General features: G+C 58.9%; 57 protein-coding genes and 2 pseudogenes (2 of these 59 only partly in view). 34 read left to right on the forward strand and 25 right to left on the reverse strand.

What is annotated here, in order from left to right:
* From K5E40_RS10860 to K5E40_RS10890, 7 genes are all read left to right on the forward strand, one after another.
* Nucleotides 1–789, forward strand: partial view of an AGE family epimerase/isomerase gene (locus tag K5E40_RS10860; protein WP_221730717.1) — the 3' portion only. Its footprint begins 471 nt before the window's first position; only the last 789 of its 1,260 coding nucleotides appear in the window; its start codon lies off the left edge, out of view; it ends in the stop codon at nucleotides 787–789.
* A gap of 131 nt (nucleotides 790–920) precedes the next feature.
* Complete coding sequence (locus K5E40_RS10865; protein WP_221730718.1) at nucleotides 921–2,222, forward strand: ABC transporter substrate-binding protein; 1,302 nt, start codon at nucleotides 921–923, stop codon at nucleotides 2,220–2,222.
* 156 nt (nucleotides 2,223–2,378) lie between these two features.
* On the forward strand, nucleotides 2,379–3,287 hold the full coding sequence (locus K5E40_RS10870; RefSeq protein WP_221730719.1) for a carbohydrate ABC transporter permease: 909 nt from the start codon (nucleotides 2,379–2,381) through the stop codon (nucleotides 3,285–3,287).
* Nucleotides 3,280–4,125, forward strand: a complete 846-nt coding sequence (locus K5E40_RS10875; protein WP_221730720.1) for a carbohydrate ABC transporter permease — start codon at nucleotides 3,280–3,282, stop codon at nucleotides 4,123–4,125. The genes K5E40_RS10870 and K5E40_RS10875 overlap by 8 nt, the downstream gene beginning before the upstream one ends.
* Before the next feature lie 2 nt (nucleotides 4,126–4,127).
* A complete protein-coding gene (locus K5E40_RS10880) occupies nucleotides 4,128–5,288 on the forward strand; it encodes an ABC transporter ATP-binding protein (protein ID WP_221730721.1) in 1,161 nt (386 codons plus the stop codon).
* 106 nt (nucleotides 5,289–5,394) lie between these two features.
* Complete coding sequence (locus K5E40_RS10885; RefSeq protein ID WP_221730722.1) at nucleotides 5,395–6,744, forward strand: carbohydrate porin; 1,350 nt, start codon at nucleotides 5,395–5,397, stop codon at nucleotides 6,742–6,744.
* Nucleotides 6,745–6,858: 114 nt separating this feature from the next.
* Nucleotides 6,859–7,713 (forward strand): D-hexose-6-phosphate mutarotase, encoded by an 855-nt coding sequence (locus tag K5E40_RS10890; RefSeq protein ID WP_221730723.1) that lies wholly within the window; start codon nucleotides 6,859–6,861, stop codon nucleotides 7,711–7,713.
* A 147-nt stretch (nucleotides 7,714–7,860) separates the two neighbouring features.
* Here K5E40_RS10890 and K5E40_RS10895 read toward each other — a convergent pair whose 3' ends face one another.
* Nucleotides 7,861–8,721: a MurR/RpiR family transcriptional regulator gene (locus K5E40_RS10895; protein WP_171057240.1), complete on the reverse strand. Its 861-nt coding sequence runs from the start codon at nucleotides 8,719–8,721 to the stop codon at nucleotides 7,861–7,863.
* A gap of 226 nt (nucleotides 8,722–8,947) precedes the next feature.
* Here K5E40_RS10895 and zwf point away from each other — a divergent pair, with 226 nt between their 5' ends.
* The 4 genes from zwf (at nucleotide 8,948) to K5E40_RS10915 (ending at nucleotide 12,711) form a co-directional block, all read left to right on the forward strand.
* Nucleotides 8,948–10,414, forward strand: coding sequence for a glucose-6-phosphate dehydrogenase (zwf, locus tag K5E40_RS10900; RefSeq protein ID WP_221730724.1), 1,467 nt, complete (start codon nucleotides 8,948–8,950; stop codon nucleotides 10,412–10,414).
* Entirely contained in the window at nucleotides 10,401–11,114 is a 714-nt protein-coding gene (gene pgl / locus K5E40_RS10905) for a 6-phosphogluconolactonase (RefSeq protein ID WP_221730725.1), read from the forward strand. Before zwf ends, pgl begins: the two co-directional genes overlap by 14 nt.
* 17 nt (nucleotides 11,115–11,131) lie before the next feature.
* Nucleotides 11,132–11,797 (forward strand): bifunctional 4-hydroxy-2-oxoglutarate aldolase/2-dehydro-3-deoxy-phosphogluconate aldolase, encoded by a 666-nt coding sequence (locus tag K5E40_RS10910; RefSeq protein WP_075945403.1) that lies wholly within the window; start codon nucleotides 11,132–11,134, stop codon nucleotides 11,795–11,797.
* Nucleotides 11,798–11,985: 188 nt separating this feature from the next.
* Complete coding sequence (locus K5E40_RS10915) at nucleotides 11,986–12,711, forward strand: intradiol ring-cleavage dioxygenase (protein WP_221730726.1); 726 nt, start codon at nucleotides 11,986–11,988, stop codon at nucleotides 12,709–12,711.
* A 5-nt stretch (nucleotides 12,712–12,716) separates the two neighbouring features.
* On the opposite strand, the gene K5E40_RS10920 is transcribed toward K5E40_RS10915, so the two are convergent.
* Nucleotides 12,717–13,898, reverse strand: a complete 1,182-nt coding sequence (locus K5E40_RS10920; protein WP_221730727.1) for an aminotransferase class V-fold PLP-dependent enzyme — start codon at nucleotides 13,896–13,898, stop codon at nucleotides 12,717–12,719.
* 29 nt (nucleotides 13,899–13,927) lie between these two features.
* Nucleotides 13,928–14,164, reverse strand: a complete 237-nt coding sequence (locus K5E40_RS10925) for a DUF3820 family protein (protein ID WP_003227425.1) — start codon at nucleotides 14,162–14,164, stop codon at nucleotides 13,928–13,930.
* Between the two features lie 206 nt (nucleotides 14,165–14,370).
* On the opposite strand from K5E40_RS10925, the gene K5E40_RS10930 reads away from it, so the two are divergent.
* Entirely contained in the window at nucleotides 14,371–14,838 is a 468-nt protein-coding gene (locus tag K5E40_RS10930) for a PA2169 family four-helix-bundle protein (protein ID WP_221730728.1), read from the forward strand.
* Between the two features lie 121 nt (nucleotides 14,839–14,959).
* On the opposite strand, the gene K5E40_RS10935 is transcribed toward K5E40_RS10930, so the two are convergent.
* Complete coding sequence (locus tag K5E40_RS10935; RefSeq protein ID WP_071553717.1) at nucleotides 14,960–15,430, reverse strand: MaoC family dehydratase; 471 nt, start codon at nucleotides 15,428–15,430, stop codon at nucleotides 14,960–14,962.
* A gap of 42 nt (nucleotides 15,431–15,472) precedes the next feature.
* Entirely contained in the window at nucleotides 15,473–16,417 is a 945-nt protein-coding gene (locus K5E40_RS10940) for an alpha/beta hydrolase (protein ID WP_221730729.1), read from the reverse strand.
* Between the two features lie 239 nt (nucleotides 16,418–16,656).
* On the opposite strand from K5E40_RS10940, the gene fadD2 reads away from it, so the two are divergent.
* Together fadD2 and fadD1 are read left to right on the forward strand one after the other, a co-directional pair.
* Nucleotides 16,657–18,345 (forward strand): long-chain-fatty-acid--CoA ligase FadD2, encoded by a 1,689-nt coding sequence (gene fadD2, locus K5E40_RS10945; protein ID WP_221730730.1) that lies wholly within the window; start codon nucleotides 16,657–16,659, stop codon nucleotides 18,343–18,345.
* 360 nt (nucleotides 18,346–18,705) lie between these two features.
* Nucleotides 18,706–20,403: a long-chain-fatty-acid--CoA ligase FadD1 gene (gene fadD1, locus K5E40_RS10950; protein WP_221730731.1), complete on the forward strand. Its 1,698-nt coding sequence runs from the start codon at nucleotides 18,706–18,708 to the stop codon at nucleotides 20,401–20,403.
* Nucleotides 20,404–20,480: 77 nt separating this feature from the next.
* Here fadD1 and K5E40_RS10955 read toward each other — a convergent pair whose 3' ends face one another.
* On the reverse strand, nucleotides 20,481–20,858 hold the full coding sequence (locus tag K5E40_RS10955) for a hypothetical protein (protein ID WP_115984244.1): 378 nt from the start codon (nucleotides 20,856–20,858) through the stop codon (nucleotides 20,481–20,483).
* A 196-nt stretch (nucleotides 20,859–21,054) separates the two neighbouring features.
* On the opposite strand from K5E40_RS10955, the gene K5E40_RS10960 reads away from it, so the two are divergent.
* From K5E40_RS10960 to def, 3 genes are all read left to right on the forward strand, one after another.
* Nucleotides 21,055–21,246, forward strand: coding sequence for a CsbD family protein (locus K5E40_RS10960; RefSeq protein ID WP_221730732.1), 192 nt, complete (start codon nucleotides 21,055–21,057; stop codon nucleotides 21,244–21,246).
* A gap of 164 nt (nucleotides 21,247–21,410) precedes the next feature.
* On the forward strand, nucleotides 21,411–22,361 hold the full coding sequence (locus K5E40_RS10965; RefSeq protein ID WP_221730733.1) for a YihY/virulence factor BrkB family protein: 951 nt from the start codon (nucleotides 21,411–21,413) through the stop codon (nucleotides 22,359–22,361).
* Nucleotides 22,362–22,363: 2 nt separating this feature from the next.
* A complete protein-coding gene (gene def / locus K5E40_RS10970) occupies nucleotides 22,364–22,903 on the forward strand; it encodes a peptide deformylase (RefSeq protein ID WP_221730734.1) in 540 nt (179 codons plus the stop codon).
* A 33-nt stretch (nucleotides 22,904–22,936) separates the two neighbouring features.
* On the opposite strand, the gene K5E40_RS10975 is transcribed toward def, so the two are convergent.
* Nucleotides 22,937–23,347, reverse strand: a complete 411-nt coding sequence (locus K5E40_RS10975; protein WP_221730735.1) for a GNAT family N-acetyltransferase — start codon at nucleotides 23,345–23,347, stop codon at nucleotides 22,937–22,939.
* Nucleotides 23,348–24,248: 901 nt separating this feature from the next.
* Here K5E40_RS10975 and K5E40_RS35590 point away from each other — a divergent pair.
* Both K5E40_RS35590 and K5E40_RS35595 read left to right on the forward strand, forming a co-directional pair.
* Nucleotides 24,249–24,926: pseudogene (locus K5E40_RS35590) on the forward strand (PAS domain-containing protein); the annotation flags it as partial.
* Nucleotides 24,927–25,040: 114 nt separating this feature from the next.
* Nucleotides 25,041–25,469 (forward strand): annotated as a pseudogene (locus tag K5E40_RS35595) (methyl-accepting chemotaxis protein); the annotation flags it as partial.
* A 63-nt stretch (nucleotides 25,470–25,532) separates the two neighbouring features.
* On the opposite strand, the gene K5E40_RS10985 reads toward K5E40_RS35595, so the two are convergent.
* Together K5E40_RS10985 and K5E40_RS10990 are read right to left on the reverse strand one after the other, a co-directional pair.
* On the reverse strand, nucleotides 25,533–26,090 hold the full coding sequence (locus K5E40_RS10985; RefSeq protein ID WP_221730737.1) for a hypothetical protein: 558 nt from the start codon (nucleotides 26,088–26,090) through the stop codon (nucleotides 25,533–25,535).
* A 113-nt stretch (nucleotides 26,091–26,203) separates the two neighbouring features.
* Nucleotides 26,204–26,698 carry a PACE efflux transporter gene (locus tag K5E40_RS10990; RefSeq protein ID WP_260455643.1) on the reverse strand — a complete coding sequence of 165 codons (495 nt, stop codon included), beginning with the start codon at nucleotides 26,696–26,698 and terminating at the stop codon, nucleotides 26,204–26,206.
* Between the two features lie 121 nt (nucleotides 26,699–26,819).
* Between K5E40_RS10990 and K5E40_RS10995 the strand changes: the two genes are divergently transcribed.
* Nucleotides 26,820–27,692 (forward strand): LysR family transcriptional regulator, encoded by an 873-nt coding sequence (locus tag K5E40_RS10995; RefSeq protein WP_221730738.1) that lies wholly within the window; start codon nucleotides 26,820–26,822, stop codon nucleotides 27,690–27,692.
* A 120-nt stretch (nucleotides 27,693–27,812) separates the two neighbouring features.
* On the opposite strand, the gene K5E40_RS11000 is transcribed toward K5E40_RS10995, so the two are convergent.
* Entirely contained in the window at nucleotides 27,813–28,844 is a 1,032-nt protein-coding gene (locus K5E40_RS11000) for a LacI family DNA-binding transcriptional regulator (RefSeq protein WP_221730739.1), read from the reverse strand.
* Between the two features lie 216 nt (nucleotides 28,845–29,060).
* On the opposite strand from K5E40_RS11000, the gene K5E40_RS11005 reads away from it, so the two are divergent.
* A complete protein-coding gene (locus tag K5E40_RS11005) occupies nucleotides 29,061–29,594 on the forward strand; it encodes a gluconokinase (protein WP_221730740.1) in 534 nt (177 codons plus the stop codon).
* A gap of 81 nt (nucleotides 29,595–29,675) precedes the next feature.
* A complete protein-coding gene (locus K5E40_RS11010; protein WP_221730741.1) occupies nucleotides 29,676–31,028 on the forward strand; it encodes a GntP family permease in 1,353 nt (450 codons plus the stop codon).
* A 182-nt stretch (nucleotides 31,029–31,210) separates the two neighbouring features.
* On the opposite strand, the gene alaC is transcribed toward K5E40_RS11010, so the two are convergent.
* Nucleotides 31,211–32,428 (reverse strand): alanine transaminase, encoded by a 1,218-nt coding sequence (gene alaC / locus K5E40_RS11015; RefSeq protein WP_221730742.1) that lies wholly within the window; start codon nucleotides 32,426–32,428, stop codon nucleotides 31,211–31,213.
* Nucleotides 32,429–32,567: 139 nt separating this feature from the next.
* Here alaC and K5E40_RS11020 point away from each other — a divergent pair, with 139 nt between their 5' ends.
* From K5E40_RS11020 to K5E40_RS11030, 3 genes are all read left to right on the forward strand, one after another.
* Nucleotides 32,568–33,230, forward strand: coding sequence for a LysE family translocator (locus K5E40_RS11020; RefSeq protein ID WP_221730743.1), 663 nt, complete (start codon nucleotides 32,568–32,570; stop codon nucleotides 33,228–33,230).
* A 68-nt stretch (nucleotides 33,231–33,298) separates the two neighbouring features.
* Nucleotides 33,299–33,784 (forward strand): GyrI-like domain-containing protein, encoded by a 486-nt coding sequence (locus K5E40_RS11025; protein ID WP_221730744.1) that lies wholly within the window; start codon nucleotides 33,299–33,301, stop codon nucleotides 33,782–33,784.
* Nucleotides 33,785–33,872: 88 nt separating this feature from the next.
* Nucleotides 33,873–34,361 (forward strand): GNAT family N-acetyltransferase, encoded by a 489-nt coding sequence (locus K5E40_RS11030; RefSeq protein WP_221730745.1) that lies wholly within the window; start codon nucleotides 33,873–33,875, stop codon nucleotides 34,359–34,361.
* 132 nt (nucleotides 34,362–34,493) lie between these two features.
* Here K5E40_RS11030 and K5E40_RS11035 read toward each other — a convergent pair whose 3' ends face one another.
* A complete protein-coding gene (locus K5E40_RS11035) occupies nucleotides 34,494–35,099 on the reverse strand; it encodes a pyridoxamine 5'-phosphate oxidase family protein (protein WP_221730746.1) in 606 nt (201 codons plus the stop codon).
* A 19-nt stretch (nucleotides 35,100–35,118) separates the two neighbouring features.
* Nucleotides 35,119–35,604 carry an N-acetyltransferase gene (locus K5E40_RS11040; RefSeq protein WP_221730747.1) on the reverse strand — a complete coding sequence of 162 codons (486 nt, stop codon included), beginning with the start codon at nucleotides 35,602–35,604 and terminating at the stop codon, nucleotides 35,119–35,121.
* Between the two features lie 237 nt (nucleotides 35,605–35,841).
* On the opposite strand from K5E40_RS11040, the gene K5E40_RS11045 reads away from it, so the two are divergent.
* Together K5E40_RS11045 and K5E40_RS11050 are read left to right on the forward strand one after the other, a co-directional pair.
* Nucleotides 35,842–36,186: a YciI family protein gene (locus K5E40_RS11045; RefSeq protein ID WP_008081988.1), complete on the forward strand. Its 345-nt coding sequence runs from the start codon at nucleotides 35,842–35,844 to the stop codon at nucleotides 36,184–36,186.
* Nucleotides 36,179–37,408, forward strand: a complete 1,230-nt coding sequence (locus K5E40_RS11050; protein WP_221730748.1) for an RNA polymerase sigma factor — start codon at nucleotides 36,179–36,181, stop codon at nucleotides 37,406–37,408. Before K5E40_RS11045 ends, K5E40_RS11050 begins: the two co-directional genes overlap by 8 nt.
* Before the next feature lie 796 nt (nucleotides 37,409–38,204).
* Here the strand turns inward: K5E40_RS11050 and K5E40_RS11055 are convergent.
* A complete protein-coding gene (locus K5E40_RS11055) occupies nucleotides 38,205–39,059 on the reverse strand; it encodes a LysR family transcriptional regulator (protein ID WP_221730749.1) in 855 nt (284 codons plus the stop codon).
* 89 nt (nucleotides 39,060–39,148) lie between these two features.
* On the opposite strand from K5E40_RS11055, the gene K5E40_RS11060 reads away from it, so the two are divergent.
* Nucleotides 39,149–39,586, forward strand: coding sequence for a multidrug/biocide efflux PACE transporter (locus K5E40_RS11060; RefSeq protein WP_221730750.1), 438 nt, complete (start codon nucleotides 39,149–39,151; stop codon nucleotides 39,584–39,586).
* A gap of 48 nt (nucleotides 39,587–39,634) precedes the next feature.
* Here the strand turns inward: K5E40_RS11060 and K5E40_RS11065 are convergent, their stop codons facing one another.
* Nucleotides 39,635–40,390 (reverse strand): SDR family NAD(P)-dependent oxidoreductase, encoded by a 756-nt coding sequence (locus K5E40_RS11065; RefSeq protein WP_221730751.1) that lies wholly within the window; start codon nucleotides 40,388–40,390, stop codon nucleotides 39,635–39,637.
* A gap of 120 nt (nucleotides 40,391–40,510) precedes the next feature.
* On the opposite strand from K5E40_RS11065, the gene K5E40_RS11070 reads away from it, so the two are divergent.
* Nucleotides 40,511–41,407, forward strand: coding sequence for a LysR family transcriptional regulator (locus K5E40_RS11070; RefSeq protein WP_221730752.1), 897 nt, complete (start codon nucleotides 40,511–40,513; stop codon nucleotides 41,405–41,407).
* Nucleotides 41,408–41,444: 37 nt separating this feature from the next.
* Here K5E40_RS11070 and K5E40_RS11075 read toward each other — a convergent pair whose 3' ends face one another.
* Nucleotides 41,445–42,467, reverse strand: coding sequence for a transporter (locus tag K5E40_RS11075; protein ID WP_221730753.1), 1,023 nt, complete (start codon nucleotides 42,465–42,467; stop codon nucleotides 41,445–41,447).
* A 274-nt stretch (nucleotides 42,468–42,741) separates the two neighbouring features.
* On the opposite strand from K5E40_RS11075, the gene K5E40_RS11080 reads away from it, so the two are divergent.
* Nucleotides 42,742–44,364 carry a methyl-accepting chemotaxis protein gene (locus K5E40_RS11080; RefSeq protein ID WP_221730754.1) on the forward strand — a complete coding sequence of 541 codons (1,623 nt, stop codon included), beginning with the start codon at nucleotides 42,742–42,744 and terminating at the stop codon, nucleotides 44,362–44,364.
* A 109-nt stretch (nucleotides 44,365–44,473) separates the two neighbouring features.
* On the forward strand, nucleotides 44,474–44,917 hold the full coding sequence (locus K5E40_RS11085; RefSeq protein ID WP_221730755.1) for a hypothetical protein: 444 nt from the start codon (nucleotides 44,474–44,476) through the stop codon (nucleotides 44,915–44,917).
* A gap of 339 nt (nucleotides 44,918–45,256) precedes the next feature.
* Here K5E40_RS11085 and K5E40_RS11090 read toward each other — a convergent pair whose 3' ends face one another.
* Nucleotides 45,257–45,562 (reverse strand): PepSY domain-containing protein, encoded by a 306-nt coding sequence (locus tag K5E40_RS11090; RefSeq protein ID WP_221730756.1) that lies wholly within the window; start codon nucleotides 45,560–45,562, stop codon nucleotides 45,257–45,259.
* A 139-nt stretch (nucleotides 45,563–45,701) separates the two neighbouring features.
* Complete coding sequence (locus tag K5E40_RS11095) at nucleotides 45,702–46,829, reverse strand: glycerophosphodiester phosphodiesterase (protein WP_221730757.1); 1,128 nt, start codon at nucleotides 46,827–46,829, stop codon at nucleotides 45,702–45,704.
* 221 nt (nucleotides 46,830–47,050) lie between these two features.
* Between K5E40_RS11095 and K5E40_RS11100 the strand changes: the two genes are divergently transcribed.
* The gene (locus K5E40_RS11100) at nucleotides 47,051–47,377 is read left to right on the forward strand and encodes a DUF2025 family protein (protein WP_221730758.1); all 327 of its coding nucleotides are present in this window, start codon (nucleotides 47,051–47,053) and stop codon (nucleotides 47,375–47,377) included.
* Nucleotides 47,378–47,504: 127 nt separating this feature from the next.
* Here the strand turns inward: K5E40_RS11100 and K5E40_RS11105 are convergent, their stop codons facing one another.
* Nucleotides 47,505–47,819 (reverse strand): antibiotic biosynthesis monooxygenase, encoded by a 315-nt coding sequence (locus tag K5E40_RS11105; RefSeq protein ID WP_221730759.1) that lies wholly within the window; start codon nucleotides 47,817–47,819, stop codon nucleotides 47,505–47,507.
* Entirely contained in the window at nucleotides 47,819–48,523 is a 705-nt protein-coding gene (locus K5E40_RS11110) for a CTP synthase (protein WP_221730760.1), read from the reverse strand. The genes K5E40_RS11105 and K5E40_RS11110 overlap by 1 nt, the downstream gene beginning before the upstream one ends.
* A 15-nt stretch (nucleotides 48,524–48,538) precedes the next feature.
* Between K5E40_RS11110 and K5E40_RS11115 the strand changes: the two genes are divergently transcribed.
* Nucleotides 48,539–49,480 (forward strand): LysR family transcriptional regulator, encoded by a 942-nt coding sequence (locus K5E40_RS11115; protein WP_221730761.1) that lies wholly within the window; start codon nucleotides 48,539–48,541, stop codon nucleotides 49,478–49,480.
* Here the strand turns inward: K5E40_RS11115 and K5E40_RS11120 are convergent, their stop codons facing one another.
* From K5E40_RS11120 to K5E40_RS11130, 3 genes are all read right to left on the reverse strand, one after another.
* A complete protein-coding gene (locus K5E40_RS11120) occupies nucleotides 49,481–50,005 on the reverse strand; it encodes a DUF1003 domain-containing protein (protein WP_221730762.1) in 525 nt (174 codons plus the stop codon).
* Between the two features lie 167 nt (nucleotides 50,006–50,172).
* On the reverse strand, nucleotides 50,173–51,492 hold the full coding sequence (locus tag K5E40_RS11125; RefSeq protein ID WP_221730763.1) for a PAS domain-containing methyl-accepting chemotaxis protein: 1,320 nt from the start codon (nucleotides 51,490–51,492) through the stop codon (nucleotides 50,173–50,175).
* 404 nt (nucleotides 51,493–51,896) lie between these two features.
* The gene (locus tag K5E40_RS11130) at nucleotides 51,897–52,505 is read right to left on the reverse strand and encodes a TetR/AcrR family transcriptional regulator (RefSeq protein WP_221730764.1); all 609 of its coding nucleotides are present in this window, start codon (nucleotides 52,503–52,505) and stop codon (nucleotides 51,897–51,899) included.
* A gap of 212 nt (nucleotides 52,506–52,717) precedes the next feature.
* Between K5E40_RS11130 and K5E40_RS11135 the strand changes: the two genes are divergently transcribed.
* Nucleotides 52,718–53,773, forward strand: a complete 1,056-nt coding sequence (locus K5E40_RS11135; RefSeq protein WP_221730765.1) for an MBL fold metallo-hydrolase — start codon at nucleotides 52,718–52,720, stop codon at nucleotides 53,771–53,773.
* 63 nt (nucleotides 53,774–53,836) lie between these two features.
* On the opposite strand, the gene K5E40_RS11140 is transcribed toward K5E40_RS11135, so the two are convergent.
* Nucleotides 53,837–54,154: an XRE family transcriptional regulator gene (locus K5E40_RS11140; protein WP_221730766.1), complete on the reverse strand. Its 318-nt coding sequence runs from the start codon at nucleotides 54,152–54,154 to the stop codon at nucleotides 53,837–53,839.
* A gap of 93 nt (nucleotides 54,155–54,247) precedes the next feature.
* Nucleotides 54,248–54,495 carry the 3' portion of a helix-turn-helix domain-containing protein gene (locus tag K5E40_RS11145; RefSeq protein ID WP_221730767.1) on the reverse strand. The gene runs 520 nt beyond the window's last position, so the window shows 248 of its 768 coding nt (coding positions 521–768); its start codon lies off the right edge, out of view; it ends in the stop codon at nucleotides 54,248–54,250.

Consider the following 54,495-nt stretch of genomic DNA (forward strand, 5'->3'; position numbering starts at 1 on the left):
GAGGGCGCCATGCGCGAATGCTTCAATCGCGACTGGAGCGAAGAAGAAGCCTATCGCGGCGCCAACAGCAACATGCACGCCACCGAAGCTTTCCTCGCGCTGGCCGACGTCACGGAAGATCCGCGCTGGCTGGTGCGCGCCCAGCGCATCGTTGAACGCGTGATCCACGGCCATGCTGGCGCCAATGGCTACATGGTCATCGAGCACTTTGACCGCGACTGGCAACCGCTGCGCGAGTACAACCAAGACAATCGTGCCGACGGTTTTCGCCCTTACGGCACCACTCCAGGCCACGGTTTTGAGTGGGCGCGGCTGCTGCTGCATCTTGAGGCCGCGCGGGTGCAGGCCGGTATGCTCACACCCGGCTGGCTGGCGACCGACGCGCAGAAACTGTTCGAAAACAACTGCCGTCACGGTTGGGATGTCGATGGTGCGCCGGGCATTGTTTACACCCTCGACTGGGACAACAAAGCCGTGGTCCGCCATCGCCTGCACTGGACGCATGCCGAAGCCAGCGCCGCGGCCAGTGCCTTGCTCAAACGCACGGGCGAGGCGCAATACGAAACCTGGTATCGGCTTTTTTGGGATTTTTGTGAAAGCCATTTCATTGACCGCTGCAACGGCAGTTGGCACCACGAACTCGACTCACAGAACCGCCCAAGTGCCGATATCTGGCCGGGCAAACCCGATCTGTATCACGCTTGGCAAGCCGTACTGATCCCTCGTCTACCCTTGTCGCCGAGTATGGCGAGTGCGCTGGCGCAGTTGTCCCAGAGCGCTGCTATGTAATCAGTCATGTAACCATGTCGTGACATTCGCGCGTCCCTTCGTTACCTGCGAAGCGAAACGTCCTGTTTAAACTCCTGTGCAGCGCAAGCACCAGACTTGCAACGCATAACAACAAGAAAGGTACATCTCAGATGAATGCGATTTCTCGCCTCGCTACTGTCATTTCTGTCGCCTCCCTGTTCCCGCTCGCAATTCTGCCCCTCAGTGTGTCCGCTGCCGAATCCAAAGGTTCGGTGGAAGTCGTGCATTGGTGGACGTCCGGTGGTGAAAAAGCCGCTGTTGATGTGCTCAAGGCCCAAGTCGAAAAAGACGGTTTCACCTGGAAAGATGGCGCTGTCGCCGGTGGTGGCGGTGCGACTGCCATGACCGTACTGAAAAGCCGTGCTGTCGCTGGCAACCCTCCAGGCGTTGCCCAGATCAAAGGCCCGGACATCCAGGAATGGGCGTCGACCGGTCTGCTCGACACTGACGTGCTCAAAGACGTCGCCAAAGAAGAGAAGTGGGACAGCCTGCTCGACAAGAAAGTCTCCGATACCGTGAAGTACGACGGTGATTACGTGGCCGTTCCGGTGAACATTCACCGCGTCAACTGGCTGTGGATCAACCCGCAAGTCTTCAAGAAAGCCGGTATCACCAAGAACCCGACCACCCTCGAAGAATTCTACGCTGCCGGTGACAAGCTCAAGGCAGCCGGTTTCATTGCGCTGGCCCACGGCGGTCAGCCTTGGCAGGACAGCACCGTGTTCGAAGCCGTTGTGCTCTCGGTCATGGGTGTTGATGGTTACAAAAAAGCCCTGGTCGATCTGGACAACGCAGCGCTGACCGGCCCGGAAATGGTCAAGGCCCTGACCGAACTGAAGAAAGTCGCGACTTACATGGACGTCGACGGCAAAGGTCAGGACTGGAACCTGGAAGCGGCCAAGGTCATCAACGGCAAGGCCGGCATGCAGATCATGGGTGACTGGGCCAAGTCCGAGTGGACCGCGGCCAAGAAAGTCGCTGGCAAGGATTACGAGTGCGTAGCCTTCCCGGGCACCGACAAAGCGTTCACCTACAACATCGACTCCCTGGCGGTGTTCAAGCAGAAAGACAAAGGCACTGCTGCCGGTCAGCAGGACATCGCCCGAGTCGTGCTGGGTGAAAACTTCCAGAAAGTCTTCAGCATCAACAAAGGCTCGATCCCGGTACGTAACGACATGTTGAACAACATGGAGAAACTCGGTTTCGACTCCTGCGCACAAACTGCAGCGAAGGACTTCCTGGCAGACGCCAAGTCCGGCGGCTTGCAGCCGAGCATGGCGCACAACATGGCGACCACGCTGGCGGTGCAGGGTGCGTTCTTTGATGTCGTGACCAACTTCATCAATGACCCGAAAGCCGATCCAGCCGATACCGCCAAGAAACTCGGCGCAGCGATCAAGTCGGCTAAATAAGCGTCGTTAGCACAGGCCCCTCCTGTGGGAGCGGGCTTGCTTGCGAAGGCGTCGTGTCAGTTGCTCCATCCGTCGACTGACACACCGCCTTCGCGAGCAAGCCCGCTCCCACAAGGGATCTCACTGTAGTTTTTATTCCCTGTACTGGATTTCCCCATGAGTTCTGTTGCTGTGTTCAGCAAAGCCTCGCCGTTCGATGCATTGCAACGCTGGCTACCCAAACTGGTGCTGGCGCCGAGCATGTTCATCGTGCTGGTGGGCTTCTATGGCTACATCCTGTGGACGTTCGTGCTGTCGTTCACTACCTCGACGTTCCTGCCCAACTACAAGTGGGCCGGTCTGGCGCAATACGCGCGGTTGTTCGAGAACGACCGTTGGTGGGTGGCGAGCAAGAACCTCGCGGTGTTCGGTGGCATGTTCATCGGCATCACGCTGGTGATCGGCGTGCTGCTGGCGGTGTTCCTCGACCAGCGTATTCGCCGCGAAGGTTTCATTCGCACCATTTACCTGTACCCGATGGCGCTCTCGATGATCGTCACCGGTACCGCTTGGAAATGGCTGCTCAACCCGGGCATGGGCCTGGACAAATTGTTGCGTGACTGGGGCTGGGAAGGCTTCCGTCTCGACTGGCTGATCGACCCGCATCGCGTGGTGTATTGCCTGGTGATTGCGGCGGTCTGGCAGGCCTCGGGCTTCATCATGGCGATGTTCCTCGCCGGCCTGCGTGGCGTTGATCAATCGATCATTCGTGCTGCACAGATCGACGGCGCGAGCATGCCGACCATCTACTGGAAAGTGGTGCTGCCAAGCCTGCGTCCGGTGTTCTTCAGTGCGGTGATGATTCTGGCGCACATCGCGATCAAGAGCTTCGACCTGGTTGCAGCGATGACGGCCGGTGGCCCGGGTTATTCCTCCGACCTGCCGGCGATGTTCATGTACTCGTTCACTTTCAGTCGCGGCCAGATGGGCATGGGCTCGGCCAGTGCGATTCTGATGCTCGGTGCGATTCTGGCGATCATCGTGCCTTACCTGTACTCCGAGCTGAGGACCAAGCGTAATGACTAGTCTCGCTGCCAAACCTGCGATCAGCCTGAGCCGCATCGCGATCTACGCGGTGCTGATCCTCGCTGTGTTCCTTTACCTGATTCCGCTGGTGGTCATGCTGTTGACCAGCTTCAAGACCCCGGAAGACATCAGCACCGGCAACTTGCTGAGCTGGCCGACCGTGGTCAGCGGTATCGGCTGGGTCAAGGCCTGGGCCACGGTTGATGGTTACTTCTGGAACTCGATCAAGATCACTGTTCCGGCCGTGATCATCTCTACCGCTATCGGTGCGTTGAACGGTTATGTGCTGTCGATGTGGCGCTTTCGCGGTTCGCAGTTGTTTTTCGGTCTGCTGTTGTTCGGCTGCTTCCTGCCGTTCCAGACCGTGCTGCTGCCGGCCTCGTTCACCCTCGGCAAGATGGGCCTGGCGAGCACCACCACCGGGCTGGTGTTCATCCACGTCGTTTACGGGCTGGCGTTCACCACGCTGTTCTTCCGTAACTACTACGTGAGCATTCCCGACGCGCTGGTCAAAGCTGCACGCCTTGATGGCGCAGGCTTCTTCACCATTTTTCGGCGGATCATTCTGCCGATGTCGACGCCGATCATCATGGTTTGCCTGATCTGGCAGTTCACGCAGATCTGGAACGACTTCCTGTTCGGTGTGGTGTTCTCCAGCGGTGATTCGCAACCGATCACGGTGGCGCTCAACAACCTGGTCAACACCAGCACCGGGGCCAAGGAATACAACGTGGACATGGCAGCGGCGATGATCGCCGGCCTGCCGACCCTGCTGGTCTATGTGGTCGCAGGCAAGTATTTCGTGCGCGGGCTGACGGCCGGCGCAGTCAAGGGGTAATCATGGCAACGCTCGAACTTCGCAATGTAAACAAGACCTACGGCGCCGGTTTGCCGGACACCCTGAAGAACATCGAACTGTCGATCAAGGACGGTGAGTTCCTGATCCTGGTCGGCCCGTCGGGCTGCGGCAAGTCGACCCTGATGAACTGCATCGCCGGCCTGGAAACCATCACCGGCGGCGCGATCATGATTGGCGACCAAGACGTCAGCGGCATGAGCCCCAAGGATCGCGACATCGCCATGGTGTTCCAGTCCTACGCGCTGTACCCGACCATGAGCGTGCGCGAGAACATCGAGTTCGGTCTGAAGATCCGCAAGATGGCGCAGTCGGCGATCGATGAAGAAGTCGCTCGCGTGGCCAAGCTGTTGCAGATCGAACACTTGCTCAACCGCAAGCCCGGTCAGCTTTCCGGTGGTCAGCAACAGCGCGTGGCGATGGGCCGTGCCCTGGCGCGGCGGCCGAAGATCTACCTGTTTGACGAACCGCTGTCCAACCTCGACGCCAAGCTGCGCGTCGAGATGCGCACCGAAATGAAACTGATGCACCAGCGCCTGAAAACCACCACGGTCTACGTGACCCATGACCAGATCGAAGCGATGACGCTGGGCGACAAAGTGGCGGTGATGAAGGACGGCATCATCCAGCAGTTCGGTACGCCTAAAGAGATCTACAACGACCCGGCCAACCTGTTCGTGGCGAGCTTCATCGGTTCGCCGCCAATGAACTTCATCCCGCTGCGTCTGCAACGCAAGGACGGTCGTCTGCTGGCACTGCTCGACAGTGGCCAGGCGCGTTGCGAATTGCCGATGGGCATGCAGGACGCCGGTCTTGAAGATCGCGAAGTGATTCTCGGCCTGCGTCCAGAGCAGATTGTTCTGGCGAACGACGAGGGCAATGGCCTGCCGAGCATTCGCGCCGAAGTGCAGGTTACCGAGCCGACCGGTCCGGACACGCTGGTATTCGTCAACCTCAACGACACCAAGGTCTGCTGCCGTCTGGCACCGGACGTGGCGCCGCAGGTGGGCGAGAACCTGACGCTGCAATTCGATCCGTCGAAAGTGCTGCTGTTCGATGCCAAGACTGGCGAGCGGTTGGGTGTTGCCGGTCAGGCGCAGGCCGAAGCGCGGTCTGCCAACGTGGCCCAGTTCAAAGGCCGCTGAAGAGCAAAATGTGGGAGCACGCGGTGGATTGCCTGTAATCCATCGCAAATTATGTAAACCGCGTTAGATAAAAACAGTTAATAACAATAAAGACGAGGATGTAGGGATGAAAAAGAAACACGTCAATGCCCGGTTGATCTGCCAAGTGTCAGCAGCGGCAGCATTGGTGCTGGCCGGTAATGCAATGGCCGCCGATGCGTTCAGCTCCGATTCCAAATGGATGACGGGCGACTGGGGGGGTGAGCGGACCAAGCTGATCGAGCAGGGTATCGACATCAAGGCCGATTATGTTGGGGAAGTCGGTGGCAACCTGCACGGTGGCTACAACGACGACAAGACCGGCCGCTACAGCGACCAGTTCGGTTTGGGCGTGGCACTGGATCTGCAAAAACTGTGGGGCTGGGACAACACTCAGGCCAAGATTCAACTGACCAACCGTAACGGTCAAAATATCTCCAACGACCGCGTGGGCGACCCGCGTGCCGGCACCTTGAGCTCGTCTCAAGAAGTTTACGGCCGTGGCCACATGGTGCGTCTGACCCAGTTGTGGATTCAGCACCAGTTCTTCGACAACAAGCTCGACGTCAAGGCCGGTTACTTCGGTGAAGGCGAAGACTTCAACACCTTCCCGTGCGAGTTCCAGAACCTGGCGTTCTGCGGCTCCCAGGTGGGTAACTGGGCGACCAACATCTGGTACAACTGGCCCGTCAGCCAGGCCGCGATCCGCGTGAAGTACAACATCAACGACGAGCTCTACGCGCAGATCGGTGCGTACAACCAGAACCCGTCGCAACTGGAACACGGCAACGGCTTCAAGCTCAGCGGCAGCGGCACCAAAGGTACTGTTTTGCCGGTCGAACTGGTCTGGTCGCCTAAGGTCAACAGCTTGCCAGGCGAATACCGCGTCGGTTACTACAAGAGCACCGCTGATGCCAGCGATGTCCGTGAAGACATCAACGGCAACGACGCTGCAACCACCGGTAACGCCTACCGCACCCACAGCAGCAAGCACGGCTACTGGTTCGTGGCGCAACAGCAACTCACCAGCCACAACGGTGACGCGACCCGCGGTCTGAACATCGCCGCCAACGCCACGTTCCACGACAAGGACACCAACTTCATCGACAACTATCAGTCGGTGATGTTTGTCTACAAAGGCCCGTTCGACGCGCGTCCAAAAGATGACATCGGTATTGGCGCGGCGCGTATTCACGTCAACGATGACGTGAAGAAAAACGCCGAACTGCTCAATGCATCCAATGGTGTTTCGGACTACGACAACCCGGTGTTCTCGCCGATTCGTGAAACCGAATACAACTACGAGATCAACTACGGCTTCCACGTCACTAACTGGCTGACCGTACGTCCTAACCTGCAATACATCACTCATCCAGGTGGCGTGGACGCAGTGGACAACGCTTTGGTCGCCGGTCTGAAAATTCAGTCGGTGTTCTAACGCGTCTGCGATAAGCTCCTCTCTATGTGCGCATATTTGCGGACAGCCAAGGCTGTCCGCTTTTTTTTGGGGCCAGGCGCCGCCCTGTGAAAGACGAGTTCAGGATCGTGGCCAATGCATGAGCATCCGCTACAACGCTTCTTCAAGTCCCTGCGCGAACAACCGGTGTTTGCCTGGGAGCGCTATCAGATGCGCGACGTATTGGTGATCGATCATCCGCTGTGTCAGGCGGTGTTCAGTCGTCAGGGCGCGCAGTTGCTGCATTTTCAGCCGCGCGGGCAAAAGCCGTGGTTGTGGTGTGCGGCGAAGTGGCCGCATGTCGGTGCCATCCGTGGTGGCGTGCCGGTGTGTTGGCCGTGGTATGGCCGCCACCCGAGCGAAAACGCGTGGCCGTCCCATGGCTGGGCGCGGCTGCTCGACTGGAAATTGCTCGACAGCAGCAGCGCCGAGGATGGCGTGCGCTTGCACTGGCAATTGCAGCTGTGCGATTGGCAGGTCGATCTGCACGCGCACTTGGGCGAACGCATGGAATTGCGTCTGAGCACCGAGCATCAGGACGACATGCCGTGTCAGTTGAGCCAGGCGTTGCACGCTTACTGGCGTATTGGTGATGTCGGTGAGATAGCGCTGTCCGGCCTCGAAGGCGCGCAGGGTTATGACCAGTTGAACCGCCAGGTTTGTCAGCAAGAAGGCGAGTTGCGCGTCGATGGTGGCTGTCAGCGGGTGTTCCAGCACGACGGCGAATTACAGCTCAAGGATCACGCCTGGCAGCGCGAGTTGTGCATTGACACCGGTGACACGGCGGACACGGTGGTCTGGCATCCGGGTTCGCGGCCGCTGTTGGGCGTGAGTTGGGATGAGATCTCGGAGTTTGTTTGTGTTGAAGCGGCGACGGGCGGGACGGACAGCCTGCATCTGGCGCCGGGGGTTAAGGCGCATTTGAGTTTGCAGGCGTGGGCGGCGGCCTAGATTTGTGGTGAGTCGCCTGACGCTTTCGCGAGCAAGCCCGCTCCTACATTGGATCTTCAATGAACACAGGATTTGTGTTCAAAACAGATCCCCTGTGGGAGCGGGCTTGCTCGCGAAGAGGCCGGATCAATCAGCCGAGATTTTGAATCAGTTGAACTCGTCACCCACCGGATACCGGCTCGCATTCAAGCTCTCTTTGATCTTGCGCAGATGCGGCTGGAAATCCACCCCGCGACGCAAGGTCATCCCCGTCGCCAGCACATCCAGCACGGTCAACTGAATGATCCGCGAGGTCATCGGCATATAAATGTCGGTGTCTTCCGGCAGCGGAATGTTCAGGCTCAGCGTACTGGCCTTGGCCAGCGGCGAATTCTCCGCCGTCAGCCCCAGCACCGAAGCACCGTTCTCCCGCGCAATGCGTGCCACTTCCACCAGTTCACGGGTGCGGCCGGTGTAGGAAATGATCACAAACAGCTCGCCTGTGTGCGCCACCGAAGCAATCATCCGCTGCATCAGCACATCGGCATGCGCGGTGACGGCCAGGTTGAAACGGAAGAACTTGTGCTGCGCATCCAGGGCCACTGGCGCAGACGCGCCGAGGCCGAAGAAGTGGATCTGCCGCGCTTGAATCAACAGGTCGACGGCGCGGCTGATCAGGTTCGGGTCCAGTGCCTGGCAAGCGCTGTCCAGTGACGCGATGGCGCTGCCGAAAATCTTCTGCGTATAGGCTTCGGGATTGTCATCGGCTTCCACCGCACGGCTGACATACGCCGCGCCACTGGCCAGGCTCTGGGCCAGTTGCAGCTTCAATTCGGGGTAGCCGCTGACGCCGAACGAACGGCAGAAACGGTTGACCGTCGGTTCGCTCACCGACGCTGCCTGGGCGAGGGCAGCGATGCTGAAGCGGGTGGCCTGCTGCGGGTTGAGCAGGATCACCTCGGCGACTTTGCGTTCGGCCTTGTTCAGGTCTTCAAGGCGACTCTGGATTTGTTCCAGTAAATTTCGCACGCGGTCCATATGGAATTCCTAATTCACCTGCGCAAAGGTGCGCCGGGCTATGCAAATTGGGCCTTTGATATGGCCCGTAACGGTGGCCTATCCTACTGATGGCTCCGACCGACCACCACTCGGAATCTGTATTCTGTGAAAATGTTGTGGTTATTACTACATTTTCCCTTGAGTGATGCCTTGAAAAAAGGTATTTGTAGCTTAACTTGATAAAAGAACAAACATCATGCCTTCGATTACGGTTGAACCGTGCACCTTTGCCTTGTTCGGCGCTCTTGGCGATCTGGCCCTGCGCAAGCTGTTTCCTGCCCTTTATCACCTCGATGGCGCCGACCTGTTGCATGAGGACACGCGCATTATCGCGCTGGCCCGTGAAGCCGGCTCCGAGCAGCAGCACATGGCGTTCATCGCCGATGAACTGCGCCGCTACGTCGGCAAAGAGTTGGACGAAGCCGTCGCCGAGCGCTTTCTGGCGCGCCTGACCTACCTGCACGTCGACTTTCTCAAGGCTGAAGATTATGTAGCGCTGGCCGAACTGGCGGGCAGCACGCAGCGCATGATTGCCTATTTCGCCACGCCGGCGGCGGTGTACGGCGCGATCTGCGAGAACCTGGCGAAAGTCGGTCTGGCGCAAAACACCCGCGTGGTGCTGGAAAAGCCGATTGGCTCCGATCTCGAATCCTCGCGCAAAGTGAACGATGCCGTGGCGCAGTTCTTCCCGGAGAATCGCACCTACCGCATCGACCATTACCTGGGCAAAGAGACCGTTCAAAACCTGATCGCCCTGCGTTTCGCCAACAGCCTGTTCGAAACCCAGTGGAACCAGAACTACATTTCCCATGTGGAAATCACCGTGGCCGAGAAGGTCGGCATCGAAGGCCGTTGGGGTTACTTCGACAAGGCCGGCCAACTGCGCGACATGATCCAGAATCACCTGTTGCAGTTGCTCTGCCTGATCGCCATGGATCCGCCGGCCGACCTGTCCGCCGATAGCATCCGTGACGAAAAAGTAAAAGTGCTCAAGGCGCTCGCGCCGATCAGCCCAGAAGGCCTGACCACTCAAGTGGTACGCGGCCAGTACATCGCCGGTCACAGCGAAGGCAAGTCCGTACCGGGCTACCTCGAAGAACCGAATTCCAACACCCAGAGCGACACCGAAACCTTCGTCGCCCTGCGTGCCGACATCCGCAACTGGCGCTGGGCCGGCGTGCCGTTCTACCTGCGAACCGGCAAGCGCATGCCGCAAAAGCTGTCGCAGATCGTCATCCATTTCAAAGAACCCTCGCACTACATCTTCGCCCCCGAGCAGCGCCTGCAGATCAGCAACAAACTGATCATCCGCCTGCAGCCGGACGAAGGTATTTCCTTGCGCGTGATGACCAAAGAGCAGGGCCTGGACAAAGGCATGCAATTGCGCAGCGGCCCGCTGCAACTGAATTTCTCCGACACCTGGCGTAGCGCGCGGATCCCCGATGCCTACGAGCGGTTGTTGCTGGAAGTGATGAACGGCAATCAGAACCTGTTTGTCCGTAAAGATGAAATCGAAGCCGCGTGGAAGTGGTGTGACCAGTTGATCGCCGGGTGGAAAAAATCTGGTGACGCGCCCAAGCCGTACGCGGCCGGGTCGTGGGGCCCGATGAGCTCCATTGCATTGATCACGCGGGATGGGAGGTCGTGGTATGGCGATATCTGATGTGAAACTGCCCGCGGGCGTGAATGCCCATGAATTCAAGAGTCCGGTGCTGCTGGCCGAAGGCTTGGCGCTGAACGCTGCCAAGCAACTGACCGATGCCATTGCTGCACGCGGCAACGCTGTGCTCGTGGTGTCCGGCGGTCGTAGCCCGGTGGCGTTTTTTCAGCACTTGGCTAAGCAGGAGCTGGACTGGTCGAAGGTCGTCGTGACCCTCGCCGACGAACGCTGGGTGCCAGTCGAACACGCCGACAGCAATGCCGGTCTGCTCAAGCAGTACCTGCTCAAAGGCCCCGCCGCCAAGGCGCAATTTCTGAGCCTTTACAGCGCTGCGGCGAATGTCGAGCAAGCTGCCGAACAGGCTGACCGTTTGCTCGCCGAGTTGCCGCCGATTGACGTGTTGGTGCTGGGCATGGGCGACGATGGTCACACCGCGTCGCTGTTCCCCGATAGCCCGAACCTCACTGAGGCGTTGCAGGTCGATGGCACCCGCCGTTGCTGGCCGATGCTGGCGCCAACCGTGCCGCATCAGCGTCTGAGCATGAGCCGGGCGTTGCTGGCGTCGGCGAAGCACAAGATTCTGTCGATTTCCGGTCAATCGAAACTGACCACCCTGAATGCCGCGCTGGCATCCGACGATGTCGCTGCCATGCCGGTTCGCGCGTTTCTGCAACCCACGTTAGAGATTTACTGGTGCCCATGAGCCAAGGAACAGCCGCTATGAAAAACCCATCCCCGACCGTTTCCATGGCGGACAAAGTTGCCCTGATCGACAGCCTCTGCGCCAAGGCGCGGATCCTGCCGGTGATCACCATCGCTCGTGAACAGGACGTGCTGCCACTGGCCGACGCCCTGGCCGCAGGTGGCCTCACCGCGCTGGAAGTGACCCTGCGTTCGCAGTTCGGTCTCAAGGCCATCCAGATCCTGCGCGAACAGCGCCCGGAACTGATGACCGGTGCAGGCACCGTGCTTGATCGCAACATGCTCGCGGCGGCCGAAGCGGCGGGTTCGCAATTCATCGTCACCCCAGGCATCACCCGCGACTTGCTCGAAGCCAGCGTCGACAGCCCGATTCCGCTGTTACCGGGCATCAGCAACGCCTCCGGCATCATGGAAGGCTATGGTCTGGGCTATCGCCGCTTCAAGCTGTTCCCGGCTGAAGTCAGCGGTGGCGTCGCCGCCATCAAAGCCCTTGGCGGCCCGTTCGGCGAAGTGAAATTCTGCCCGACCGGTGGCGTTGGCCCGGCCAATATCAAGAGCTACATGGCGCTGAAAAACGTCATGTGCGTGGGCGGTAGCTGGATGCTGGATCCCGAGTGGATCAAGAACGGCGACTGGGCCCGCATTCAGGAATGCACCGCCGAGGCATTGGCGCTGCTGGACTGATGCTTGTGGATTGACTGCTTTACCTGACACTTCGTTGTGTGTTCTACGGCTTTACGGTGCGCTTGGTCGGTGCACCGTTTTTTTTTGCCCTGAAAAAGTTGCAGATACATTGCTCGATACATAGTTACCGCACGCTGACTTTTTCCCGACGCTAATCTGCGCTCTTCTTATGGAAGAGAGCACGTGTCATGGATCGAGATCCCGCATCACCATCACCGCAACCTGTGTATCAACTGGCCCCCGAACAAATCGCCGGGCCTTATTTTCGCAATCCCAAACTGTTGCGCCGCAACATCAGCGAAGGCGCTGAAGGCCTGCCGTTGATCCTGCGCCTGACCATTGTCGATGCAATGACCGGTGAGCCGGTCAGTGGCGCCCTCGTGGACATCTGGCATTGCAATGCGCGAGGGGCTTATTCGGGCTGGAGCCGGATCAATCCCGATCTCGAAGTCGAGGTTGAAGATATCGGTTCGATCCCGCGCACCGACGACCACACCTACCTGCGTGGCAGCCAGTTTTGCGATCAAAAGGGCAGGGTGCGTTTCACGACGATCTATCCGGGGTTCTATGCCGGTCGCACGCTGCACATTCATGGCGCGGTGCGTATGGTTGCCGGCAGTGAATACCTTGATGAGCGTTGTGTGGCGTGGGTGGGGCAGTTGTACTTTCCCGAGGTCGTTTCACGCTCGGTGCTCAATGCCAAAGCCTATCGGGGGCGGGCATCGTTACCGCTGGACAACGGCCAGGACAGTATTTACGCCGGTATGGGCGGCGAAGCCTCGACCCTCGCTGTCTGGCCGATCGGTCGCGACTCCCACGAGGACGGTTATTTCGGCCACCTCACCATCGGCATCGACACCTTTGCGGTGTCGACGCAGATCAGGCCCGAGGACTTTGACAAGTACACCGTATAGCCGCGTTAACGCAGCTCGTTGAGCGCACGGGTCAACAACTGCATGTCGGCAGACGTGGTGGTCAGCCCCGGCGTGATGCGAATGCACGGTCCACAGGCTGCGCCAGTACGTACAACGGTGAACAGGTTGTAGTCGTTGAGCAGTCGCTCAGCCATCGCCTGTTGATCGTCGTGGCGAGTGAAACGCATAGAAGTGATCCCGCAAAACAGCCGTGGATCGTCCGGGGTCATGACTTCAATGCCCGGCAAGTGCCGCACCGCGCTGACCCAAAGATTGCGCAGGTAATTGAGGCGTGCACCTTTGGCCGGTGCGCCGCCGAGCGAACGGTGCTCCTCGAATACCAACGGGAGGCTCATCAGCGCTGGAATATTGGGCGTGCTGTAGGAAGTACGGCTGCGGATATCGTTGACCGTATAGTGCATCTCGCCCATGTCCGGATCGATGTCGGCCAGGCGCTGCGGGGCGATATAGAGAAAGCCAAGGGTCAGGGGCGCGCCGATCCATTTGTGCAGGTTGTAGCCGGCGAACGCGATGCCCAATGCTTCCAGATCGAACTCGATCTGGCCCAGGGCATGGGCTCCGTCGAGGATGATGTCGACGCCGTGCTCCTTGGCCAGCGCGGCAATAGCCTGCACCGGCATCACCAGGCCGGTGCGATGGGTGACATGCGTCAGCGCCATCAGCTTGAGTTTCGGGTGGCGGATGAACACCTCACGGTAGGCCTGCAGCAAACTGTCGAAACTCGCCGGGTGCGCGTGGGCAATCTCGATCACCTCTACACCGCGATGCTTTGCCAGCCAACGCATGGCGCCTTTTACCGTGTCGTATTCGAGGTCACAGATCAGCACTTGATCGCCCGGTTGCAGGCGGTTGTAGTTGCGGATCAGCGATTGCAGGCCTTCGGTGGCGTTTCGTGTGAAGGCAACGCTTTGCGCGCGTACGCCCATCAACTCGGCCAGTTGCGCGCGAATGTCGAGGTTGTCGTGCTGTTCGAAGCGTTGGCGCACATACACCGAGTTGCTGTTGTTGATCAGCTCGATGTTGCGCTGGTACTCCTCGATCACCGTGCGCGACATGCGCCCGAAGTAACCGTTCTCCAGGTTTACGGGGCCGGGTTGAGCGTCATAACGATCAGCGAACGTCTGCCAGAAGGCTTCGTCACGGGCGCGGCGGGTGTTGTCGGGCATGGTTGGCAAGCTCTGTAGAGGAGGGCGCGTCAGTGGCGCGGGGCAGGTTTGCCGTGTTTTGCGCGTAGCGGTTCGAGCAAGTCAGAGAGGCCGTTGTGGTCGATTTCCTGCATCAAGGCCAGCAAGCCACCGAGTTCACCGTGCGGGAAGCCTTCGCGGGCGAACCAGTTGAGATAAGGCCCCGGCAGGTCGGCAATGATCCGGCCCTTGTATTTGCCAAAGGGCATTTCGCGGGTGATCAACAGTTCGAGTTTTTCGGGATTCATCAGTGAGATCGTCTGGCTTCAAATCAGAGTGGAAAATACAGGCATTCTGCATGCAGGCCAAATGACAGATCATGCAAATATCCTTGATACAGATAGTTCACTTACATTTAAAGTATTGATATATAACGATTTTTTTATTTATAGAAAACTGGCACGCACACTGCAATATCCCTTGCATCTTCAACCAACCGCAAGGAATTGAAAAAATGACTGACATGAATAAAGAAGCCATCTCTGTACTCAATGACCTGATTGAAACCAGCAAAGACGGTCAGGAAGGGTTCAAGACTTGCGCTGAAGACATCAAGCATCCTGAACTGAAAACGCTGTTCACCACTCGCTCTGCCGATTGCGCTACCGCCGCTGCGGAACTGCAAGCTGAAGTGCGCAAACTGGGCGGTGATCCGGAAACCTCCACCAGCGTCAGCGGTGACCTGCACCGCCGTTGGGTCGACGTCAAAGCCATGTTTACCGGCAAGGACGAAGAAGCAGTGCTAAACGAAGCCGAGCGCGGTGAAGACCACGCGCTGAAGGCTTATCGTGAAGCCATGGAGAAAATCAACAAGCACAATCTGGTCGGTATTCGTGACATGGTTGAACGCCAGTACCATGGCGCGCAACGCAATCACGACCAGGTGAAGGCCCTGCGTAACCAGGCTCGCGCTCGTTCGTAAGCCACGCTGAAAAACGGTGGGAGCGGGCTGGCTCGCGAATGCGGTGTGTCATGCAACGATGATGTTGCTGACACGACCTCTTCGCGAGCCAGCCCGCTCCCTCGTTGTTTTGTGCAGCCAATCAGCCGATGCTGATCGCCGGCAACGTCGGCAGTGTCACAGTCTGCTGTTTGCGCGGCGCCAGAATCTCAGCTTCGCCATCGACGACTAACTCATCACGCTGGTTGAACACGCGAGTGGCGATCCGCACGCGAAACTTGGGCAGCTTCTCAAGGATTTCCAGGCGCACGGTCAGTGTGTCGCCAATCTTTACCGGCTTCTGAAAGCTCATCTGCTGACCGATATAAATAGTCCCCGGCCCAGGCAATTCGCAGGCAACGGCTGCACTGATCAGCGCACCGCTGAACATGCCGTGTGCGATGCGTTCCTTGAACATGCTGGCGGCGGCAAATTCGGCGTCCAGGTGTACCGGGTTGTGGTCGCCGGACATGGCGGCGAACAACTGAATGTCGCGCTCTTCGACAGTCTTGCTGTAGCTGGCGGTCTGGCCGACTTCGAGGGCTTCGTAAGGGGTGTTGGTAACCTGGGTCATCGGTCTTGGTTCCTGTGACGGATTAAATGAATCCACAAAAAATTATTCGCTGCGATGAGGGCGCGGATGGCTCAAGGCCTGATGGATCCAGGTCAGCACATCGGCGATCACTTCGTCGCGATTGGTTTCGTTGAACAATTCGTGCCGCGCCTGCGGATAGATCTTCAGTTGCAGGTTGTGGCTGCCGGCCGTGCGCAAGGCATTGGCCAGATCTGTCAGACGCTTGCCTTCACTCACCGGATCACATTCGCCGCCGATCACCAGCAGCGGCAGGCCCGGGTCGATCTGGGCGAGAGTGGACGCTTTGCTGATTTGCTGCAAGCCGCCGAGCAAGTCGATCCACAGCTGATTGGTGCAGCGAAAGCCGCACAGCGGGTCGGCAGCGTACTTGTCGACTTCGTCGGGATCGCGGCTGAGCCAGTCGAATGACGTGCGCACCGGTTTGAATTTTTTGTTGAACGAGCCGAACGACAACCACTCGATCATTGCGCTGCGACCCTTGCCACCCTGACGCAGTTTTTCCAGGCGGGCGATCTGCCGCGCGGCACCATAAAGCGCCACCGGTTGAAAGTTCGAACCGCTGAGAATCGCCCCGTGCAGGCTGGCGCTGTGGTGCAGCAGGTAACCTTGGGCGAGGTAGCTGCCCATGCTGTGCCCGAGCAGAATGATCGGTACGCCGGGATGTTGCTGGCCGATGTACTGATTGAGGCTGGCCAGATCACCGACGACTTTGCACCAGCCATCGTCGTCGGCGAAATGCCCAAGGGTGCCGGTATCGGCGGTTTTGCCATGTCCGCGCAGGTCCGGGGCGTACACGCCGTAGCCCTGGGCGCAGAACCTTTCAGCCAGTCGTTGGTAACGCCCGCTGTGCTCGGCCATGCCATGGGCCAACAGGATCACCGCTTTCAACGGCGCCGTCGGCAGCCACTGATTGACGAAGAGGCGGCTGCGGTCACTCGCGTCCAGCCATAAAGTGTCGTGGATCATGGCGATTCCTTTGCTCAGAGTCGAAACAGTGTATAGCGCATTCGTTGTTCTTCGTCTGATCAGCCCACACGACGGCAGGAAGATTCATACGATCAATGACGGCTTTACCCGTATTTGCCTGATTGGCCATAACTGCTAGTGTCCGTGAAGCTCCGCTTTTTGCTTTCTGCTTTCAAGGGATGAACGAGAAATGACAGAAACGCGGCCCCGGATCAGCTCAGGTAAAGAGGACAAGAACAATGCAACCTGATTTCTGGAATGACAAACGCCCGGCCGGCGTACCGCTGGACATCGACATGGGTGAATTCAAGTCGGTGATCGAGGTGTTTGAGCGTTCCTGCAAGAAGTTCGCCGATCGCCCGGCCTTCAGCAACATGGGCGTGACCTTGACCTACGCAGAACTTGAGCGCCAAAGCGCTGCCTTCGCAGGCTACCTGCAAGCGCATACCGATCTTGCGCCCGGGGATCGCATCGCGGTGCAGATGCCCAATGTCCTGCATTACCCGATTGCCGTGTTCGGCGCTTTGCGCGCCGGGTTGATCGTGGTCAACACCAACCCGCTGTACACCGCGCGGGAGATGCGGCATCAGTTCAAGGATTCCGGCGCTCGAGCGCTGGTGTACCTGAACATGTTCGGCCAGAAAGTCCAGGAAGTGCTGGCCGATACCGACATTCAATACCTGATCGAAGCGAAGATGGGCGACCTGATGCCCACCGCCAAGGGATGGCTGGTCAACACCGTGGTCAGCAAAGTGAAGAAAATGGTGCCGGCGTATTCGCTGCCCCAGGCGATCTCCTTCAAAAGCGCATTGCGCATGGGGCGTGGGCTGGGCATCAAACCCTTGAAGGCCAGCCTCGACGACATCGCTGTGCTGCAATACACCGGCGGCACCACGGGGCTGGCCAAGGGTGCAATGCTGACCCACGGCAACCTGGTGGCGAACATGCAGCAAGTGCGGGCCTGTCTCGCGCAACTGGGCCCTGACGGGCAGCCACTGCTGCGCGAAGGCCAGGAAGTGATGGTCGCGCCGCTGCCGCTTTATCACATCTATGCTTTCACCGCGAATTGCATGTGCATGATGGTGTCCGGCAATCACAACGTGCTGATCACCAACCCGCGCGACATTGCCGGGTTTATCAAGGAACTGAAGAACTGGCGCTTCTCGGCGCTGCTGGGCTTGAACACATTGTTTGTGGCGCTGATGGAACACCCGGATTTCAAGACGCTGGATTTCTCCAGTCTGAAACTGACCAACTCCGGCGGCACCGCGCTGGTCAAAGCCACGGCCGAACGCTGGGAGCAGCTCACCGGTTGCCGTATCACCGAAGGTTACGGCCTGACCGAAACCTCGCCGGTGGCGTGTACCAACCCCTACGGCGACCAGTCGCGTCTGGGTACGGTTGGCCTGCCGGTACCGGGTACGCTGTTGAAAGTCATCAACGATGACGGCGTCGAACAGCCGATGGGCGAGCGTGGCGAGTTGTGCATCAAAGGCCCGCAAATCATGAAAGGCTACTGGCACAAACCTGAGGCCACCGCTGAAGTGCTGGATGCCGAGGGCTGGTTCAAGTCTGGCGACATCGCGGTGATCGACCCGGACGGCTTTGTGCGCATCGTCGATCGCAAGAAGGACATGATCATCGTCTCTGGTTTCAACGTGTACCCGAACGAGATCGAAGATGTGGTCATGGCCCACCCGAAAGTCGCCAACTGCGCGGTGATCGGTGTGCCGGACGAGCGTTCGGGCGAGGCGGTCAAGCTGTTTGTGGTGGCGCGCGAAAGCGGTGTAAGTCTTGAAGAGCTCAAGGCTTACTGCAAAGAGAATTTCACCGCCTACAAAGTGCCGAAACACATTGTCTTGCGTGAGTCGTTGCCGATGACGCCTGTAGGGAAAATTCTGCGACGTGAGTTGCGCGATATCGCCTGATCGGTCAATGGCCGCGCTTTGCGCGGATCGCGGGCAAGCCATGCTCCCACAGGTATCTATGCAGATCTTGTGGATGCAGGCTTGCCCGCGATGCTTTTGGGAGGAACACCCCCGAATTCCGGGGCTTTCAGGGTGTTATAGGTTTTTTGCTCTAAAATGACCGCTAGCAAGTCTTGAGTCATCAATGTGACTGTAGGGGCCGCTTTTGGCTCTAGTCGACCCTCGGCAAAGCTGCTACTCTCGGCGCGCTTTGTGACTTCTCGGCCTATCCAAAAGCCAGATTCACCAATACAAAACACACACCAATAATAATCGCATCAAATGCGGTGAAGAATTCGCGTTGCTGAGGAGTGGGCTTCCATGATCGAAGACTTTTGGAAGGATAAATACCCGGCTGGAATTGCTGCCGACATCAATCCAGACGAGTATCCGAACATTCAGGCAGTGTTGAAGCAATCCTGCCAACGCTTCGCCAACAAACCGGCTTTCAGCAACCTGGGCAAGACAATCACCTACGGTGAGTTGTACGAATTGTCCGGTGCGTTTGCCGCGTATCTGCAACAGCATACCGATTTGCAGCCCGGTGATCGAATCGCCGTGCAACTGCCCAACGTTCTGCAGTACCCGGTGGCTGTCTTCGGTGCCATCCGCGCCGGGCTGATTGTGGTCAACACCAACCCGCTGTACACCGCGCGGGAAATGGAACACCAGTTCAACGACTCCGGTGCCAAAGCGCTGGTGTGCCTGGCGAACATGGCGCACCTGGCTGAAGCCGTGGTGCCGAAAACCGGCGTCAAACACGTCATCGTCACTGAAGTCGCCGACCTGTTGCCACCGCTCAAGCGCCTGCTGATCAACAGCGTCATCAAGTACGTGAAGAAGATGGTTCCGGCTTATCACCTGCCTAAAGCCGTCAAATTCAACGACGTGCTGAGCAAGGGGCAGGGCCAGCCAGTGGCTGAAGCCAACCCGGACAGCGGTGATGTTGCGGTGCTGCAATACACCGGCGGCACCACCGGCGTTGCCAAAGGCGCGATGCTGACCCACCGCAATCTCGTGGCCAACATGCTGCAATGCAAAGCGCTGATGGGCTCCAACCTTAACGAAGGTTGCGAAATCCTGATCACACCGCTGCCGCTGTACCACATCTACGCGTTCACCTTTCATTGCATGGCGATGATGCTGATCGGCAACCACAACATCCTGATCAGCAACCCGCGTGACCTGCCGGCAATGGTCAAGGAACTGTCGAAGTGGAAGTTCAGTGGTTTCGTTGGCCTTAACACGCTGTTTGTGGCGCTGTGCAACAACGAAGGCTTCCGCAAGCTGGATTTCTCCGCGCTGAAAGTCACCCTGTCCGGCGGCATGGCCCTGCAATTGGCCGCCGCCGAGCGCTGGAAAGCCGTGACCGGTTGCGCCATCTGCGAAGGTTACGGCATGACCGAAACCAGCCCGGTGGCGACGGTCAACCCGATCCAGAACATCCAGGTCGGCACCATCGGTATTCCGGTGCCATCGACGCTGTGCAAAGTCATCGACGATGCCGGGGTCGAGCAGCCGCTGGGTGAAATCGGCGAACTGTGCGTCAAGGGCCCGCAGGTGATGAAAGGCTACTGGCAGCGTCAGGAAGCCACCGATGAAATGCTCGACAGCGACGGCTGGTTGAAGACCGGTGATATCGCGCTGATCCAGCCGGATGGCTACATGCGCATTGTCGATCGCAAGAAAGACATGATTCTGGTCTCCGGTTTCAACGTCTACCCGAACGAGTTGGAAGACGTGCTGGCGACCCTGCCGGGCGTGCTGCAGTGCGCGGCTATCGGCGTGCCGGACGAGAAATCGGGCGAGGCGATCAAGATATTCATCGTTGCCAAGCCAGGCGTAACACTGACCAAAGAGCAGGTAATGGAGCACATGCGCGCCAACGTCACCGGCTACAAGGTGCCGCGTTCAGTGGAGTTCCGCGATACGCTGCCAACCACCAACGTCGGCAAGATCCTGCGCCGCGAGTTGCGTGATGAAGAGCTGAAGAAGATCAAGGCGAAGAACGCCGCGTAAAGCAAAAAGCCCTGCAGATGCAGGGCTTTTTGATTTTGGCCGGGAGAAATTCTGTGCCTGTGAGGCCGTTTTCGCGGTTACTGGCGAAATGGCGCGAAATTCACATTGGTTCCTGTCGGACGCATGTCCTGCAGATACGAATCCTTGTCTGCACTCAATTCCAGGCTCAGCGCCGCTTTGCGTTTGCCCTCGTTGCGAATCACCAGCCCTTCCAGCTTCTCGCGCAGGAACACCGTCGGCACTTTCAGGTGCAGCAGTTCGTCGGTGGCCGGCGTATGCATCAGCAGGTGAATCCACTCGTACTGACCCACGGCCAGACGCGTCACCGGCAGGTCGAACCACCAGATGTTGCGGTTGCGGTTCAGTTCGGCGAAGTGGCAGTTGTTGGTGCCGAGCACAGCGCCGCCCAGTTCCTGGTTTCGACGGGCAATGGCCTGCTTTTTATCGAGTTTCATAACATTCCTGCGGGGTCGGTTCCTGGCGCTTGGCGCCCATATGGAGCGCATTCTCAAGGCAACGCCGGCAAACATAAAGCCCAACCTTCATGCTGCGACGAAATGAACCCTCAAAAAAAATGAAACTTGGCGCAAACAGGGTCGGTCAATCCTTACGTAATGACTTTTCCTCGTTAATGCATCAAGGAGAAACACCATGAGTAGCACAAGCGATAAAGTAAAAGGCATGGCGAATGAAGCGGTCGGCAACGTCAAGCAAGGTGTGGGGAAAGCCACTGACAACACCAAACTGCAAGCCGAAGGCACCCTGCAAGAGAAAAAAGGCGAGGCCCAGCAAGCGGTCGGCAAAGCCAAAGACGCCATCAAGAAAGGCGTCGACAAGGCGTAATGCAGCCTTGAACGAAAGACACGAACGGCCATCCAAGGATGGCCGTTTTTGTATCCTCAACAGGCGCTGACCCGACGAGGCTCGCCAAGTAGGCTAACGTGATGTAAAAAACGGCCCCTGAGTCGCCACGACTTCAACCTGTAATGCGGCGAAAGGAGACGCGAATGATATTTCCGGACATGAAAGGTTTGCCCCTGCACCGGGTGATGGTGCGCACCGTGACTGAATTCATCGACGACGAGATGTCGACGTACGCCTCGGCATTGGCCTACCAGATGCTGTTTTCGCTGTTCCCGTTCATTTTGTTCCTGATTGCGCTGATCGGTTTCCTGCACCTGCCGGACTTCTTTACCTGGCTGCGTCTGCAATCGGAACTGGTGCTGCCACCGCAGGCGCTGGAACAGGTCAACCCGGTGATTGATCAGTTACAGCAGTCCAAGGGGGGGCTGCTTTCGGTCGGTATCGTGATTGCCCTGTACACCGCATCTGCCGGCGTGCGCCTGATGATGAGCGCGATGAATGCCGCCTACGATGTGGTCGAAGGTCGGCCGGTCTGGAAGCGTTTTCCACTGTCGATTTTCTACACCGTTGGCATTGCCGGCATGTTGCTGGCCGCCGCCGCGCTGATGGTGCTCGGCCCGCAAGTGATGGGCTGGATCGCCGCGCGGGTTGGCCTGGAAGAAGTCATCGTCACCGTCTGGACCATCGCGCGATGGCCGGTCATCGTGATTCTGATGATGGTTGCCGTGGCGCTGATCTACTACGTGATGCCGGACGTCAAACAGGAATTCCGCTTCATCACACCGGGTTCGGTATTGGCGGTGGTGGTGTGGATCATCGCCTCACTGGGCTTCGCGTTTTATGTGAAAACCTTCGCCAACTACAACGCAATGTATGGCAGCATCGGGGCGATCATCGTGCTGTTGCTGTACTTCTACATTTCCTCGGCGGTGCTGTTGCTCGGTGCGGAGATGAATGCGGTGATCGAACACATGTCCCACGAGGGCAAGGACTCGGGCGAGAAAGTCCCTGGTGAACTCGACGAACATCCCAAACAACATGTCTCGGGCCTGGGCCGCGATCATTCGCTCAAGCCGGACACTGACGAAGCCTGATCATGATCCGTGAAATCCTCAAAATGGGCGACGAGCGCCTGCTGCGCATCGCCCCGCCGGTACCGGCCGAAATGTTCGACAGCGCCGAGTTGTGGCAACTGATCGACGACATGTTCCAGACCATGGAAAGCGTCGGCGGCGTCGGCCTGGCTGCACCGCAGATCGGTGTCGACCTGCAACTGGTGATCTTCGGTTTCGAGCACAGCGAACGATACCCGGACGCTGAAGCGGTGCCACAGACGATCCTGATCAACCCGCTGATCACACCACTGAGCCCACTCACCGAAGAGGGCTTTGAAGGCTGTCTGTCGGTGCCGGGTTTGCGTGGCGCGGTGGATCGTTATCAGCAGATTCGTTATGAGGGATTTGATCCGAAGGGCGAGCCGATTGTGCGTATCGCTTCAGGTTTCCACGCGCGAGTGGTGCAACACGAGTGCGATCATCTGATCGGTCGGCTGTACCCGTCGCGCATCACCGATTTCAGCAAGTTCGGCTTCACCGAGGTGATGTTCCCGGATCTTGATCCCACCGCAGACGATTGATCCGAGTCCTGCACAATCGCCCCTATTGGATCTCTATTGATTCAGCCCCATCGCAATCATCGGCTTGCTGCGCGCATAGCGGCTTAACCGCTCAGCCATCGCCTGGGGCAGGGGCGGGTCGAAACTGAACCCGCGTCGCTCATAAAAACCACGCAAATTCGGATGGCAGAACAGCCACACGGGCTGTGTCACGTCCTCTAGCGCGGCGTCCATAAGCTTCGCCGCAATCCCTTGCTCACGACATCCGGGATCGACGAACAACCCGGTCAACCATTGGCCGCCCGACACCGGCCGTAAACACAACGCAGCGACAATCTCTCCCCGGCGTGCCACCCACAAATGCGCCTCGCGCACGGCTTTCATCGAGGATTGGTGGCGGCGGTAAAACTTGTTCATCAACGGCCAAAGAGACTCGTCGAGCAGGCTGTATTGGGTGTCAGGCATGGGTTCGGACTGTCGGTGGGCAAAGCGGCGATTATAAAAGAACGTGCGCGGCGGGATAGGTGTATACCTGATCTCACATCCCCTGTGAGTGGAGTACGCATCATGTCCAAAGGTATGGATTCAAAGAAAGCCGCGAAGAAGAAACCGGCCAAGACTGCGATTGAAAAACGCGCCGAGAAAAAAGCCAAGAAAGTCGACATCTTCGGTCATTGATCACGCCTCTCCGGAGCCCGGTTCTCGGGCTCCTGCCTGAACTCGAAAGTGATCTGCAAAATTCATTCACCGCTGCTGCACAGAGGGGAGGATTCCCGTTCCGGGCAACGCCATGCCCCCATCAATTCGACGCCGCCCACCGCTCGTGATGGCCCTCGCCCCGGCAACCTATCCCTTCGCTGAACCGATTCTTGTGCAAAAAGTGCCAGATACTGGCCGACTAGTGGCCTTGCGCAAGGCATTTCGCTGTCTATGCTGACACTTAACTAACCCTGTGGATCGTACAGGTTAGTCCGTGATTTCACGCTGCCAGAGTGCGCATTCCAAGGCACCGACACTGAACCAACAAGGAGCGTCATTTAAATGGAAGTTGTTCAACGCGTTAGGGCTGGCCCGCAGGCGGGCTATCAAGAGAAGGATGTCTTGATTAGAGCGTCGCTGCATGGACACTCCGATTGATCATCATTTATCACCTGACAACTTCCTCCCGTGGAGGAGTGCGTATGCCTGTTCTGTGGAACGTAGTGGTGGATCTTGAAAGACCTGAACTTTCATCAAATCAAAAGTCCGCGCGAAAGGTGATACAAACATGTTCAACCTACATCACAAGGCTGACCTGCAGGAAATCGAACGCTTCAGTTGTGCCCTGACCGAAGCCAGCGCCAAGTTGGACGCGATCAGTCGCTCGATGGCGATGATTGAGTTCAGCCCTGAAGGTATCGTTCTGAATGCCAACGAAAACTTCTGCAAGACCATGGGCTATGGCGCCGAGGAAGTGCGTGGCAAACATCATCGGATCTTTTGTGAAGAAGCGTTTTATCGCAGCGAAGAGTACGCCAGTTTGTGGCGCGACCTGGCCCGTGGTGAGCCGATCAGCGGCACTTTCCAGCGTTTGAACAAGCGCGGCGAGGAAGTCTGGCTCGAAGCCAGTTACATGCCGGTGTATGGCCAGGACAAGCAAGTCAGAAGTGTGATCAAGGTGGCGGCGGACATTACCGCGCGGATCAACAAGGAGCATGAAGAGGAAAGCATGCTGGCGGCGATCGGTCGCTCCATGGCAGTGATCGAGTTCACCCCCGAGGGCAATGTGATTACCGCCAACGAAAATTTTCTCAAGACCATGCAGTATTCGCTCAGCGAAATCGTCGGCCATCACCACAGCCTGTTTTGCCATCGCGCCGAAGCCGAGTCTGCGCAATACAAGGCGTTCTGGGCCTCGCTCAATCGTGGCGAATATCACTCGCACCGTTTCGAGCGCAAGAACAAATCCGGGCAGATGGTGTATCTGGAGGCCTCGTACAACCCGTTGTTCGATGCCAAAGGGCGGCTGTACAAAGTGGTGAAGTTTGCCAGCGACATCACCCACCAGATGACCACCCTGCAGAACGCTGCAGAATCAGCCCACAGCACTTCCGTACAAAACGACGCCTGTGCGCAGAAAGGCTCACAAGTTGTGCAGCAAACGGTGCAGATCATTCAGGACATTTCCCACGACCTCAACGAAGCAGCGGTGAGCATCGATGCGGTGAGCAAACAATCGGACATCATCGGCACCATCGTCCAGACCATTCGCGGCATCGCCGATCAAACCAACCTGCTGGCACTCAACGCCGCCATCGAAGCGGCGCGGGCCGGCGAACATGGACGCGGTTTTGCCGTGGTGGCGGATGAGGTGCGAAGCCTGGCGGCACGCACCAGTCAGGCGACCCTGGAAATTGTCGAGGTGGTGCGCAAAAACCACGACTTGTCGTTGAGCGCGGTGTCGAGCATGCAATCGAGCCTGAACCGAACGGGCCTTGGCGTCGAATTGGCCAATGAGGCGGGGGAGGTGATTCTGGAGATTCAGCAGGGCTCACGGCATGTGGTGGATGCGATCAGCCAGTTCAATGAGACGTTGCAGTTGAACTGACCATACCACCCCTGTGGGAGCGGGCTTGCTCGCTCCCACATCAGGTTTCATGCTGGCTTGAGCTCAGAGCGCAGCCAGAAACGTGTTCGCCATCTTGTCGCTGTCCTTGACGTCGTTGACGTTTTCTTTCTCCGATTGCGCCAGTTGCATCTTGTCCTGCAAACGCTGGGCGATCTCTTTGCCGATGGCCAGTTGTTTCTCCGGCGGCATGTTCTTGATGTCGTCTTCGGTGATGCCCAGATCCTTGAGAATACTGTCGCGCAGACGCTGTTCAGGCGTCTTGCTCATGTAGTCCTTGAACTCGTCGGTGGCGGAACCGGTGGTTTTGGTTGCGTCTGAAGTGTCGGTGGTTTGCAGGCCGACGCGGGTCTTGGCGAAGGCTTCGTCGACGTTATCGCTGATGCGTGCGGCAGCGCTGACTTGCTGAGTGGCAATCTGCGTGGCCGAACCTTGCACCTTGGCGGTGGCTTCGCTGTTTTGCGTCTGCACCTGGTTTTGCAGCGCTTGAAGCATCGCGCCGTGCAGGCCGCCTTGCAGACCGGCGGCCGCCGTGGCGGTTGCGTCTTCTGCCAGCCGCTTGGGCAGCGGCAGAATTTCCATTTGTTTGGCACTGACCAACATGATGAATTGACCTGTAGGTAATGACTGACCGCCATACAGGAGCAATTACCATGCCCGATCAATAAAGCCTTTTACTTCATGGGGTTGTTTGATTCAGTCGATCGAAAAAGCGGTCATCCCTTGCCGGTTGGCGGCAGTGGATGACCGCAATCTGTCAGCGATGGGCAATGTTCTCCAGCGTCAGATTCCGGCAGCGCCGAGGCCGGCAAACCAAACACCCGGTCAAACAACCAGTTGAACGCAAACGTGTAGCACGGGATGAAGATGATCAGCGCCAGATCCAGCACAAACGCCTGCACCAGGCTGATGCTCATCCACCACGCGATCAACGGAATCAGAAACACGATCAACGTCAGTTGAAAACCAACGGCGTGGGCGATGCGTCGCTTGACCGTGCGGGTGCGTGATGGCTGGCGGCTTTCCCAGTGTTCGAACATCGAGGTGTAGATGAAATTCCAGGTCACGGCGATGGTGGTGATGATCACGGCCAGCGGCCCGGTGCTGCCCGGCGAGGTGCCGGACAACAGCGCCAGACCGAGGGCGGAGAAGGTCATGCCGATCACTTCGTAAAGCGACACATAGACCAGTTTGCGTTTGACGCCTTGCATGGAGTTGCCTCTTTCTTGCCACTTGTTGGCCAGCGGGGCTGGCGAAGGCGGCGAAAGATAGCTTCAATAGGGCTGACAGAAAAAGTCAGTAGCTTTCAGTTTTATTGATAGGTGAGCCAAGTTGAATTTCAACAGTGACAGCATCGAACTGTTCCTCGCCGTGATCGAACGCGGCTCGTTTTCCGCCGCCGCTCGGGCGTTAGGCAAAGTCCCGTCGGCGGTGAGCATGAGCATTGGCAACCTTGAGGCCGAACTCGGCTATTCGTTGTTCGACCGCCGTCATCGCGAACCGCAACCGACGGCAATGGCCCTGTCACTGGTGCCCCATGCACGGCTTATTGCCGAACAGCTCAAACAACTGCAAGTGCACGCGGTGGAGTTGTCGTTGGGGCTGGAGAGCAAACTGTCGATCGGCGTGGTGGCGGACATCGATCGTCATCGTTTGCTGGCGGCGATCGGGGTAATTGCCGAGCGTCATCCGCTGCTCGACATCGAAGTGCTGACCGCGCCTCAGGATGACGTGCTGGCGATGCTCCACAGTGGCCGCGTCAATGTGTGTGTAGCGTTCGCCGGGCTGAGTGTGAACGTGCTGGAGCGCTTTCAGTTTGTTGGTAGTGAACGCATGATCGCCACACTGGCGGCGAACAGCCCGTTGTTGCAGGGGCAGGACCTGTTTCTGGAGGATTTGGTGCAGGTGCGACAGATCGTTGTGGCCAGTCGTGACTTGCCGATCAGCGAGACTCGACCGTTGGTGGCGCAATCGTATTGGCGCACCGACAACCTTGAGACGGCAATGGAGATGGTCGAGGCAGGATTGGGCTGGGGCAATTTTCCATTGTCGGTGGTGCAGTCGCGGCTGGCGTCGGGGCGCTTGAAACGGCTGAACTTTCGCAACATCGAAAACGGCCTGGTGCTGCCGGTGCATGCGGTATGGCTCAAGAGCCAACCGCTGCAGAAGGGCGCGTTGGCGCTGGTCGAACGCCTGGGTCACTAGAGTGTTGCGCCAATCCAATGTGGGAGCGGGCTTGCTCGCGAAGGCGATGTGCCAGTGAACGTATTCGCTGAATGACACGACGCGTTCGCGAGCAAGCCCGCGCCCACAGGGTTTTCGGTGTTATGTGCTTTCGCGGATTTTCAGTTCAAAGCCCATGTCCTCGACTGGACGCGCCACGCTGTTACCCGCCATCAACGTCAGCATCTGCTCCGCCGCCCGCCGGCCAATCGCTTCACGCGGGGTATTGATGCTGCTCAGGCGCGGCACCATGTGTTCGGACATCGGCAAGTCGTTGAAGCCCAGAATTGCCACTTGCTCGGGAATCCTGATGCCGTTGCGCAAGGCCTCAAGCAATGCGCCCTGCGCCAGGTCGTCGTTGCCGAAGAAGATCGCATCGACATCCGGGTGCGCCGCCAGCAATTGCAGGAACAGTTCACCGCCTAAGCCAACAGAGGAGGCGCGCGGTGTCAGCACTTCCAGATCCGGGTCATAGCGGCCGGCCCTCTGCAAGGCTTTGCGAAAACCTTCACCGCGCAACAACGTGCGTTGATCAAGTTGCGCGCCGATGTAGGCCAGACGCTTGCGCCCACGAGACAGCAAATGCTCGGCCGCCGTTTCACCGGCACTGAGCTGGGAGAAACCGACGCAATTCACCCCGGCGGCGCTGTCCAGCTCCATCATGTACACGCAGGGAATATTGCTGGCTTCGATCATCCGCCGTGAACTTTCGGTGCGATCAAACCCGGTCAGCAGCAAACCGCGTGGCCGATAAGCCATGTAGTTGCGCAGCAGGTTCTCTTCTTCATCACGGGAATAGTGGAAGTTGCCGATCAGCACTTCGAAGCCCTTGGGCGTTAACACCCGATGAATGGCTTCCAGCGTATCGATGAACAACAGGTTGGACAGCGAAGGCACCAGCACCACCACTGAATGGCTCTGGGCCGAGGCCAGGGCACGGGCGGCGGGGTTGACGACGTAGTTGAGTTCGAGCGCGGCTTTCTGGACTTTTTCGACCAGTTCGGTGGCCACTGTGCTGACCCCACGCAACGCGCGGGAGGCGGTAATCGGGCTCACGCCGGCCAGGCGGGCAACTTCATTGAGGGTGGGACGGCCGGTGGTGCGGGTATTTTTATCGTTTTTAGGGGTGGTCATCGGGCGGCTTGCCAAACAAAAATCAAGGCACTAAGGTAGCGCTGTCCTGATGCAGCTGCAAATGCGTGAGCGAGATCCTGCCTGATCCTCGCTTTTTGGCATCGTGAGCAAACCTGCTGCAACCCAAAAAAACGACAAGAAGGCGTCGGCAACTTCTGCCTGTGCACTAGAGTCATAGCTAGCAAAGGTAGCGCTGTCTGCGCGCTGAGGTGTTATATGAGTCATCCCATCACCGCCCTGGTCATCATGGGCGTTGCCGGTTGCGGCAAGACGTGCGTCAGCGAGGCCCTGTGCCAATTGAGCGGCGCCACTGCCATTGAAGGCGATACTTTTCATCCGGCCGCCAACATCGAAAAGATGAGCGCGGGGATCCCCCTGAACGACGAAGACCGTGCCGGCTGGCTCGACAGCCTGTGCGATGAACTGCGTCGCGTTGATGCCCAAGGCCAGCGCCCGGTGTTGACCTGCTCGGCGCTTAAACACAGTTACCGCGAAGTATTGCGCAGTGCCTTGCCGGGCCTGGGTTTCGTGTTTCTTGAACTGACCCCTGAAGTCGCCGCCGAGCGTGTCTCCCACCGCCCGGGCCACTTCATGCCGGCCACGTTGATCGAAAGCCAGTTCGCCACCCTCCAATCGCCGGTCGGCGAGCCGTTGACCCTGGCGTTGAATGCTTCGATCCACAGCGTTGAAGAACTGGCTGAGCAGGCTCACGTCTGGTGGCAGGCCCACGGTCTGAAACCGGCGGTATGAGTGTGTTCAAGCAGATAGCGCTGTCCTCACGACTTCTGATCAACCCGCTTTAATAACAACAACAACCAGGAGACACCCCTAATGTTTGGCATGTCCCACGACTCGTTCCTGCTGCTCGATGCAGTGGTCACGGTAATCGGCCTGATTATCCTGATCACCAAGTTCAAGATTCACCCGTTCATTTCCCTGACCATCGCGGCTGCGTTCCTTGGCCTGACGTCCGGCATGCCGATCGGCACCATCATCAAGGCGTTCCAGGACGGCTTCGGCGGCGTGCTCGGTTTTGTCGGCATCATCCTCGCGCTGGGCACCATGCTCGGCAAAATGATGGCCGAGTCGGGCGGGGCAGATCAGATCGCCCAGACCCTGATTCGCGCGTTCGGCAAGGACAAGGTCCAATGGGCCATGATGTTTGCCGCGTTCCTGGTGGGCATCCCGCTGTTCTTCGAAATCGGCTTCGTGCTGCTGATTCCGCTGGTGTTCATCGTTGCCCGTCGGACCGGTGTGTCGATCATCAAGATCGGCATCCCGCTGCTCGCCGGCCTTTCTGCCGTGCACGGTCTGGTGCCACCGCACCCTGGCCCGCTGCTGGCCATCGGCGTGTTCGGCGCGGACATCGGCAAGACCATTCTTTACGGTTTGATCGTCGCGCTGCCGACCGCCATCATTGCCGGCCCGATCTTCGGTACGTTCATCGCCAAGCACATTCCGGGTCACCCGAATCAGGAACTGGTCGATCAACTGGCCCGTGAAACCGATTCGGCCAAGCTGCCGAGCTTTAGCATCACCCTGATCACCGTGCTGCTGCCGGTGTTCCTGATGCTGCTGAAAACCTTCGCAGACGTGGCGCTGCCGGACGGCCATTTCTTCCGTACCTGGATGGACATGATCGGTCACCCGATCTCGGCGCTGCTGCTGGCGTTGCTGCTGTCGCTGTACACCTTCGGTCACAAGCAAGGCATCGGCTCCCAGCAGATTCTCAAATGGCTGGATTCGAGCCTGGCGCCAACGGCCGCGATCATCCTGATCATCGGTGCTGGCGGTGGCTTCAAGCAGATGCTGGTCACCAGCGGCGTGGGCGATGTGATTGGCCACATGGCGGTCAGCGCACAGATATCGCCGATCCTGCTGGCGTGGCTGGTGGCGGCGGTGATTCGTGTCGCTACCGGTTCGGCAACCGTGGCGACGATCACCGGCGCAGGCATTGTGGTGCCGGTGGTCGGGATGATCCCTGGCGTTAACCGTGAACTGCTGGTGCTCGCCACCGGTGCCGGTTCGTTGATCCTGTCCCACGTCAATGACGCCGGTTTCTGGCTGGTGAAGCAATACTTCAACATGACCGTGGCCGAGACGTTCAAGACCTGGACGGCGATGGAAACCATCCTCTCCATCGTCGCGTTGGGCTTTATCCTGCTGTTGTCGCTGTTCGTTTAAGCGACATCGTCAGGCACAAAAAAACCGCAGCGATGCGGTTTTTTTGTGGGGTGTGATTTCACGGCTGAACACAAATCCCATGTGGGAGCGGGCTTGCTCGCGAAGGCGTCGTGTCAGCCGATATCAATGCTGACTGACCCACCGCTTTCGCGAGCAAGCCCGCTCCCACAGGGGGATATGCGTTAGGCGGTAGTTTTCGGAGCCAGCCCATCCGCCCGGAACATCCCCCGAATCCCGCGTACAGCCTGACGAATCCGGTCCTGGTTTTCGATCAGCGCAAAGCGCACATGGTCATCGCCATACTCACCAAACCCAACCCCCGGCGAGACACAAACCTTGGCCTCGGCCAGCAGCTTCTTGGCGAATTCCAGTGAACCCAAATGCATATAAGCCTGGGGAATCTTCGCCCAGACATACATTGAGGCTTTGGGGTTTTCGACCATCCAGCCCAGTTCATGCAGGCCCTTGACCAGCACATTACGTCGTTGACGATATTGCTCGGCGATGTCGAGCACGCACTGTTGATCGCCTTCCAGCGCCGCAATCGCTGCCACTTGCAGCGGCGTGAAGGTGCCGTAGTCGTGGTAGCTCTTGATCCGCGCCAAGGCGTTGACCAGTTCCGGGTTACCGACCATGAACCCGATACGCCAACCGGCCATGTTGTAGCTCTTGGACAGGGTGAAAAACTCCACCGCGATGTCCTTGGCGCCCGGCACCTGCATGATCGACGGCGCTTTCCAGCCGTCGTAGACGATGTCGGCGTAAGCCAGATCGTGGATCACCAACACGTCGTACTGCTTGGCGAGGGCGATCACTCGCTCGAAGAAATCCAGCTCCACACATTGCGCGGTCGGGTTGGACGGGAAGCCCAGAATCATCATTTTCGGCTTCGGGATCGATCCGCGAATGGCCCGTTCCAGCTCAGCGAAGAAGTCCACGCCCGGCACCAGCGGCACTGAGCGCACCTGGGCGCCGGCAATCACCGCGCCGTAGATGTGAATCGGGTAGCTCGGGTTCGGCACCAGCACCGTGTCGCCCTGATCCAGTGTGGCCAGCATCAAATGCGCCAGGCCTTCCTTGGAGCCGATGGTGACGATGGCTTCGCTTTCCGGGTCGATATCGACCTCGTAGCGTTGCTTGTACCAGTTGGAAATCGCTCGGCGCAGGCGCGGAATGCCCTTGGACGTGGAGTAACCGTGGGTGTCGTCACGCTGGGCGACTTGCACGAGTTTTTCGACAATGTGCGGCGGCGTGGCGCCGTCGGGGTTGCCCATGCTCAAGTCGATGATGTCTTCACCACGACGCCGCGCGGCCATCTTCAGCTCGGCGGTGATGTTGAAAACGTAAGGGGGGAGTCGATCAATGCGCGCAAAGCGGCGCGGCGAACCTTGTTCAGCCATTGTTGCCTCGGATAACGTAAGCGCCCGGAACCGTCCGAGCGACGCTGGTCACTGCGGTGACCTGTGGCGGAAGATAAGGTCAGTGATGGCATACTGTCCAGCGCGTTTTTTAACAATTTTTGCCCAAGGAAAATGGTTGATGGAATTCACCAGCGGCTTCTTGCTGAGCCTTTCGCTGTGCCTGGACATCGGTGTGGCCAACATCGCCATGATCACCCTGGCGATGCAGCGCGGATACTTTCAGGGCTTCGCATTGGGCCTGGGCACCTGCGTCGGCGACCTGGTTTATGCGGTGCTGGCACTGGCCGGAATGACCGTGCTGCTGCAATACGAAACCGTGCGCTGGGTCCTGTGGGTCGGCGGGTCGGCACTGTTGATCTACTTTGCGGCGAAGATGATTTACTCGGCGATTCACCACCAAGCGCTGCTCGCTGAAACCGCTGACGTGGGACAGAACTCCCATCGCAAGGAGTTCTTCCGTGGGATCTTTCTGGCGATGTCCTCGCCGAGCGCGATTCTCTGGTTCGCGGCGGTGGGGGGCACGCTGATCGCCCGTTCCGGTGGCAATGGCCCGCTCAGTTCGGCGCTGTTCCTCGGCGGGTTCCTCTGCGCCGGGCTGCTGTGGTCGGCCGGTTTGTGCTTCGCTGCAAGCCACGGTGGCAAGCTGCTTGGCGACAAATTGCTGCGTTACTCCTACATGGCATCTGCAGCGATCTTCTGTTATTTCGCGGTGTACGTGATCGTATCGGGCTATAACGAGTTTTTCGGTTCGGGCGCCGTCGAGCAGTTGCACGCGCTGTAACCGTGCGAATCGGTTTGGGCTTTCTATACTCACCAGCCGAACCCCTTTTTTGTTCCAGGAGTCGAATCATGGATGAGCAAACACGCGTCGAAGTGGCGCAACCTCGCTTCGAAAATGGACACTTCCTGCTGATCGCCGGGCTGGGCGGACGGTTTACTCAGGACACCACCGAGGGCATCCCGCAGCTTTGGGAAAAATTCATCCCGCACCTCGGCGAAATTCCGGGCCAGAAAAATGAAGTGACCTACGGCATCTGCTGCAATCCTGATGGCCAGGGTGGTTTTGAGTACATTGCCGGCGTTGAGATCAGCAAGCTTGACGATCTGCCGGAGCAATATCGCTGGGTCGAGGTTCAGCCCCAGCAATATGCCGTGTTCGAGCACAAAGGTTCACTGGATCAGTTGCCCGCGACCTTTCAATACATCTGGAAAACCTGGCTGCCGCAATCCGGGCGCGAAGCCGCCGATGCGCCGGAATTCGAGCGATACAGCGAGGATTTCAACCCCAGGCTCAATGCCGGTACGCTGGAAATCTGGCTGCCACTCAAGCACTGAAATCACTGCGCCGAGGCCGGTCACTGACCGGCCTCGATGTTTGTGCTTTATGCTTGGCAGCCTTGTTTCCACTGATTTTCGAGCTGCCATGAACACCCTCATCCGTAACGTCACTGTCGCCGACCTGGATCGCTGCTACGCCATCGAAACCGTTGCCTACGAAGGCGACGAAGCCGCCACCCGCGAGAAGATCGCCACCCGCATCGCCACCTGGCCGGATGGCTTCATCGTTGCCGAGGTGGACGGGGTCGTCGCAGGCTTCGTCAACTCGGGCGCGGCGTTTGATGTGCAAATGTCGGATGAGGCGTTCAAGGAACTGATCGGCCATGACCCGGCGGGACCGAACGTGGTGATCATGTCGGTGGTGGTGCATCCCGACTATCAGGGCCAGGGCCTGGCCAAGCGCTTGATGGCGGAGTTCATCGAACGTATGCGCGGGATGGACAAGGCGACGATTCACCTGATGTGCAAGGAAAAGCACATCGCGCTTTACGCCGGGTTCGGCTTTGCCTACATCAAACCGTCGGAATCCGACCACGGCGGCATGGCGTGGCACGAGATGATCCTGACCCTCTAAAAAACGCGCACCCCCCCTGTGTACAAGCGGGCTTGCTCGCGAAGGTGCCGTTTCAGTCGATATCTACTTGGCTGACACACCGCATTCGCGAGCAAGCCCGCTCCCACAGGGGCAAGGGGTGGTTTGGAGTGCTTAGTAAAGTGTGTCACGCACTCGCTTCGGTGCTTCGCGGTCGTAGCTGTCCGCGTCGAACTGGCCGTCACTCAGGCGCTTGTGAAAGGCGCCCGCACTCGGCAGGGCAGAGCGCGGTAGATGCGTTTGAGGATTCCACGCGTCCGAACGCACAAGCGCTTTCGAACAGTGGAAGTACGCCGCTTGCACGTTCACCAGCAACACCGTTTTCGCCGGTTTGCCGTTCACTGCAAAACTCTCCAGCAACGCTGGCTCAGCACTGATAGACGCCGTGCCATTGACCCGCAACATCTCGCCAATCCCCGGAATGATGAACAGCAGCGACACTCGTGGATCGTGCAGCACGTTGCGCAGGGTATCGATGCGGTTGTTGCCCGGGCGATCCGGCAGGGCCAGTGTGCGTTCATCAATGATCCGCACAAACCCCGGCGCATCACCGCGCGGTGAATTGTCGAGGCCTTCGGTGCCCACCGAGCTGACGATCACCAGCGGCGAGACCCGCACCATCGCCTGATAGTCTTCGTTGAGAAAAGTGATCTGCTTGCGCACTGAACGCTCGTGAGGCAATCCGTAAATGGCTTCCAGTGCTTCGATTGAATCGATCATCGTGCATCCCCTCGATGATTTAGAAGAACAGCCCCATGCGTCGCTCGTAGCCGATCCGGCCCTTGTACGCTTCGCCGCTGTCGACGAAACCGTGTTTGGCGTACAGCGCGATGGCGGCGTCGTTGTCGGCGTCCACTGACAATTCCAGGCCTTTGATTTCCGGCCACGCCTGGCGCGCGACCTCCGGCAACGCTTGCAGGCATGCCTTGCCGTACCCCTTGCCTTGGGCCCGATGATCGACCTGCAAGGCATGCAACGTGGCGCTGTGTTCATCGGCCCAGGCCGGTAAAACCGGTGGGCGCTTGAGCAACAGGAACGCTACAGGCACTTCGTCCGCCAACAGCGCAAAACCCTTCACGCCGGGCGCCGGTTTCGACAGCAAAGTGTGCAAGGCACCGTGGATATCACCGGAGAATTTGATCTGCTCGGCGCGAATTTCAATGGCCTCGACCTGCTGGCGCTGCAAGGCGTTGAGGCTGTCGTAGGGCACGAGTTTGGCTGACACGGGAATTTCCTTTTTCCTACAAAGATGAGCCCCGGATTCTAGCGACTTTGGCCATCTCGGAAATTTTTTGTTTCGTCTGTCGATCTACCGATTCGCCGAACGACTAAAGGTGTCTTCACAACAAAAGATGGATAGGTGCCCCGGCTCGCCTATCTTCATGTTCGAGGACATCGCCATCGAACCCTCAGAAGCCCTGATCTTCAGCCATAGTTGATCCGTTCGAATCAGGAGAACGCCATGAAATATCTATGCCTGGTTTACAGCGATGAGCGCTTGTTGCACTCGTCGCCAGACAGCCCCGAAGACGCCGAGTGCTGGGCCTACGCTGAGTCGATTCAAGGCAGCGGGCGGATGGTCGCCGCCGAAGCGCTGGAGTCGGTGCAGACCGCCACCACGGTACGCATGCGCAACGGCAAATTGTCGATCACCGACGGCCCGTTCGCCGAAACCAAGGAGCAGTTGGCCGGTTTCTACCTGATCGACGCCAAGGATCTCAACGAAGCGATCCAGGTCGCCGGTAACATTCCGGCGGCGCGGGTCGGCAGCGTTGAAGTACGCCCCGTGCGCCAATTGAATGTCTGAGATCAGGGCGCGGGTTGAACAGGTCTATCGTGAAGACTCGCGGCGGATTCTGGCGACGCTGATTCGTCTGCTCGGCGATTTCGACCTCGCCGAAGAAGCCTTGCACGAGGCGTTCTTTGTCGCGGTCGAGCGCTGGCAGCATGACGGCGTGCCGGACAATCCGCGCACCTGGCTGGTGTCCACCGGGCGCTTCAAGGCGATTGACGTGTTGCGCCGGCGTGCGCGTTTCAAGGCTTCTCAGCCGTTGCTGCTGGCGCAACTCGAAGCGTTGGAGCAGGCCGACTGGAGTGGTGAAGATGTGGAGGACGATCGCTTGCGGCTGATCTTCACCTGCTGTCACCCGGCGCTGGCGGCGGATGCGCAAGTACCGCTGACCCTGCGCGAAGTCTGCGACCTGACCACCGAGGAAATCGCGCGCGCATTCCTGTCGGCGCCGGCAACGATTGCCCAGCGCATCGTCCGCGCCAAAGCGAAGATCCGTGATGCAAAAATCCCTTATCAAGTTCCCAGCCTGAGCGAATTGCCTGAGCGCCTCGACAGCGTGTTGCGGGTGATTTATCTGGTGTTCAACGAAGGTTATTCGGCGTCGATGGGCGCCGAACTGATCCGCGAGGACCTGACCCGTGAGGCCATTCGGCTTGGGCGCTTGTTGATGGAGTTGCTGCCGGAACCCGAGGTCATGGGGCTGCTGGCGCTGATGTTACTGCACGAGTCACGCAGACCGGCGCGCACCTCGCCGAACGGGGAGTTGGTGCTGCTGAGCGATCAGGATCGCTCGCGTTGGGATGCCGGGTTGATTGCCCAAGGCTGTGCGCTGGTGGAGCGTGCGCTGACTACGCGGCGGTTCGGGCCGTATTGTCTGCAAGCAGCAATAGCGGCGGTGCATGCCGAGGCGGGATCGGCAGGGGAGACGGATTGGCAGCAGATCGTCGGGCTGTATGACGTGCTGTTGCGGGTGCTGCCGTCGCCGGTGATCGAGTTGAACCGGGCGGTGGCGGTGGCTCAGCGTGATGGGGCATTGGCTGGGTTGAGCTTGGTCGAGGGGATTCTGGATCGTGGCGAGTTGCAGGACTACCACTTGGCGCATTCGGCGCGGGCGGACTTTTGTCGGCAGTTGGGCAAGGTGGAAGAGGCGCGGGTGGCTTATTCACGGGCGCTGGAATTGACGCGGCAAGCGCCGGAGCAGCGGTTCATTGAAGCGCGGTTGCTAGCGCTGGACTGATCCGAACGGGACGCTGGCCATACCGGCCTCTTCGCGAGCAAGCCCGCTCCCACAGGGGATCGGGGTGGTCATGGAATTTGGGGGTTGCGGTGAAACTGGTGGGAGTGGGCTTGCTCACGAAGGCGGTGTGTCAGGCAGCAGCAACGTTGGCTGATCCTGCGCTTTCGCGAGCAAGCCCGCTCCCACAGTGGATCGGGGTGGTCATGGAGTTTGGGGCTGGCGGTGAAACCGGTGGGAGTGGGCTTGCTCTCGAAGGTGGTGTGTCAGGCGACAGCTACTTTGGCTGATCTTGCGCTTTCGCGAGCAAGCCCGCTCCCACAGTGGATCGGGGTGGTCATGGAATTTGGGGCTGGCGGTGAAACTGGTGGGAGTGGGCTTGCTCACGAAGGTGGTGTGTCAGGCAGCAGCAACGTTGGCTGATCTTGCGCTTTCGCGAGCAAGCCCGCTCCCACAGGGGATCGGGGTGGTCATGGATTTTGGGGCTGGCAGTGAAACTGGTGGGAGTGGGCTTGCTCACGAAGGCGTTGTGTCAGGCGCAGCTACTTTGGCTGATCTTGCGCTTTCGCGAGCAAGCCCGCTCCCACAGTGGATCGGGGTGGTCATGGAGTTTGGGGCTGGCGGTGAAACTGGTGGGAGTGGGCTTGCTCACGAAGGCGGTGTGTCAGGCAGCAGCAACGTTGGCTGATCCTGCGCTTTCGCGAGCAAGCCCGCTCCCACGGTGGATCGGGGTGGTCATGGAGTTTGGAGCTGGCGGTGAAACTGGTGGGAGTGGGCTTGCCCGTGTATGGCCGCCACGCTATTCCAGCATCTTGCTCAATAACCAGCTCCCCGCTGGCCCCGGCGGATGCAGCCGCGACCACAAAGCATCGACAAACACCGGTTTCGGCCAGCCGCGCACGTTCAGTTCCACCAGCGTGCCGTTGCCGAAACGCGCCACCAGCCAGCGCGGCAGCGGTGCCCAGCCGAAGCCCATTTCGGCCATTTCCATCAGCATCAGGTAACTGGGCGCCGACCACACTCGGCCTTTGGCGCGACTGTCGTATGGATTGACGATCGTTGCCAGGCGCAGTTCGCGATGTTGTTCCAGGATCGCTTGATCGATGTGCTTGAGCGTCGTCAGCGCATGCTCACGGCTGACGAACAGGGCGATATCGGTGCGCTCGGCGACGGTGGAAGCCAGCAGGTCCGGCGGGTAACTGTCTTGCATCTCGGCAAAGGCCAAATGTGCCCGACCACGCTGCACCAGTTCGATCAAGTCGTCGCACTCAGCAATCAAACACTCCAGTTCCATATCCGGATAACGCTGCTCGAACCCGATCAACGCCGCTTCAAAACGCGCTGATTGATAGGTGTCGGAAATCGCCACGGTCAGCTTTGGCTCCACGCCTTGGGACAATTGTCGCGCGGTGATTTCCAGGCGGCTGCTGGCCGTGAGAATCGCCTCGGCCCGTTGCAGCATCACATGGCCGGCCGGAGTGAGGGTCGGCTTGCGGCTGCTGCGATCGAATAGCTGCAGATCCAGATCGATCTCAAGGCTGGCCACCGCTGCACTGATGGTCGACTGACTGCGCCCCAGTTTGCGCGCCGCCGCCGAAAACGAGCCTTGGGTCGCCGCTTGAACAAACGCCAACAACACTTCCTGCGAGATCATCAACTATCGCCTTGATCGATGGTTATTGGTTATGAAGTATCGGTTTGGCGTTGGATCATGGCAACCAACTTCACTCAAGGAGTCAGGTCATGACTGCCAACAAATCCATCACTGAACGTATCTTGCAGGCTGTCGGTTTCGAACTGTTGGCCATTGTGATCTGCACACCGTTGCTGGCGTGGATCATGCAAAAACCATTGCTCGACATGGGCGCGGTGACGGTATTGATCGCATTGCTGGCGCTGGGTTGGAACGTGGTGTTCAACCGCTTCTTCGACCGCCTGCTTGAGCGCATGAACATTGCGCGCAACGCTTGGGTGCGAGTGGTGCACGCCTTGTTGTTCGAGGGAGGCTTGATCGTGATGGGTGTGCCACTGATTGCCGGGTGGCTGTCGGTCAGTTTGTGGCAGGCGTTTTTGCTCGACATCGGCGTGTTGCTGTTCTTTCTGCCGTACACCTATGTGTATCACTGGGGTTATGACGTGGTGCGCGAGCGTTTGCTGACGCGCAGCACCTGTGAGGGGTGAAAGCCTGAAGTCGCAGCTCACAAGGCTGCGATTTCAGGACCCCAGGGTTTAGAGAAACATCCCGCCTGAAGCCTCAACCCGCTGGCCATTGATCCACTGCCCACCCGGTGACAACAGCAACGCCAACGCACCGCCAATGTCATCCGGCTGCCCGGCACGGCCCAGCGCGGTATTGCTGGCGACCATGGCGTTCACCGCCGAGTTGTCGCGCACTGCGCCGCCGCCAAAATCGGTTTCGATGGCGCCCGGCGCGAGGATGTTCACGCCGATCTGCCGTGCCCCCAACTCCTTGGCCTGATAGCGGGTCAACACTTCCATCGCACCTTTCATCGCGGCGTAGGCGCCGTAACCCGGCAGGCTGAAGCGGGTCAGGCCGCTGGAGATGTTGATGATGCGCCCGCCATCGTTGATCAGCGGCAGCAATTGCTGGGTCAGGAAGAACGGCCCTTTCAACTGGATATTCATCAACAGGTCGAACTGCTCCGGTGTGGTTTCGGTGAACAGGGCGTGCACGCCGATGCCGGCATTGTTGATCAGGAAATCAAAGCGCTGACGGTCAAAATGTTTGAGCGCTTGCTCGACCTGCGCGGCGAAATCGGCAAAGCCTTCGCTGCGACCCACATCCAGTTGCAGCATCACGGCGTTGGCGCCGAGTTGTTCCAGTTCAGTCACCAGCGCTTGGGCTTCATCGGCGCGGCTGTTGTAAGTGCCGATGATGTCGATGCCCTGCGCGGCGAGGTGCAGGGCGGCGTTTTTGCCCAGGCCACGGCTGGCGCCGGTGATCAATGCGATTTTGCGGTTCATGGGACTTCCTCAATGGCGGTGAGTGGATGGAGCAAAGTTTATTTATCCGCCCTTAGGTGATAAACAGAGCTAAACCGGAATCACTGGTCGAATAAACCGAACAATCAGCGAGTGCCCCCGATGAACAAACTGGAACTGCTGCGCACCTTCGTCCGGGTCAGCGAACTGTCAAGTTTCACCCTCGCCGGGGAGAGCCTCGGCTTGCCGCGTTCTACCGTGTCCGAGCATGTGCAGGCGCTGGAAACGTTGCTTGGCACGCGGCTGCTGCAACGCACCACGCGCAAAGTGCAGGCAACACAGGACGGTTTGGTGTTGTACGAGCGGAGCAAGGATCTGCTCTCGCACATGGACGAGATCGAAGGGCTGTTTCGTCAGGACGAGGCCTCGCTGACGGGGCGGATTCGCGTCGACATGCCGAACATCCTTTCTCGGCGACTGGTCATGCCGTGCCTGCCGTCGTTCATGGCGCGCCATCCCAATCTGGAGCTGGAAATCAGCAGCACCGACCGCCGGGTCGATCTGCTCAGCGAGGGTTTCGACTGTGTGGTGCGGATCGGTGCGCAGCCCGATCAATCCGTGGTGGCCCGGCATCTGGGCGACTTTCCCATGATCAACTGCGCCAGCCCCGCGTATCTGGCGCGCTACGGCGTGCCGCAGACGCTGGAGGATCTGGCGCAGCATCGGCTGGTGCATTACGTCGGCGTTTTGGGGGCGCGTTCGGAGGGTTTTGTCTACGAGGAGGGCGGCCAGGTCCGGCGTTTGCCGATGGCTGGCAGCGTGACGGTCAACAGCACCGATGCTTACGAGTCGGCCTGCCTGGGTGGTTTTGGTCTGGTGCAGGTGCCGCGCACCGGCATGCAGCCGCATCTGGATAACGGCGAACTGGTGACGGTGCTGGCGCAGTACACCGCGCCGGCGATGGCGATTTCGTTGCTGTATGCGCGGCAGCGGCATCTACCGCTGCGCGTGCGGGTGTTCATGGATTGGCTCGGTGAGGTGATCCGTTCCACTCTCTGACCTACATCGCTCTTTGTGATGGGCTGAAAAAAGTGGATCAGTAATCTCCGCGTTTACGAAACGCCCAGCGCCCGGCAATCACGGTAAACGTCGCCACCAGCGCCACCAATATCCAGAACCCTTGCGGGTCTTGCGACAGCGGCACGCCCCCCACATTCATCCCAAAGAACCCGGCAATGATGTTGATCGGCAGTGCCAGCACCGTCACCACGGTCAGGGTGAACAGCGTGCGGTTGCTCTGTTCGTTGAGGTTGGCGGCGATCTCTTCCTGAAGCAACTTGATCCGCTCGCCGAGGGCGGTGAGGTCGTTGATGATCAGCGCAAACTCCTCGGTGGACTTGCGCAACTCCTTCACGTCCTCCTTCTGCAACCACGGCGGCGGACGGTTGAGCAGGCGCAGTAAAGAGCCGGGTTCGAGCGCCAGTAACCGTTGCAAGCGCACCAGTACGCGGCGATTGGCGCCGAGTTCGGCGCGGTTGGTCGACAGTCGCGAGGAGAGCAATTGATCCTCGACCTGATCGACGCTCATGCTGGTCTTGCGCACGATCTGGGTCAGCACTTCGCCCTGGTCGCGCAGCAGGTGTACAAGCAATTCGGAGGGCGAGCGAAAGCGTTCGCCGGCCTTCACCGACGAGCGCAGTTTGTCCACCGAGTGCAGCGGTTGCAGGCGCGCACTGACGATCAGTTTGCTGCGCACGCAGACCCACAGCGTCGACACATCCGACGACACCATGCTGCTGAGGTTGAACACCACGTCGTTGACCACCGCCAACAGCGCCGAGTCGACATGCTCGATGCGCGTCGAACGCGAGCCCTCATGCAACGCTTCAAAAAACTCTTCAGGCAATTGCAGATGGCTTTTCATCCAGCGCTCGCACGCGGCGTGAGCCAGATTGAGGTGCAGCCAGAGGAATTCATCGCTGTCACTGTCACCTTGCAGACAGCGCAATGCAGTGGCCGAATCGATTTCGCGGCCGCGTTCACCGGGCAGAAAACGGAAGCCGTAGAGCAAGCCAAACAAGTCCGGGTCGCGATGACTGATATCGAGGCTGTGGTTCATGGAGGCTCGCTGCGAGGAGGGCGGTTGGCGCAGGGTTTACAGGTTCACCTGAAGGGCATCATCGCAATGTCACATGACGTTTGCGTGACAAAAAAGTGACGTCAAATCAAAGCACTACCGGCGGTCGGGAATATCTCAAGAACTGCTCTGGAGCGCCGATCACAGGTACGTTAGGTTGCGCGCCGTTGGCCAAGCCACGGTTCGCCGACAGGGAAGTCCGGCCACTTTTCACGCCTGAATCGGGCGTGCCTCATCCCTGCCATGAGTACCTGCAATGCTGCAAAAATCCCTGAGAGCGCAAATTCTCGCCCTGCTGAGCGGCAGTCTGCTAGCGATGCTGTTGATCGCGCTGGCCTGCTTTCATTTCCTGTCCAACGGCGTGCAGAGCTACAGCCAACTGATTGCCGGCCCGTTGCACACCTCGCAACTGATCGACGAAGCCAACCTGCAATTCAAAGTGCAGGTGCAGGAATGGAAAAACGTCCTGCTGCGCGGCAAGCAACCGGCGGATCTGAGCAAGTATTGGGGGCAGTTCGAAGATCGTCAGCGCGATGTACAGAACATCCTCGGCGAATTGGCCAGCCAGAAAAGTATTGATCCCGGCTTGAAAACCCGTATCGAACGTCTGCGTGACGAGCATCGCCAACTCGGCGCCGCGTATCAGAAGGGTCGCGATGCCTATGTGGCCGCCGGTGGCGATCCGGTTGCCGGCGACAACGCCGTCAAAGGTGTCGACCGCGCCGCCAGCGATCAGATGAGCGAACTGGTGGCCGAGTTGCGCAAGCAGGGCAGCGAACAGTCGGCATCGATCAGCGCCGAAGCCGATCGCACCGTGTGGCTTGGGCTGTTGGTGATGCTCGCGTCGGGCCTGCTGATCGGTCTGTTGAGCCTGTGGCTGGTCAACCGCAACCTGGTCGAGCCGATCCGCAAATTGATTGATTACGTGACACAGTTGAGTCGCGGCAAACTGGCCGAGCGTGTGGTCAGCGACCGTCAGGACGAGTTGGGCAACCTGGCGGCTGCCGCCAACACCCTGCGTGATTTTCTCGCTGAAACCTTCACTCGCCTGCAACGCAGCGCCAGCGATCTGGACAGCGCCAGCGGCGAGTTGAACGCCATCGCCACCACCATGGCCGGCGGCACCAACGAGCAGTTCAACCGCACCGATCAGGTGGCCACTGCAATGAACGAGATGTCCGCCACCGCCCAGGAAGTAGCGCGCCACGCGGCTGACGCTGCGCGTGCTGCCGACGATGCCGACCAGTCTGCCCAACAGGGTGAGAAGGTTATGCAGAGCACCATCCGCTCCATCACCCAAATGCGCAGCGAAATCACTAACACCGCCACGGTGATCCGTCGTCTCGAAGCCGACAGTGGCCGTATCGGCAAAGTGCTGGAAGTGATTCGCGGCATCGCCGAGCAGACCAACCTGCTGGCGCTGAACGCGGCAATCGAAGCCGCGCGGGCCGGTGAGGCAGGGCGCGGTTTTGCTGTGGTTGCTGACGAAGTGCGCAACCTGGCGCAGCGCACGGCGGAGTCGATCATCGAGATCAATCAGATCATCCAGAACGTGCAGACCGGTGCTGTGGACGCCGCGCAAGCCATTGACAGCGGTCAGGCGCGCAGCGATGAAAGCGTCGAGCAAGTCACTCAGGCAGGCGCGATGCTGGAGCGCATCACCCACGCCGTAGAAGCGATCCGCGACATGAACCGCCAGATCGCCACAGCGGCCGAAGAGCAGACGTCGGTGGCCGAGGACATCTCGCGCAACCTGACCGAGATCACTTCGATTGCGAGCACCAACCTCGACAACGTGCAGCGCACCGAAAGCGCCAGCCAGAACCTGCACGGCCTGTCCGGGCAACTGAACGAAGTCACCGCCCGCCTGAGCGCCTGACTCGTTGACTGTGTACCGGATCGGATACCGAGTCGGTACACAGTCGATCTCAATTTGCGGCGGCCATGGTCGATGACCGGTTATCTATAACCGGCATTGGAGCATTCCCATGGTCAGCATCAGTTCTGTATCGATCAATCAAACCCTCACCACGTCGGCCAGCAAAACGTCGATCAGCGATGTCAGTGAAGACACCTCCACCACGGCGTCGGCCAGCACCGGCACGACCGCTGATACCCGCAAAGTCGCAGCGGGCGGCGCTGCGCAAGCGGGCGACAGCAGTTCCAGCAGCAGCGAAGAATCGGATTCGGTGACAGAACTGCGCAAGCAAATTGCCGAGTTGCAAAAGCAGTTGCAGGAAGAGCAGCAAGCGCTGAAAGCGGCCCAAGCGAAGCAGGACAGTGCTGATGCCAAGGCTGCCGACGTGGCTACCGCACAAGCACAAGTGGCCGCGACTTCAGCTTCACTGCAAACCGCCACGGCGTCGTTGTTGCAGGCGTTGCAGGAATCGGATTCGAGCACATCCGGTTCGCTGGTCAGTACCTCCGCCTAAATGTGGGAGCCTCACCGCCAGCCCCAAACTCCATGACCACCCCGACCCCCTGTGGGAGCGGGCTTGCTCGCGAAAGCGCAGGATCAGCCAAAGTAGCTGCGCCTGACACACCGCCTTCGTGAGCAAGCCCACTCCCACCAGTTTCACCGCCAGCCCCAAACTCCATGACCACCCCGATCCCCTGTGGGAGCGGGCTTGCTCGCGAAAGCGCAAGATCAGCCAAAGTAGCTTTTGCCTGACACACCGCCTTCGTGAGCAAGCCCACTCCCACAGGGTTTGCTGTCAGGCACAAAAAAGCCGCGCGATCCAGTGATCGTGCGGCTTGGTGTGTAAGGTGTATCAGCTATCCAGTTTGTTGCTCAGCACCTTGCCGGTGGTGGCATCAAAGTCCACGTCGTACTCTTTGCCGTCGGCAGTTTTGAGTTCGACTTCGTACTCATAACCGTTGAAGTGGTTATCCAGATCGGTGTCGGTGATGGTCGCACCCGGGTGCAGTTTCAGCGCTTCCTGGTTCATGCTTTCCAGCGATTTGATCTTGCCGGATTTGACCAGTTCGGGGATCTGATCGACACGCACATCAGCCTGGGCCAGGCCTGCGGTCAGGGTCAGAGCGGCGGCGGTAAACAGGGCAGTCAACGTTTTCATCGGGTCATTCCTTGGGTTGTTTGTTGAAGTGGCCTCAGGTTAACCACCGCAACTTAATTCACCCTTAAAACACCGCATCGTCCGCAGAATGCTCTTGTGGGAGCGAACCTGCTCGCGATGCGGACACCCCGGTGACCGATCAGAAACCGTTGTTCTTCAACACCTGATCAACACTGGCCGCTGCCGGGCGTTTATAGAACTTCAACAGTTCGCTGGCGCGGTTGGTGAAGATGCCATCGACGCCTGCGGCCATGACCTTCTCGAAGTCCACCGGCTCATCGGCCGTGTAGACGTGCACCAGCAAGCCTTGATCGTGGGTGTATTGGTTCATCCAAGGCTGCACCAGATCCGAGTAGCTCTGGTCGCCGCCATGGGTCAGCTTCGCCGAAGGGCCGGTACCGATCGCACCATGCGCCTTGGCGAAGTCGACCCACTGCTTGAACTCGGCATCGGACGTCGGTTCCTGTTTACCGTAGAAAGCGTTTTTGTCCTTCTCGCCGGACTCGGCAAAAGTCACCTTGGATTTCGGCTCCATGCCGCCTTCGCCCACCCACAGCAGCAGGATCTTCGGCACTTGCGGCATTTCCTTTTGCAGCAGTTCGAGGCTGTTCTTCTCGAAGGTTTGCAGGATCACCCGGCCTTTGCCCTGACCGACGCTCGTTTCGCTCTTCGCCAGTTTCGAACCGGCCCGGCTCAACCAGCCGCGATCCTGCAGTTTCTCTTTCAGATCGTGTTCGATCCCGGGGAACAGTTGCGGCTCTTTGGTCTCGATATACAGTCCAGGTTTGTGCGCTGGGTTGGCCTGGGCAATGTTGATGATTTCATCGAGGGTCAGAATTTTCAGCCCCGCGTAAGACGGGCGTGCGCGATCCGGATACGCCTTGTTGTACCAGCTACCGGCGTCGAGGGTTTTCAACTCGGCCATGGTGAAGGCATTGGCCGGGCTGTCTTTACGGTCCGGGAATTTGGTCGCGACGTCGGTGGTGCGTTGCAGGGTGTTGTCGTGCAGGGCGAACAGCACGCCGTCCTTGCTGCGCTGCAAATCCATTTCCAGGTAGTCGGCACCCAGATCGCGGGCCAGTTTGTATGAGGCGGCGGTGGATTCCGGGGCATCGAAGGAAGCGCCACGATGGGCGATCACCGCCGGATGCGGAATGCCATGAGCGGCGGCGACTGCATTGGGATCAGTCTGGCTGGCGGCATGCGCCTGACCAAGGCCGAGCAGCAGGCTCAGCATGAGGGCGCTTTTGGTGAACGTGGCGGGCATGTTCGAGTTCCTTTCGCAGGGCAGTTTCAAAGACGTACCTTTTAACAACTGAATCGATTGCCCGCCATCGCCAGACCGACATAAACGTATTAAAAGCCATTTTTCCTGCACTTTTGTGTCGCCGTTTGCAGTACGCTTGCCCTCGGCAGACGCTCCGGCAGAGAGCGCGCCGTCCAATTGCCCTGTGTGTAAACCATCGATCATCTTTCGTGAGGTTTACCATGCACATCACCTCCCAACTCATCTGCCAGGCCGCCGACGACCTCAAAGGCTTTGTGGGCCTCAACCGCAAAACCGGTCAGTACATCGTGCGTTTCAGCGAAGACTCGTTCGGCATGGACGTGGCCGACGACGGCATTATTCCCACCCGTGAATTCGTCTGGGCACCCGCGTCGCCGCAGACCATGACGCTTAAACGCGAGTTGATTCAGTTGTTGCTGAATCAGAATATCGATGACCGCCTCAACATCACCGAACCGTTGCGCGTTTACATGCACAAGCGCGAAGTGCCAGAGATTGTGGCGATGCGCAGTCTGGTGCAGGGCTGAGGGTTTTGTCGTGACGGTGAGTGCCTCTTCGCGAACAAATCCGCTCCCACACTGGCTCTGTGGCGCTCACCAATAACCTGTGGGAGCGGGCTTGCTCGCGAAGGCGCCCTAAAGCACGGCACAGCACCTACTGCCCAAACCGATACTCACGCTCAACCCTGCACACCCGCGTATGGAACGCCGAATACCAGATCGAGCGCCCTCGTTCCTGGATCACCCGATGCTCAGGATTTTGTCGCCACGCTAAAATCGCCGCCTCACTCTCCCAGTACGAAACCGTGATCCCGACACCATCCGCCCCGCGAATCGAATCAATTCCAAGAAACCCCGGCTGTGCGCCCACCAACGCCATCATGCGCTCGGACGCCTCGGCATAACCGTTGTCGCCCTCGGTGCGGGTTGAATTGAAAATCACCGCGAAACAATCTGTAGTCGGCTTCATCAACGTTGCTCCCTGCAAGCCTCGACAAACGCTCGCACCAACGGCGGCATCTGGCCCTTGAGCGCCGCACGTTCCGGTTGAAACAACGTTGCGACAAAAAACCGGTGATCCTTGAGTTCGAATGCCCGCAAATCCCCCGCTGAATCATGCCCCACCGCCTGGAGCTGATGTTTGAGAAGGTCACTCGCGTAGTGTGGATTCACACCGTAGCGGCAGCGATAGCCTTCATGAATCTGCGACGTTTCGTACGCTTGGGCGATCAACGAGCCGGGTAGCAGATGAATGCTGTCCACGGCTTCGATCAGCGAGCAGCTCAGAGGCGTGAGCACGGCTCGCTCTGAATCGGGTGAAGTTTCGCCATGCTCAGCGTCGGCCCAGCCCAGCACATGGCGGGAAAACTCCAGCACGGCATGCTGAAAACCGCCGCAAGTGCCGAGGAAAGGGCGCTGCTGCTCGCGGGCAAAGCGGATCGCCCGCAGTGCGCCAGCTTCACTTTTGTAAGGACTGGCCGGCACGCACCAAAAACCGTCGAAGCCTTCCAGTGGTGTATCGGTGTGGATGTGTTCGGTGGCCAACCAGTCCAATTGCACAGGTTGGCCGAGGTGTTCGGCGACCAGACCGAGTGCCACGGGGATGGCTTGATGGGCGGTGACTAGCGGGTCGTAATCGCCGATCAGGGCGATGCGGATGGCGCGGCTTTCCATGGGGGTTCCCTGCGCTTGTTGATTGATGGCACCCACTATAGATTGGCGTTCACGCACTCAATATTGGCGTTTACCCAAGTGATCAATGCACCGACGCACTATCGGCTCGACTATCCGGATCTGGCCCTGATCCTCGCTTTGGTGCGTGGCGGCTCTCTGGCCCGGGCCTCACAGCTGCTGAAGGTTGACGTGTCAACGGTGTTCCGCGCCGTGCGCCGTCTGGAGGCTGCCCTTGGCCGCGAATTGTTTGAAAAAAGCCGCGCCGGCTATTTACCGACGACGCTTGCACAGACGCTGGCCGAGCAGGCCGAACGTGCCGAGCAAGCACTGGACGCCGCGCGGATCGGCGTGGAGCAGGGTGGCGAAGTGATCAGCGGCACGGTGCGTCTGACGTGCACCGACTCGGTGTTGCAAGGCTTGCTGCTGCCGGCGCTGGCGCAGTTCATGCCCAACTACCCGGCGCTGACCCTCGAATTGAGCACCTCCAACGATTTCGCCAACCTTAGCCGTCGTGACGCCGACATTGCCCTGCGCCTGACGCGCACACCGCCGCAACATCTGGTCGGACGGCAACTGGCGAAGATTTCCTACCGGGTCTGCGCCAGTGTGCGCTACCTGCACAGCGTCGATGCTTCGGATCTGGCAGCGCTGACCTGGATCGCCCCGGATGACTTTCTGCCCGATCATCCGACGGTCGCGTGGCGTCGTCAGCACTTGCCCGGCGTGACCCCGGGCTATCGCTGCAACAGCATGCTTTCCGTCACCGAACTGGTGCGCGCCGGCCTCGGTGTGGCGGCGTTGCCTGATTTCCTGATCAGCGACGGTTTGCAGGCGTTGAGCGAGCCGTTGCAGGGCTACGACACCGCCCTGTGGTTGCTGACCCGCCCGGATTGCCGGGCATTGCGCTCGGTGGTCACGCTGTTCGATGAGCTCGGGCGAGCCCTGCGTCTGCCCTGATCAACGCAGTGGGTTCTGACACACATGCGCGTGTAACTCTTTGGTCAGGCCTTCGATGCGTTCGCTCAGGTCTTTGGTCATTTCAGTGAGGCGGGTGTTCTGTTCCAGCAGTTCAAGCAGTTGCGTGGTGTTCCTCGCGGCTTGGGCCTGGCGCTCGGTGTTGGCTTGCGCCAGTGCTTCACGGTGTTGCGCGTCGGCGTCGGCTTGCGCCTTGTCGCGTGCGGCCTGACGGGTTTGCGCCAGCAGGATCAGCGGCGCGGCATAAGCGGCCTGCAAGCTGAACGCCAGGTTCAGCAGGATGAACGGGTAGACGTCGAATTGCGTCACACCCCACACGTTGAGGCCGACCCACACCGCGACAATCAAGGTCTGCGCGCCAAGGAACAGAGGCGTACCGAAGAACCGCGCAAACGCCTCGGCCCGCAGCGCAAATTTATCGTTGCCAAAGGTTGTGGCGAGGTGGGCGTGGGGGCGGTGGAAGCGCAGGTGGTCGGTGGCAGGTGTTTCAGCTTTTTCAGTGATCATGATGCACTCGGCAGGGCTTGGGACGTGCAGTCACTATAGCGCTGCGTTTTGGCAACCCGCGCGCACAGGTTAAGTCGTCGTACACAAATTGTGTGGTTGACTCAATCTCTGTGGGAGCGGGCATGCCCGCGATGGCCGCGACTCGGTCTACCAGCGATGCACAGATATCAGCCAGGCGCGTGCTCGTTGGCAAACATGCTGACCGCCTGCACCGCTTCACTGGCGCCGTCGCGAATCTGCAAAATCACCGTGCCCGCCTGATTCGCCAGTTCAACGCCTTGCGCCGCGCGACCTCGGGTGCCGTCCATACTTTTGATCGCTTGCCGGGTCTCGTTCTGGATCAAGGTGATCATGCTGGAAATCTCCGCCGTCGAACCGCTGGTGCGCGCCGCCAGTTGTCGCACCTCGTCGGCCACTACCGCAAAACCGCGACCTTGTTCACCGGCGCGCGCCGCTTCGATCGCCGCGTTGAGCGCCAGCAAGTTGGTTTGATCGGCAATCGCACGGATGGTGTTGACGATGGCGGTGATCTGCTCCGAGCGTTCGCCCAGTTGCGCAATCAAGGTTGAAGACTGGGCAATATCCTCGGCTATTTCGCGCATTTCGCTGGCGGCCTGCTGGATCACCTGTGTGCCTTGCTCGGCGACTTTTCGAGTCTCCACCGAGATGTGATAAGCCGCGCTGGCGCTGCGCGCGTCCTGTTCGTGCTGCACCACGCGGGCGGTAACGTCCGAGGCAAACTTAACCACTTTGCACAAGCGCCCGGCGGCGTCGTAGACCGGGTTGTAGTTGGCCTCAAGCCATACCGGTTGCCCGCGTTTATCAATACGTTCGAACTGTCCGTGGAAAAACTCGCCCTGGTTCAACCGACGCCAGAAATCTTCGTAAGCACTGCTGTTGACCATTTCCGGCGTACAGAACAAACGGTGATGTTTACCTTTGAGTTCGGCGAGTGTGTAACCCATGCGCGTCAGAAAATTCTGATTGGCTGTAAGAATACTGCCGTCAAGGTTGAACTCGATGACCGCCATCGCCCGGTCGATGGCCTGCAGCTTGGCATTGGTCTCGCTTTCCTGCTGCATTTTGGTGGTCACGTCCATGGCGTACTTGACCACTTTCACCACACGTCCCGAAGCATCCTTGATCGGGTTGTAACTGGCCTCGAGCCAGATGGGCTCGCCCTTGCTGTCGACCCGTTCAAAGGTGCCTGACAGAAACTGGCCGTTCTTCAGTTGTGACCACATCTGCGTGTACTGAGCACTGCGGCCGAACTCCGGCGTGCAGAAACGTCGATGTGGCTGGCCGATAGCTTGCTCGGGCGTGTAACCCATGGTCTTGAGAAAGTTGTCGTTGGCACGCAACACCACGCCCTCAAGGTCGAATTCGATCACCGCCATCGAGCGATTGATCGCATTGAGCAGGCCGGCTTGCTCGGTGAGGGTTTGCTGGAGATCGTCGATGACGGACTTCTGGCGATTGAAAAACATGCTCGCAGTACTCTGGAAATAGGTTGGGTTAAGGATTCAGTCCTTATTCCCTCGCTGGCAGGCCGAATGCGCGGGCGGCATTCGGCGTTGGCGGCTCAATGCCAGCATTCCATGACTGACAGCTCGCTACTTATACAAAACTTCATAAACTTGTACAAGAAAGTAATTTTTTGCAGGTTTGTATAAGTTTTCTATTGGCATTGTTGCAAGCTTTCGAGCAGGTGCAAGCGACGCTGATGGCGCTGTAAGGCTTTAATTTAAAGGTGTGCAGCGATTTTTTGGATCCGTTTTGCAGTGGAGGGCGATCTTGTACAAGTTTTTAGGCCGCGTCGAACCGTGACTCAGGCTCACGCTTAGCGCCCGCAACCTCACTGAGCACCGCAGAATGGGGGGCGAGCGGTGAGTCAGCGTTGATAACGGGCCAGAAACATTTCCAGTGCCGATTCGGCGACTGTGTTCTGCATGTCGGCATCGAGAGCAGCGCGGCCCATCGACATTTGTGGCCAGAAGCCAAAGGCTTTGAGCAATCCCTGCACCTGGTGCGTGGCGAACTCCGGGTCGACCGGTTTCAGTCGGCCATCGGCCTGCGCGGCACGAATCCACACAGTCAGACTTCCCTCGTGTTCACCCATGCGCTCGACCATGTTTTGCGCACGCTCTGGGGAATGAACGGTTGCGGCAATCGCCACCCGCGCCAATGTAAGGAAGTTCTCGTCCGCCATCATCTGCACCTTGGCCTGCAATATCTGCCGCAACTGATCGCTCAACGGCTGATCGGGGCGATAAATCACCGACGGCTCGGCGCTGATCCGTGCCCATAACTGGTCGAGAATTTCGGCGAAAAGCGCTTCTTTGCTGGGGAAATGGTTGTACACGGTGCGCTTCGACACACCTGCGGTGGCCGCGATCTTGTCCATGCTGGTGATCTCGAAACCGTTGGCGCGGAATTCGGCAATCGCCGCCTGAATGATGGCTTCGCGTTTACGGTCGGTGAGGCGCTGTGGAGCAGTCATAGATACGCTTCGGCAAGGATGGGATGAAATTACACTTGGCAGTTTACTTGCCGTGCGCTTTCATGCAACCTAGAAACTACACCGATCAGTGTAATGTTGCGTTAATCCACGCAGCCTAAAAACCAGACAGTTCGGCCTGTGCGTGCAGCTTGGCCATTTATCGTCCCATCGTGGAAACCGCGAATTACGCGGTTTTCTGGAGTCATTCAATCATGGCCAATCCAGATTCGCTCCCGGATAAAAATTCCACGCCTGACGCCTCTCGACAGGATCAGGGGCTGTTTCGCAATCATGCGCCGGTGCAGCGCGAAGGTTTTCGTAAAATGCTGCGGATCATGTGGAACATGATCTTCCACAAACCGCGCAACACCCGGCCTGCCGCCGCCATCCCGGTACAGCCGCTGACCCGTGAAGACCTGCTGGCCGCGCCAAACCAGAGTATTTATCGCCTCGGCCACTCGACCTTGCTGCTCAAGATGCAGGATAAATTCTGGATCACCGACCCAGTCTTCGCCGAGCGCGCATCGCCGGTCCAATGGGCTGGCCCGAAACGTTTTCACCAGCCACCGATCAGCATCAGCGAATTACCGCCGATTGAAGCGGTGATCCTGTCCCACAACCACTACGACCACCTCGATTACGAGGCGGTACTCACGCTGGCCGCCAAAACCAACGTGTTCCTGACCCCGTTGGGCGTCGGCGACACCCTGATCAAGTGGGGCATCGATGCCAACAAAGTTCGTCAGTTCGACTGGTGGCAAGGCACCGAAATCGCCGGCATCCGCTTCATCGCCACGCCGTCGCAGCACTTCTCCGGCCGAGGCCTGTTCGACGGCAACAGCACGTTGTGGGCGTCGTGGGTGATGATCGACGCCGACACGCGAATCTTCTTCAGTGGCGACAGCGGTTACTTCGACGGCTTCAAGCGCATCGGCGAACAGTACGGCCCGTTCGACCTGACCCTGATGGAAACCGGTGCTTACAACGTCGAATGGCCACACGTACACATGCAACCGGAACAAACCCTGCAAGCGCACATCGACCTCAAGGGTCGCTGGCTGTTTCCCATCCACAACGGCACGTTCGATTTGGCGATGCATGCCTGGCATGAACCGTTCGACCGCATCCTGTCACTGGCCTGGGAACGCAGTATCTCGATCACCACCCCGCAAATGGGCGAGGCGTTCAACCTGACGCAACCGCAGCGTGGGAATGCATGGTGGTTGGAGGTTGAAGGGGAGAGTGAGGCGGTTGTGCAAAACGCCTGATCCCGATGAGTGAATGCTGACGTTGTCTTGTGGTGAGGAGATAAATCCCCTCACCACAACTGCTCACTCCGCCATCGCATAGCCCCCACGCGCCGCCGATTCCACAGCCATCCCCGCCAAACTCGCACTACGCCCCGGCGCAAACCCGGGGAAGAACACCAACCCCTGCGCCTCAAACCGATACGCCAGCGCCAGACGCGCCGCATCGGCGATCTCTTGCTGCGCCTCGAACCGTTGAATGTCGGCTACCGAAACTTCAGCTTCCCGCGACAACTGCTCCACGCTCCAGCCCAGCATCGCTCGGGCCTGGACGCAGTGAGTCGGGGTGAACTGGAAAAGGGCAATGCGTTCGAGGATATGGTTCATCGCAAGAGAGGCCATGGTGTGCTCCGGGCTCAAGAGTGCTGATTGAAAATACACTGTGTTTTTGTACAGTTGTTTTTGGCCGGGATCAAATGCATTTTTTGATTTGCCTTAATTAGCCGCCTCCAACCAGACGGACGGTGCCTGACCGAGAATGCGCCGGAACATCGTCGAGAACGCTGCCGGGCTCTGGTAGCCAAAATCCAGGGCAATCCGCGTGACCGCTTCACCCGACGCCAGCCGCGCCAATGCCTGTATCACGCAGGCTTGTTGTCGCCATTGACTGAAGCTCAACCCGGTCTGTTGCCGAAACATTCTGTTGAAGGTACGCAAGCTTATGTGTAACTGGTCCGCCCATT

Origin of the sequence: Pseudomonas baetica, from assembly GCF_019733355.1 — a bacterium.
Taxonomy (GTDB): domain Bacteria; phylum Pseudomonadota; class Gammaproteobacteria; order Pseudomonadales; family Pseudomonadaceae; genus Aquipseudomonas; species Aquipseudomonas baetica_A.

What these genes read in the sequence shown, in the direction of transcription:
- K5E40_RS10865 (WP_221730718.1), top strand. Translation starts at nt 921, where the DNA reads ATGAATGCGATTTCTCGCCTCGCTACTGTCATTTCTGTCGCCTCCCTG.
- K5E40_RS10870 (WP_221730719.1), top strand. Translation starts at nt 2,379, where the DNA reads ATGAGTTCTGTTGCTGTGTTCAGCAAAGCCTCGCCGTTCGATGCATTG.
- K5E40_RS10875 (WP_221730720.1), top strand. Translation starts at nt 3,280, where the DNA reads ATGACTAGTCTCGCTGCCAAACCTGCGATCAGCCTGAGCCGCATCGCG.
- K5E40_RS10880 (WP_221730721.1), top strand. Translation starts at nt 4,128, where the DNA reads ATGGCAACGCTCGAACTTCGCAATGTAAACAAGACCTACGGCGCCGGT.
- K5E40_RS10885 (WP_221730722.1), top strand. Translation starts at nt 5,395, where the DNA reads ATGAAAAAGAAACACGTCAATGCCCGGTTGATCTGCCAAGTGTCAGCA.
- K5E40_RS10890 (WP_221730723.1), top strand. Translation starts at nt 6,859, where the DNA reads ATGCATGAGCATCCGCTACAACGCTTCTTCAAGTCCCTGCGCGAACAA.
- zwf (WP_221730724.1), top strand. Translation starts at nt 8,948, where the DNA reads ATGCCTTCGATTACGGTTGAACCGTGCACCTTTGCCTTGTTCGGCGCT.
- pgl (WP_221730725.1), top strand. Translation starts at nt 10,401, where the DNA reads ATGGCGATATCTGATGTGAAACTGCCCGCGGGCGTGAATGCCCATGAA.
- K5E40_RS10910 (WP_075945403.1), top strand. Translation starts at nt 11,132, where the DNA reads ATGAAAAACCCATCCCCGACCGTTTCCATGGCGGACAAAGTTGCCCTG.
- K5E40_RS10915 (WP_221730726.1), top strand. Translation starts at nt 11,986, where the DNA reads ATGGATCGAGATCCCGCATCACCATCACCGCAACCTGTGTATCAACTG.
- K5E40_RS10920 (WP_221730727.1), bottom strand. Translation starts at nt 13,898, where the DNA reads ATGCCCGACAACACCCGCCGCGCCCGTGACGAAGCCTTCTGGCAGACG.
- K5E40_RS10925 (WP_003227425.1), bottom strand. Translation starts at nt 14,164, where the DNA reads ATGAATCCCGAAAAACTCGAACTGTTGATCACCCGCGAAATGCCCTTT.
- K5E40_RS10930 (WP_221730728.1), top strand. Translation starts at nt 14,371, where the DNA reads ATGACTGACATGAATAAAGAAGCCATCTCTGTACTCAATGACCTGATT.
- K5E40_RS10935 (WP_071553717.1), bottom strand. Translation starts at nt 15,430, where the DNA reads ATGACCCAGGTTACCAACACCCCTTACGAAGCCCTCGAAGTCGGCCAG.
- K5E40_RS10940 (WP_221730729.1), bottom strand. Translation starts at nt 16,417, where the DNA reads ATGATCCACGACACTTTATGGCTGGACGCGAGTGACCGCAGCCGCCTC.
- fadD2 (WP_221730730.1), top strand. Translation starts at nt 16,657, where the DNA reads ATGCAACCTGATTTCTGGAATGACAAACGCCCGGCCGGCGTACCGCTG.
- fadD1 (WP_221730731.1), top strand. Translation starts at nt 18,706, where the DNA reads ATGATCGAAGACTTTTGGAAGGATAAATACCCGGCTGGAATTGCTGCC.
- K5E40_RS10955 (WP_115984244.1), bottom strand. Translation starts at nt 20,858, where the DNA reads ATGAAACTCGATAAAAAGCAGGCCATTGCCCGTCGAAACCAGGAACTG.
- K5E40_RS10960 (WP_221730732.1), top strand. Translation starts at nt 21,055, where the DNA reads ATGAGTAGCACAAGCGATAAAGTAAAAGGCATGGCGAATGAAGCGGTC.
- K5E40_RS10965 (WP_221730733.1), top strand. Translation starts at nt 21,411, where the DNA reads ATGATATTTCCGGACATGAAAGGTTTGCCCCTGCACCGGGTGATGGTG.
- def (WP_221730734.1), top strand. Translation starts at nt 22,364, where the DNA reads ATGATCCGTGAAATCCTCAAAATGGGCGACGAGCGCCTGCTGCGCATC.
- K5E40_RS10975 (WP_221730735.1), bottom strand. Translation starts at nt 23,347, where the DNA reads ATGCCTGACACCCAATACAGCCTGCTCGACGAGTCTCTTTGGCCGTTG.
- K5E40_RS10985 (WP_221730737.1), bottom strand. Translation starts at nt 26,090, where the DNA reads ATGTTGGTCAGTGCCAAACAAATGGAAATTCTGCCGCTGCCCAAGCGG.
- K5E40_RS10990 (WP_260455643.1), bottom strand. Translation starts at nt 26,698, where the DNA reads ATGCAAGGCGTCAAACGCAAACTGGTCTATGTGTCGCTTTACGAAGTG.
- K5E40_RS11000 (WP_221730739.1), bottom strand. Translation starts at nt 28,844, where the DNA reads ATGACCACCCCTAAAAACGATAAAAATACCCGCACCACCGGCCGTCCC.
- K5E40_RS11005 (WP_221730740.1), top strand. Translation starts at nt 29,061, where the DNA reads ATGAGTCATCCCATCACCGCCCTGGTCATCATGGGCGTTGCCGGTTGC.
- K5E40_RS11010 (WP_221730741.1), top strand. Translation starts at nt 29,676, where the DNA reads ATGTTTGGCATGTCCCACGACTCGTTCCTGCTGCTCGATGCAGTGGTC.
- alaC (WP_221730742.1), bottom strand. Translation starts at nt 32,428, where the DNA reads ATGGCTGAACAAGGTTCGCCGCGCCGCTTTGCGCGCATTGATCGACTC.
- K5E40_RS11020 (WP_221730743.1), top strand. Translation starts at nt 32,568, where the DNA reads ATGGAATTCACCAGCGGCTTCTTGCTGAGCCTTTCGCTGTGCCTGGAC.
- K5E40_RS11025 (WP_221730744.1), top strand. Translation starts at nt 33,299, where the DNA reads ATGGATGAGCAAACACGCGTCGAAGTGGCGCAACCTCGCTTCGAAAAT.
- K5E40_RS11030 (WP_221730745.1), top strand. Translation starts at nt 33,873, where the DNA reads ATGAACACCCTCATCCGTAACGTCACTGTCGCCGACCTGGATCGCTGC.
- K5E40_RS11035 (WP_221730746.1), bottom strand. Translation starts at nt 35,099, where the DNA reads ATGATCGATTCAATCGAAGCACTGGAAGCCATTTACGGATTGCCTCAC.
- K5E40_RS11045 (WP_008081988.1), top strand. Translation starts at nt 35,842, where the DNA reads ATGAAATATCTATGCCTGGTTTACAGCGATGAGCGCTTGTTGCACTCG.
- K5E40_RS11050 (WP_221730748.1), top strand. Translation starts at nt 36,179, where the DNA reads ATGTCTGAGATCAGGGCGCGGGTTGAACAGGTCTATCGTGAAGACTCG.
- K5E40_RS11055 (WP_221730749.1), bottom strand. Translation starts at nt 39,059, where the DNA reads ATGATCTCGCAGGAAGTGTTGTTGGCGTTTGTTCAAGCGGCGACCCAA.
- K5E40_RS11060 (WP_221730750.1), top strand. Translation starts at nt 39,149, where the DNA reads ATGACTGCCAACAAATCCATCACTGAACGTATCTTGCAGGCTGTCGGT.
- K5E40_RS11065 (WP_221730751.1), bottom strand. Translation starts at nt 40,390, where the DNA reads ATGAACCGCAAAATCGCATTGATCACCGGCGCCAGCCGTGGCCTGGGC.
- K5E40_RS11070 (WP_221730752.1), top strand. Translation starts at nt 40,511, where the DNA reads ATGAACAAACTGGAACTGCTGCGCACCTTCGTCCGGGTCAGCGAACTG.
- K5E40_RS11075 (WP_221730753.1), bottom strand. Translation starts at nt 42,467, where the DNA reads ATGAACCACAGCCTCGATATCAGTCATCGCGACCCGGACTTGTTTGGC.
- K5E40_RS11080 (WP_221730754.1), top strand. Translation starts at nt 42,742, where the DNA reads ATGCTGCAAAAATCCCTGAGAGCGCAAATTCTCGCCCTGCTGAGCGGC.
- K5E40_RS11085 (WP_221730755.1), top strand. Translation starts at nt 44,474, where the DNA reads ATGGTCAGCATCAGTTCTGTATCGATCAATCAAACCCTCACCACGTCG.
- K5E40_RS11090 (WP_221730756.1), bottom strand. Translation starts at nt 45,562, where the DNA reads ATGAAAACGTTGACTGCCCTGTTTACCGCCGCCGCTCTGACCCTGACC.
- K5E40_RS11095 (WP_221730757.1), bottom strand. Translation starts at nt 46,829, where the DNA reads ATGCCCGCCACGTTCACCAAAAGCGCCCTCATGCTGAGCCTGCTGCTC.
- K5E40_RS11100 (WP_221730758.1), top strand. Translation starts at nt 47,051, where the DNA reads ATGCACATCACCTCCCAACTCATCTGCCAGGCCGCCGACGACCTCAAA.
- K5E40_RS11105 (WP_221730759.1), bottom strand. Translation starts at nt 47,819, where the DNA reads ATGAAGCCGACTACAGATTGTTTCGCGGTGATTTTCAATTCAACCCGC.
- K5E40_RS11110 (WP_221730760.1), bottom strand. Translation starts at nt 48,523, where the DNA reads ATGGAAAGCCGCGCCATCCGCATCGCCCTGATCGGCGATTACGACCCG.
- K5E40_RS11120 (WP_221730762.1), bottom strand. Translation starts at nt 50,005, where the DNA reads ATGATCACTGAAAAAGCTGAAACACCTGCCACCGACCACCTGCGCTTC.
- K5E40_RS11125 (WP_221730763.1), bottom strand. Translation starts at nt 51,492, where the DNA reads ATGTTTTTCAATCGCCAGAAGTCCGTCATCGACGATCTCCAGCAAACC.
- K5E40_RS11130 (WP_221730764.1), bottom strand. Translation starts at nt 52,505, where the DNA reads ATGACTGCTCCACAGCGCCTCACCGACCGTAAACGCGAAGCCATCATT.
- K5E40_RS11135 (WP_221730765.1), top strand. Translation starts at nt 52,718, where the DNA reads ATGGCCAATCCAGATTCGCTCCCGGATAAAAATTCCACGCCTGACGCC.
- K5E40_RS11140 (WP_221730766.1), bottom strand. Translation starts at nt 54,154, where the DNA reads ATGGCCTCTCTTGCGATGAACCATATCCTCGAACGCATTGCCCTTTTC.